The organism is Pseudoxanthomonas sp. GW835-FHT14C01 (genome assembly GCF_058793715.1).
Map to the genome: position 1 here is coordinate 245,709 of NZ_JBXAGB010000003.1, position 56,890 is coordinate 302,598.

Consider the following 56,890-nt stretch of genomic DNA (forward strand, 5'->3'; position numbering starts at 1 on the left):
CTTGTCCTTTGGTCTCCCCCCCCTCCCCCCACGCCTTGGCAGAAAGGTCATCCCCGCGCTTCCAACAGCCGAATGGCTGGTAAAGCGGGGATCCAGTGGCTTTCGCTCGCGCATCCGTAGTTGGCCTGTCGAGACCGGGTGTCGGATTCGGTACTTCCGACCAATGCCACGATGAAAGTCACTGGGTTCCCGCCTTCGCGGGAATGACGAAAGAAGATGTCCCTCAAGATCAACGAACTCTGCGTCAACTGCGATGTCTGCGAGCCGGCCTGTCCCAACCAGGCCATCTCGATGGGCGAGACGATCTATGTGATCGATCCGGCGCGCTGCACCGAATGCGTTGGCCATCATGACGAACCGCAATGTGTCGTCGTGTGCCCGGTGGAGTGCATCGACCCCGATCCGGCGTATCCTGAGACCCATGAAGCACTGCTGGCGAAGATGCTGAGGTTGCAGGCCGGCTGATCGTCCTGTTCCGCACGTGCTTCGTCCCGGTGTCCGTTCCAGGAGAAGTCGTGATCCATCGCCGTCTGTTCGCCCTTCTGTTCGTCGTCGCCTTCGCGCCCGCTGCGCTGGCGGTCGACGCCGTCCGCACCAACGCCGCTCCCCATCCGCCCGGTACCGCCATCGCCAGTGCGCATGCGCTCGCCACGCAGGCGGGCCTGGATGTCATCGCCCAGGGCGGTAATGCCTTCGACGCGGCCATCGCGGTGTCGTCGACGCTGTCGGTGGTGGAGCCGATCAGTTCGGGCCTCGGCGGTGGCGGCTTCTTCCTGCTGCATGACGGCAAGACCGGCAAGGACGTCTTCATCGATGCGCGCGAGACCGCGCCGGCCGCGTCGACGCCCGACAAGTACCTGCTGCCGAACGGCGACTTCAACCGCGACCGCGCCGAGAACGGTCCGTGGGCTGCCGGCATTCCCGGCCTGCCCGCCGCCTTCGTCCACGTGGCGGAAAAGTACGGCAGGCTGCCGTTGAAGGCGTCGCTGGCGCCGGCGATCCGCACGGCGCGCGAGGGCTTCCCGGTGTATGCACGCATGGCGCGCGGCTACCAGGCGCGCCGCGAGGTGATGGAGCGCTACAAGGGCACGCGCGCGGTGTTCCTTGCGAACGGGCAGCCGATCAAGGAGGGCGATGTCTTCAAGCAACCCGACCTGGCGCGCACGCTGGAACGCCTCGCCGCGCAGGGTTTCGACGGCTTCTATCGCGGCGAGACGGCGAAGCTGCTGCTGGCCGGCGTGAAGGCGGAAGGCGGGCAGTGGACCGCGAAGGAACTGGCCGGCTATACCGTGCGCGAACGCGAGCCACTGACGTTCAAGTACAACGACTGGCAGGTGACGACCGCGCCGCCGCCGTCGTCCGGCGGCGTGGCGCTGACGCAGATGCTGCAGATCCTCGATGCCTACGACCTGTCGAAGCTGGATGAAGTGCAGCGCACGCACCTGGTCGTCGAAGCGATGCGTCGCGCCTTCCGCGACCGCACCTTCTATCTGGGCGATCCGGATTTCGTCGAGATCCCGATGAAGACGCTGACCAGCCCGTACTACGCGGCCGGCCTGCGCGCGACCATCAATCCGCAGAAGGCGACGCCGAGCGACCAGCTGTCGGGCCAGCAGACGCCGTTGGAAGACGAGGAGACCACGCACTTCTCGATCATCGACGCCGAGGGCAACCGCGTCGCCGGCACGCAGACGGTCAACCTGCTGTACGGCTCGGGTCTGGTGCCGCCGGGTACGGGCGTGCTGCTGAACAACGAGATGGACGACTTCGCGCTGAAGCCGGGCACGCCGAACGCGTTCGGCGTGATGGGCTACGACGCCAATGCGCCGAAGCCGGGCAAGCGCATGCTCAGCTCGATGACGCCGACCTTCATGGAGTCGCCGGACAAGGTCGCCGTGCTGGGCACCCCCGGCGGCAGCCGCATCATCACCATGGTGCTGCTGGGCGTGCTGGGCTACGACGCCGGACTGGATCCGCAGGCCGTCGCCGCGCTGCCGCGCTTCCACCACCAGTGGATGCCGGACCTGATCGAGATGGAAACCGATGCGCTGAGCCCGGGGTCGCAACAGGCGCTCGAAGCGATGGGCCACCGGTTCAAGGTGCCCGGCAATACCGCACAGGGCGGCCGCGGCTCCAGCCATGTCTGGGGCAACCTGCAGACGGTGGAGTGGGACAAGACCACCAACACGTTGCATGGCGGCAGCGACCCGCGCAATCCGGTTGGGGCGGCGAAGGTGGTGGAGTCGGCGGCGAAGCCCTGAACAGGGGGTTGGTACCACTGCAGGAGCGACGTCAGTCGCGACCGGGAAAGTCCAGAGCACGCAGCACCGATCCCGCCCATGGATCGGACCATCGCCCGACCAGGCGGTAGGGGTGGCTCGGGGTTGGCGGTCGCGACTGACGTCGCTCCTACAGGGAGCAGAACGGGGCGTAGAATCGCCCCATGAAACTCTGGTCGCTGCTGGGCAATTCCCAGAAACTCGATGGAGGCGCGATGTTCGGCAACGCGCCGCGCGCCATGTGGGAGCGGTGGTCGCCACCGGATGCCGAAAACCGCATAGAACTGGCCTGCCGCGCGCTGTTGGCGCAACCGTTGAACGGCAAGACGGTGCTGTTCGAGACCGGCATCGGTGCCTTCTTCGACCCCAGGATGCGCGCGCGCTTCGGCGTGCAGGAAGAGCGCCACGTGCTGCTCGACTCGCTGCAGGCGGCCGGGTTCTCGCACAAGGACATCGACGTGGTGGTGCTCAGCCACCTGCACTTCGACCACGCGGGCGGCCTGCTGGCGCCGTGGCGGGAGGGCGGGGCGCCGGAGCTGCTGTTCCCCAGCGCGACGTTCGTCGTCGGCGCCGATCACTGGCAACGCGCGTTGAAGCCGCATCCGCGCGATCGCGCGAGTTTCATCCCCGAGCTGCAACCGCTGCTGGAGGCGAGTGGGCGGCTCGAACTGGTTTCCGGCGAGTATTCGCACGCGCTCGGAGAGTCCGTGCGTTTCAGCTTCAGCGACGGCCACACGCCCGGCCTGATGCTGGCGGAGATCGTTGGCCCCGAATCGGTCGACGGGCATGCGCATGGCGGCGTGGTGTTCTGCGCGGACCTCATCCCGGGACGCTCCTGGGTGCATGTGCCCATCACCATGGGCTACGACCGCAACGCGGAACTGCTGATCGACGAGAAGCGCGCCTTCCTCGAAGACAAGCTGGCCCGCAACGTCCATCTGTTCTTCACCCACGACCCGGGTTGCGCGCTGGCGCAGGTGACGCGCGACGAGAAGGGCAAGTTCGGTGTCGCCCATGAAGTGGTGGAACTGCAGGCGCGCCCGCTGGCTGCGTAGAGCGGAGCTTGCTCCGCTGCCCTTCCTTGCCTTGGCTGGAGTGGGGATGCCTGCGGAGTCGCTCAGGCTCGACTCTACGTCGCATGACAGGATGGAGTTCCAACGACGGAGAAGCCGTACGTTGGCGTTGCGGGTTCTCTGATATCGATGCGAGGCGCAGCGGCGCAGGATGAAAGCATGCCAAGTCCTCGCCTTATGGTGGGCCGCCATTCCTGCATCGGTGCGGTTTACGCAATCACATCGATCGTCCGCGGAAGAGCGCCCTTGCTGGCCGACGCCAGCAGCGCAAGGTTGGTGATGCAGGAGTTGTGTCGCTGCGAGGCGGAGCAGCGGGTCGATAACCTTGCCTGGGTCGTCATGCCGGATCACGTCCATTGGCTGTTCCGGTTGCGGCATGGGACCCTCGGGACGCATGTGCAGGCCTTCAAGTCGCGCGTTGCGCGCGGCTTCAACGACCTGCGCACGACCTCGGGTCCAGTCTGGCAGGCCGGCTACTACGACCATCGTGTCCGAGATCACGAGGATCTTGTCGAGCAGGCGCGTTACATCGTGGCCAATCCGCTACGCCGCGGGTTGGTTTCTCGCTTGGACGATTATCCGTACTGGTATTGCGCCTGGATTCGTACGGAAGAAGATCTATAGCGAGCCTCGTGGATCGGCGCTTGCTACGGTGCTTTGAAGGTTTCTGGTGAGAAGCAGTCGAGCAAGCTCGACTCTACGAGCTATCTCAGCCGATTCGCGTGCCGAGGATGCGGTCGCTGTCGTCGCCCAGGTCGTAGAGCGGAGCTTGCTCCGCTGCTGTTGCGGACGTCGATATGGGGATTCCGGGACCAAGGCGTCGAGCGAGCTCGACTCTACGAGCGATCTCAGCCGATCCGCGTACCGAAGATGCGGTCGCCGGCGTCGCCCAGGCCCGGCAGGATGTAACCCTTGTCGTTGAGGCGCTCGTCGATGGCGGCGGTGTAGACCTCGACGTCCGGGTGCACGGCTTCCAGCGCCTTCAGGCCTTCGGGTGCGGCGACCAGGAAGATGCCCTTGATCCGCTTCGCGCCCGCACGCTTCAGCATGTCGATGGTGGCGATCAACGTGCCGCCGGTCGCAAGCATGGGATCGAGGATCAGCGCGTCGCGCTCTTCCAGCCGGCCGGTCAGCTTCTCGAAGTAGGGCACCGGCTGCAGCGTTTCCTCGTCGCGCTGCAGGCCGACCACACTGACGCGTGCGGCAGGGATCAGCGCGAGCACGCCCGGCAGCATGCCCAGGCCGGCGCGCAGGATCGGCACCAGCGTGATCTTCGCGCCGGCGATCTTCTTCACCTGCACGGGGCCGGCCCAGCCGGCCATCGTTTCGCTGGTCAGCTCCAGGTCCGCCGTGGCTTCGTACGCCAGCAGCGTGCCGAGCTCGGTGACCAGCTCGCGGAAGTCCTTGGTGTTGAGGCTCGCGTTGCGCAGCAGGCCGATCTTGTGCTGCACGAGGGGGTGGCGGACTTCGACGGTCTTCATGGGCGGCATGCAAGCGGTGAGATGGCCGATAGTGTGACCGAAATATGACGTCACCGCAGTGTCATCCCCGTGGCGGACGGAGGTGGATCCATGATGGGTTGTCATGCCAGTGAAAGATCGCGGACATAAGGTCTGCACCCGGTATTCACATCCTCCGGGACTCCCATGTCGTCCAAACATCCGCTCCACATCGCCATCGTGCTTGCGCTGGCGGTGGCAGGCCACGCGTCGCACGCCCGTGCGCAGTCCACGTCCGTGTCCTCCCCCGATGGCAGTGCCGACGCCACCACGCTGGACCGCATCGAAGTGCGTCCGCAGCTGGAACAGCAGGTGCGCGCGATCGACTTCAAGCGCAGCGCCGACGCCATCCAGGACACGGTGTCGTCCGACGCGATGGGCCAGTATCCGGACAAGAACGTCGGCGAGTCGCTGTCGCGCCTGCCGGGCGTCAGCGTGACGCGCGACCAGGGCGAAGGCCGCTTCGTCGTCGTCCGCGGACTCGATGCCGCCTTCAACAGCGTCAGCGTCGACGGCGTCGCCATCGGCACGCCGGAAGACGCCAGCCGCGCCGCGCCGCTGGACGTGATTCCTTCCGATTCCACCGAGCGCCTGACCGTGATCAAGGCCCCGACGCCGGACATGCCGGGCGACGCCATCGGCGGCGCCATCGTCGTGGAGTCCGCGTCGGCGTTCGACCGCGACGGCCGGAACATCCGCGCCAAGGCCGAGCTCAGCCACCAGAACCTGAGCGGCGAGACCAGCCCGAAGGCCTCGTTCAACTACAGCGATCTCTTCGCCGACGGCACCTTCGGTGTGGCGCTGGGCCTGAGCTACCAGGACCGCAACTACGAATCGGACAACATCGAGGTCGAGTACGACAAGCTGGACGAACGCGACGGCCTGACCCCGATCGAGGTCCAGCAGCGCAAGTACAGCATCAACCGCGAGCGCACGGGCGTGAACCTCAACCTCGACTGGCGTCCGAGCGAGGGCAACAGCTACTACCTGCGCACGCTGTACACCGACTTCACCGACGCCGAAACGCGGCAGAACAGCATCATCCCGGTAGGCGAGGGCGACATCACGGTGAACGCCGACGGCACCTACGCCGTCGACGGTATCGATCCGAACGACTTCAGCCGCCGCGTGCGCTACCGCACCAAGGAAGAAGACACCTTCACGATCAGCGTCGGCGGTGAAAACAGGTACGGTGCGGGTTCCCTCGTCGACTACAAGGTGGGCTATACCAAGACCCGCGAACGCGTGGCGGACGAGGTCGAAGCCCGCTTCGAGTACGACGGCGCCGATGACGTGTCCATCCTGATGGATACCTCGCATCCGATCCCGCGCTACACGATCTCCGACAGTCCGGCGGGCGGCTGGCTGGACAACGACAACTATGCATTCAATCGCCTGGTCGTGGCACCCAAGTGGGTGGAGGACGAGGAGAACAGTGCGCAGGTCAATTTCACCTTCGCAGGCGATACGGTGACCTGGAAGACCGGTCTGCTGGGCCGCTGGCGCGACCGCGACGTCAATATCGACGAGACCGAACTGCGGCGTGGTCCGGACATCAACCTGGGCAGCTGGAGCACAGGTTCGCCGAGCTACACGCACGGCAACATGGGAGACGGCATCAGCTCGCGCGCGATGAACCGCTACCTGCGCGACAACCTGTCCCGCTACACCGCGCGCCCGCAGGACGTGGCGGCCAACACCGAGGTCTCGCTGATCGAGGACTATACGGCGAGCGAGGACATCCTGGCCGGTTACCTGATGGCGACGATTGACTTCGACACGCTGCGGGTCATCGCCGGCGCGCGCGTCGAGCGGACCAAGTTCGAGGCGACCGGCAACGTGGTCGACCTGGAAGACGAAGAGACCATCGGTTCCATCACCACCCGCGAGGTCTCCAGCAGTTACACCAGCGTGCTGCCTGGCCTGCACCTGCGCTACGACATGGGCGACTGGGTGCTGCGCGGCGCCTACACGACCACGATCGCGCGCCCGTCGTTCGGCAACATCTCGCCGCGCACCCGTATCAATCGCGACCAGGAAGAAGTCGAACTGGGCAATCCCGGGCTGGATCCGTACACGTCGCGCAACTTCGACATCTCGATCGAGCGCTACCTGGGCGAGACCGGCATCGTGTCGGCAGGCCTGTTCTACAAGAACATCGACGACTACATCGTCGACGTGACCACGCGCGACAATCCGGACTACCAGGACTTCGACGTGACCATGCCGGTCAACGGCGACAAGGCCACGGTGTACGGCGCCGAACTGAACTGGCAGCAGCATTTCGACAACGGCCTGCTGCTGGGCTTCAGCGCCACCTGGCTGGATACCGAGTACAAGATCAACGGTCGCTCCTTCACGCTGCCGAACGCCTCGGACCGCCTGTACAGCGCCCACATCGGTTATGAAAAGGGCGGCCTGAGCACGCGGATCGCGGCGGTGCGCCGCAGCGAGTACATCGATTCGGTCGACAGCGACGACAGCGATTTCGACATCTGGGTGGCCGAGAACACGCAGCTCGATTTCAGCCTGGACTACAAGGTCAGCGACCAGTGGGGCTTCTACATCGAGGCGTCCAATCTGCTGGACGAGCCGCTGGAGCTGTACCAGGGCTCGCCGTCGAACACGCTGCAGAACGAACTGTACGGCCGCACGTACACGGCGGGCGTCAAGCTGCGCTTCTGACGGAGCGCGTCGGCCTGTCGATGCCTTGTCGGCAGGCCGTCCCCGCGTGTCGCCTCTGCGCAATACCGAACTCATGAGGAAACAACGATGACCCTGTCCCGCACGCTACTCACGGCAGCCGCGGCGGCCCTGCTTGCCGCCGGTTGCACCGGCAAGCCGACCGCCCCTGCGTCCGGTGCCCGCGACGCCGACGAGAAGGCGGCTCCTGCCGCAGCGACCGTCGATACGCGCGACATACCGGTGATCCGGGAAGCGTTCCTGACGCCGATGACGCCCGCCGACAACATAGACTCGCCCGCATCGTGGACGACGGCTGATGGCCAGCGCTGGTTGATCGCCACCGCGAAGGCGACCGACAAGCTGGTGGTCTACGACGGCCAGACCGGCGCGCACGTGCGCGATGTCGGCGCGACGGGCGAGGGCGCGGGGCAGTTCAAGCGTCCGAACGGCATCGCCGTGGTCGACGACCTGGTCTTCATCGTCGAGCGCGACAACCATCGCGTGCAGGTGTTCTCGCTGCCGGACTTCACGCCGGTGCTGAGCTTCGCTGCCGAACAGCTGCGCAAGCCCTACGGCCTATGGGTCAACAAGACGGGCAGCGGTTACCAGGTCTACATCACCGACGCCTACATGGCGGGCGAGGACGCGCAGGGCGAAGACATCCTGCCGCCGTTGGATCAGCTGGACAAACGGGTGTGGCGCTTCGACGTGGCGCGCAACGGCGATGCCTTGTCGGCGAAGGTCGGCGGCCACTTCGGCGACGCGTCGCCGGAAGGCGCGCTGCGCGTGGTCGAGTCGATCTGGGGCGATCCGGCCAACGATCGACTGCTGATCGCCGAGGAAGACGAGACCTACGCGAACGAACTGAAGGTCTACGACCTGGCCGGCAAGTACGCCGGCAAGACCGTCGGCCGCGACGTGTTCAAGGCGCAGTCCGAAGGCATCATGCTGAAGACCTGCGCCGACGGCGGTGGCTGGTGGCTGACGACCGAGCAGGGCAAGGGACGCACGGTGTTCCACCTGTTCGACCGCAAGACGCTGGCGCATACCGGTGCCGTGACCGGCGCGAAGGTGGCCAACACCGACGGCATCTGGCTGGACGCGTCGGCGTCGGCGCGCTTCCCCGAGGGCGTGCTGTACGCGGTGCACGACGACCAGGGCGTGGTGGCGCTGGACTGGCGCGATATCGCCAAGGCACTGCAGCTGCCCGCGTGCCGGACCCCATGAATCGATGGGAATTTATGCGACGAGGCCTGCTGGTCGCGCTGCTGCTGGGGACCTGCGCAGGGGCGGGCGCGCAGGAGGCGACAGCGCGCCAGCCGGAGCCGAACACGCGCGTGCCGAAGGGTGTGCCGCGCTATGCGCCGACCGGGTTCCCGGACCGCATCGTGGCGTCGCCGGCGCAGGATGCGGCTATCGGTTTCTCGGTGGCGTGGCGCACCGACACGAAGGTCGACGCGCCGCTGCTGGAGGTCGTCGTCGCCGGCGATTCGCCCGACATGGGCGAACCGCGCCGCATTGTGGCCACCAGCACCTCACTGAAGACCGAAAATGGCGATGCGCACCATCATCGCGCGGACATCGATGGCCTGCAGCCGGACACGCTGTATGCCTGGCGCGTGCAGGGCGACCGTACCTGGAGCGCCTGGTACCACACGCGTACGGCCGCCGCTGCGACCGCGCCGCTGACGCTGCTGTACTTCGGTGACACGCAGAACAAGAACGTCAGCCTGACCACGCGTGTCGTGCGTGAAGCGATGCGCTACGCGCCGGACGCACGGCTGGCGCTGTATGCCGGCGATCTGGTCAGCGGCGGCGACGGTGAAGACGACAACGAGTGGGGCGAGTGGTTCGAGGCGAACGAAGTGCTGCCGACCTCGCTGGTCGTTGCGCCGGCGCCGGGCAATCACGAGTACTTCGAGGTGTTCGAGGACACGCCGCAGGAACGCCGCGTGCTCGGCGCGCACTGGCCGGTGACGTTCGCGCTGCCGGGCAATGGGGTGGCGCAGGCGAAGAAGACCACCTACTGGTTCGACTACCAGGACGTGCGTGTCGTGGTGATCGACGGGACGTCCGCCCTGGATCTGGGCACGGCGAAAGCGCAGGCCGCGTGGCTGGACCAGGTGCTGGGGTCGAACCCGCACCGCTGGAGCATCGTGATGACGCACCAGCCGTTCTTCTCGCCCCGCGAAGGCCGCGACAACGTCCAGCTGCGCCGACACCTGCTGCCGGTGATCCGCCAGCACAAGGTCGATCTGGTGTTGCAGGGACACGACCACGTCTATGGTCGATTGAAGAGTCCGCCGCCGGTGTTCGTGGTGTCGGTCGCCGGCGCCAAGCAGTACCGGCTGTCGGACGAGGCGCGCAGGACGATGCGCCCGGTTGCCGAAGACACCCAGCTGTTCCAGGTGCTGCGCTTCGAAGGTCCGCGACTGCGTTATGAAGCCCGCACCGCGACCGGACGCCTGTACGACGCCTTCGACCTGGTCGATCAAGGTGCGGCCGGCAAGCAGCTGGTCGAGCACGAGGAAGGGCGCATCGGCGAGCGTAGCTGTACCCGCGCCGAAACCCTCAAGGGCCGCGCCGACCGGTGCTGGGAATGAATCCGTCGATGTGGAGACGAGCTTGCTCGGCTGCTTTTCCCGCGCGTCGCCAACCCATTGCAGAAGCAGCGGAGCAGGCTCCGCTCTACGTTTCCCTCTACAGGAGTCCACCATGAAGCACGTTGCCGCCGTTACCTTGCTTCTTCTCTGCGCGAGCGCCTCCGCCCGCGAAGCCCACATCCGCCATCCGTTCCTCGCCGAGCAGCCGAAGGCGGCATCGGAAGACGTGCTGCTGGCGGTGGAGATTCCCGCCGGCAGCTTCACCAAGTACGAGATCAACGACGAAGGACTGGTCTATGTGGACCGCTTCCAGTCGATGCCGGTGGCGTATCCGGCCAACTACGGTTCGATGCCGCGCACGCTGGCCGGCGATGGCGATCCGCTGGATGCGCTGGTGCTGACGCGCGAGCCGCTGCACCCGGGCGTGCTGGTGAGGTTCCGCCCGATCGGCGTACTGCGCATGATCGATGCGGGGGAGCACGACGAGAAGATCATCGGCGTGCCGACCGACAAGGTCGATCCGACCTACGCCAATATCCGCGATCTGGCCGACCTGCCGGAGATCGAGCGCCAGCGCATCGAAGCCTTCTTCCGCGTCTACAAGGATCTGCCGAAAGGGCGTAACCCGGTGCAGCTCAACGGCTACGGCGATGCCAAGGAAGCGAAGGCGCTGATCCGCGAGTCGCTGGAACGTTTCGCAAAGCAGAACCCGTAGATCGGAAAGATCATCCGCAGGAAAGGAAAAGGCGAGCCGAGGCTCGCCTTTTTCGTCGCACCTGCCGCGTGGATCAGGCCGCCGCGGCCTGGCTGATGCGCGGGCCTTCGCGGAGTGCCTTGCCGACCATCGCGACCAGCAGGTCCAGCTCCTCGCCGTCGATCGCGAAGTGCGGGGTGAAGCGCAGCGAGTTGGCGCCGCCGTGGATGACGTTCAGGCCCTGCTGGCGCAGCCATTCCTCGGTGGAGCCGGCGCCGTAGCACTTGAAGGCCGGCGACAGTTCGCACGAGAACAGCAGGCCGGTGCCCTGCACGTTGGTGATCAGGCCGCCGAGTTCGGCCTGCAGCTGCTGCAGTTTCTGCACCGCTTCGGCGCCGCGCTTGCGGATGTTCTCGCGCACCTGCGGCGTCAGCTGGGCCAGGGTGGCGCAGGCCACATCCAGCGCGCGCGGATTGGTGGTCATGGTGTTGCCGTACACGCCCTTGCGGTACAGGCCGGCGGCGCGCTCGTTCACCGCGAGCACGGACAGCGGGTACTGCGCGGCATTCAGCGCCTTGGAGTAGGTCTCCATGTCCGGCGCGTCCAGACCTTCGAAGCCCGGGTAATCGACGATCGACAGCACGCCGTGCGCGCGCAGGCCGGCCTGGATCGAGTCCACCAGGAACAGGCTGCCGTGGCTGCGGGTCAGTTCGCGCGCGGCGGCGTAGAATGCCGGCGGCACCGAACGGCCCGGGTCGCCTTCGCCCATCACCGGCTCCAGGAACACGGCCTCGACGAACCAGCCCTTGGCCTCCGCATCGGCGAACGCCTGCTTCAGCGCCTCCACGTCGTACGGCGGGATGGCGATGACCGAGTCCTCGCCGCGGTAGCTGGCCAGGTACTGCTGGTACGACTTGCGCGAGGAATCCGAGTACAGGGCCGGACGCTCGGTGCGGCCATGGAAGCTGCCCTTCACCACGATGCGCTTGATGGTGCGGCCGGCGTGGCGGCCGTCCGGGTCGGTCATCAGCTTGCTGTTGATGTCGGCGATGCGCGCGGCCAGGCCGACCGATTCCGAACCGGAGTTCAGGCACAGGAACTTGGCGAACGGGCAGCCGCCGCGGGTGTGGCCGATCTCCTTGCGCAGGGCGCGGTCGAAGCGCAGCTGCGACAGGCTGGGCGTCATGATGTTGGCCATCACCTGCGGGCGCGCCATCGCTTCGAGCACGGCAGCGGGGGTGTGGCCGAAACCGAGCATGCCGTAGCCGCCGGCGTCGTACAGCACGGCGCCGTTGAGCGTCACCACCCACGGGCCACGACCGGCCAGCGCGATGTACGGGTTGATCGCGTCGTCGGCGTAGAAGTTGACGTAGCCGGCCTGCACGGCGCGCAGTTGCTCGGCTTCGTCCAGCTCGAACAGTTCGGCGAACTCGTCCCGCAGGCGCGCGTGCTCGGCAGCGGCGGCCTCGATGGCGGCGACCAGGTCCGGGTGGCCCTTGGCCAGGCGCTCGACGGCGGCATCGTCCAGGCCTTGGGTGAGGCGCTGGCCCTTGTGGGCGCGGAGTGGGGCGAGGTGGTCGGTCAGGGCCATGGGAATCCTCCGGCGGCAAGCGGCAAACCCGTATTATCGGGAATAATTCGTCATTTGACAGTTGTGAACTGCGCTGATTTAGAGGATATTTCGTCGATTCGACGAAACCCAGCCGCGCATGAAGCTCACCGACGCCGACCAGCAATTGCTCTCAATGCTCCGTGAGAATGCACGGGCCTCCACCGCCCAGATTGCCCGCCGGCTGAGCCTGTCGCGGACCACGGTGCAGAGCCGGATCGAGCGGCTGGAGCGCGAGGGCGTGATCAGCGGCTACACCGTGCGCGTGCACGACGAATACGACCGCAGCCACCTGCGCGCTCACATCATGATCGCCGTGCATCCGAAGCAGATGACCTCGGTGGTCGCGGCGCTGCGCGCGATGCCCGAACTGCGCGTGCTGCACTCGGTCAGCGGCAGTCACGACCTGATCGCCATCGGCGCGGTACCCAGCGTCGGCGACATGGACGTGCTGACCGACCGCATCGGCGCGCTCGATGGCGTGGAGCGCACCACGTCGTCGATCGTGCTGTCGACCAAGTTCGAACGCTGACGACGGGGCGTCCCGGCGGGCTCCCGTACAATGCACGCCCCCGCAAGGCCCCGACCGTGAAGAAGTCCGACTTCCATTTCGACCTGCCCGAGGCGCTGATCGCCCAGGCGCCGTTGCCGGAGCGCTCCGCCAGCCGCCTGCTGGTGGTGCCGCCGGGCGAGGCGCCGTTCGCCGACCGCCACGTGCGCGACCTGCCGGAATGGCTGCAGCCGGGCGATCTGCTGGTGTTCAACGATACGCGCGTGATCCCGGCGCGCCTGTTCGGCCAGAAGGAAAGCGGCGGACGGGTGGAAATCCTCATCGAGCGCCTGCTGCCGGAAAATGCGGCACGCGCGCAGGTCGGCGCCAGCAAGTCGCCGAAGCCGGGCAGCCGCATCCGGTTGGATGCCGGCGGCGAGGCGGAGGTGATCGGGCGCGACGGCGAGTTCTACCAGCTCCGCTTCCATGTGCCGGGTGCGCTGGAAAGCTGGCTGCAGAAGGCGGGCCGGCTGCCGCTGCCGCCGTACATCCAGCGGGCGCCGGGCCAGGACGACGACGAGCGCTACCAGACCGTGTTCGCGCGTGAGCTCGGCGCGGTGGCCGCACCGACGGCGGGCCTGCACTTCGACGACGCGCTGCTGGCGACCTTGCGAGACCGTGGCGTGGAGTTCGGCCACGTGACCCTGCATGTCGGTGCCGGCACCTTCCAGCCGATGCGGGTAGACAATATCCATGAGCACCACATGCACAGCGAATGGCTCAACGTCGGCGCCGCGCTGGTGGAGCAGGTGCGGGCGGTGCGGACCCGTGGCGGACGCGTCGTCGCGGTGGGCACCACCGTCGTGCGTGCGCTGGAGTCGGCGATGCGCGAAGGTGAACTGCAGCCGTTCGCCGGCGAGACGCAGATCTTCATCTTCCCCGGCTACCGCATCCGCAGCGTGGACGCGATGGTCACCAATTTCCACCTGCCGGAAAGCACGCTGCTGATGCTGGTCAGCGCGTTCGCCGGCAAGGCGCGGATACTCGACGCCTACGCCCATGCGGTGCGCGAGCAGTACCGCTTCTTTTCCTATGGAGACGCGATGCTCCTGTTCCCGGAGCAGGAGCAATGACCCTGCCACCTTCTTTCTACCGTCATCCTGGCGACGTGAGGCTTTCCGCATGAGCCGGATGTCCTTCGACCTGCTGACCACCGACGGCGCCGCGCGCCGCGGACGGCTGACGTTCCCGCGCGGGACCATCGAAACCCCGGCGTTCATGCCGGTAGGCACCTACGGCTCGGTGAAGGGCATCCTGCCGGAGCACGTCGAAGACCTCGGCGCCGAGATCATCCTCGGCAACACCTTCCATCTGTATCTGCGGCCGGGCCTGGACGTGATCGGCGCGCATGGCGGGCTGCATGGCTTCGCCCGCTGGAACAAGCCGATCCTCACCGATTCCGGCGGCTTCCAGGTGTTCTCGCTGGCGCACCGTCGCAAGATCACCGAACAGGGCGTGACGTTCGCCTCGCCGGTGGACGGCGGCAAGGTCTTCCTCGGCCCCGAGGAGAGCATGCGCATCCAGAAGGTGCTGGACAGCGACATCGTGATGATTTTCGACGAGTGCCCGCCGGTGAACATCGACGGCAAGCCGGTGGACCCGCGCGTGATCGAGCGCTCGATGGAGCTGTCGCTGCGTTGGGCCGAGCGCTCGAAGCGTGCCCACGAGGGTAACGATGCCGCGCTGTTCGGCATCGTGCAGGGCGGCGTGCACCATGACCTGCGTTCGCGCTCGGCGGACGGGCTGAAGGCGATCGGTTTCGACGGCTACGCGATCGGCGGCCTGGCGGTCGGCGAGACCGAGCGGGAGCGCAATACGACGCTCGAGCACACCTGCCCGCAGCTGCCGGCGGACCAGCCGCGTTACCTGATGGGCGTGGGCCGGCCGGAAGACCTGGTGGAGGCGGTCGCGCGCGGCGTGGACATGTTCGACTGCGTCATGCCGACCCGCAATGCGCGCAACGGCCATTACTTCACCTCGTTCGGCACGGTCCGCATCCGCAATTCGAAGTACGAGCACGACCTGCAGCCGATCGAGCCGGGCTGCGGCTGCTACGCCTGCCGCAACGGTTTCACCCGCAGCTACCTGCGCCATCTGGACCGCTGCAACGAGATGTTGGCGCCGATGCTGGGCACGCTGCACAACCTCTGGTACTACCAGCAGGTGATGGCGCAGATGCGGGCGGCGATCGCCGAAGGGCGGTTCGAAGTGTTCCGCGCCGCGTTCTACGCGGCCCGGGGCGTGGACGCGCCCGGTTGAGTTCCTTCACGCCGTAGAGCCGAGCTTGCTCGGCTCCGCGCGGCTTCACATGCCCTGTATTGGCGGCAAGCCAGCGGAGCAAGCTCCGCTCTACGTCTTCCCGGCGCCCGGGTGCCGGCTTGCCTGCCGCAGGGAACCAAACCGGGCCGGCGCGGTCTTTTCCGGTCCGGGCGCATGGGGAAGCCCGGGCGGGGCTTCCCGACGCGTGGCATAATCCCCGGCTGCTTTTCATACCCAATGGACAAGTCCATGAATCTGCTTGATTTCTTCGTTGCCCCCGTTCTCGCCCAGGCCGCGCCGGCCCAGCAGGGCATGGGCGGCTTCGGCCTGCTGATGCCGATCGCCCTGATCGCCATCATGTACTTCCTGATGATCCGCCCGCAGATGAAGCGCGCCAAGGAGCACCGCTCCATGCTGGACAAGCTGTCCAAGGGCGACGAAGTCATCACCTCGGGCGGCATCGCCGGTACCGTCACCGACATCGGCGATAACTTCGTGACCCTGGAAGTGGCCGACAACGTGCGCGTGCGCGTGCAGAAGGCCGCTGTGGGCAACGTGCTGCCGAAAGGCACGCTGAAGTCCGCCTGATCCGTTTCCCGCGCCGCTGCTCTGCGGTGGCGCGAATTCCGCTGTTTCCGAACCACTGCTGAGCGCATGCCCGGGAAGGGCCTGCGCGGGTCGCCACGATGCTTGAATTCCCTCGCTGGAAATACGTCCTGATCCTGTTCGTCGTGTTGGCGAGCGCGCTGTACGCGCTGCCCAACCTGTACCCGCAGGATCCCTCCGTGCAGATCACCGCCAATCGCGGTTTCACCGTCGACGACGCGCTGCGCGCGCGCATCGAGACCGCGCTGGCGCAGGCGGGCGTGCAGCCCAAGCAGATCGAGATCGACGACGGCACCATGCTGGTGCGGCTGCCGGGCCTGGACGAGCAGACCAAGGCCAACGACGCGCTGCGCCAGGCGCTGGGCGAAGACTACCTGGTGGCGCTGAACCTGGCGTCCACCGTGCCGGACTGGCTGGGCAAGCTGGGCGCACGGCCGATGGTCCAGGGTCTGGACCTGCAGGGCGGCGTGCACTTCGTCATGCAGGTCGACCAGAAGGCCGCGCTGGACAAGCGTGTCGACGGCTACCTGGAAGACATCCGCGTCACGCTGCGCGACAAGCGCATCCGCTATACCGCGGTCGAGCGTCGTCCCAACAACAACATCGTGGTGACGCTGGCGGACGACGAGAACGTGGCGGCCGCGCAGCAGGCGCTGGCGCAGACGTTGAGTTCGCGCGGCAACAATGCCTCCGGCCTTGCCGGCGGCGGCCTCAGTTACCAGGCCAGCGGCAACCAGATCACGATCGGCCTGCCGCAGGCGGAACTCGACCAGATCGCCAGCGAGGCGATCGAGCAGAATCTCACCACGCTGCGCAATCGCGTCAACGAGATCGGCGTGGCCGAGCCCATCATCCAGCGCCAGGGCAACGACCGCGTCGTGGTGCAGCTGCCCGGCGTACAGGACACCGCCGAGGCCAAGCGCCTGATCGGCGCGACCGCCACGCTGGAGTTCCGCGCCGTGGTCGAGGGCAATGCCGCCGACGCCGTGGCCAGCGGCCGCATCCCGCCGGAAGCCAAGGTCTACCAGCTGCGCGACAACGCCGGGCCGGTGCTGTTGAACAAGCGCGTGCTCGCCTCCGGCGACGAGATGGTCAATGCACGCGTGGGTACCGACAACAACGGCCTGCCTGCGGTCGACGTGACCCTCAGCAACGTCGCCGGCCAGCGCATGTTCGACTACACCAGCGCCAACGTCGGCAAGCTGATGTCGGTGGTCTACATCGAGCGCGTGCCGACCCTCACCATGGTCGACGGCAAGGAAGTGCGCAGCGTACGCGTGCGCGAGGAAGCGCTGTCGCCGACCCGCATCGCCGGCGTGTTCGGCAAGAACTTCCAGACCACCGGCCTGGAGAAGACCGAGGCCGAGAACCTGGCCAAGCTGCTGCGTGCCGGTTCGCTGGCCGCGCCGATGGACTTCATCGAGGAGCGCGTCATCGGTCCCAGCCTGGGCGCCGAGAACGTGGCCCGCGGCACCAAGGCGGTGGTGTATTCCTTCGTCTTCGCGCTGGCGTTCTTCCTGGTGTACTACCGCATGTTCGGCCTGATCACCTGCGTCGCGCTGCTGCTCAACCTGGTGATGGTGGTGGCGGTGATGTCGCTGTTCGGCGCGACCATGACGTTGCCCGGTTTCGCCGGCCTGGCGCTGACCATCGGCATGTCGGTGGACGCCAACGTGCTGATCAACGAGCGCATACGCGAGGAACTGAGGGCGGGCGTGCCGCCGCTGGCATCCATCGCCACCGGTTACGACAAGGCCTCCGGCACCATCTTCGATTCCAACATGACCGCCCTGCTGGCCGGCGTGGCGCTGTACGCGTTCGGTACCGGCCCGCTGAAAGGCTTCGCCATCACCATGGTGATCGGCATCGCGACGTCGGTGTTCACCGCGGTGACCGTCTCGCGCGGCCTGGCCACCCTGATCTACGGCCGCCGCCGCAAGCTGAAGTCGCTGGCCATCTGACGAGAGCATCCGACCCATGAAACTCTTCCCGCTGCATCTCGTTCCCAACGACACCCGCATCGACTTCATGCGGCTGCGCTGGATATCCATCGGCATCGCCGTGCTGATGGCGGTGGTCGCCATCGGCGCCATCGCTTTCAAGGGCTTCAACTTCGCGCTGGATTTCACCGGCGGCACCGTGGTGGAACTGCGCTTCCAGCAGCCGCCGGACGTCGACGGCGTGCGTTCGCGCCTGGAAGCGGCCGGCTACGGCAGCGCGCAGGTCCAGACCTTCGGTACCGGCAGCGACCTGCTGGTGCGCCTGCAGCCGCGCGAAGAGGGTGCCCAGCCCGAAGGCACCACCGGACTGGACGCCACCAACCGTACCGCGCAGGACGTCGTCCGCCTGGCATCGGTGCCAGGCAATCAGGCCACGGTGGTGCGCAACGAGTTCGTCGGTCCGCAGGTCGGCAAGGAACTGGCGCTCAACGGCCTGTACACGCTGGTGTTCGTGGTGGTCGGCTTCCTGATCTACATCGCGGCGCGCTTCGAATGGAAGTTCGCGGTGGCCGCCATCGTCACCACCCTGCACGACGTGCTGATCTGCGCCGGTTTCTTCGCGCTGACCGGGCGCGAGTTCGACCTGACCATCCTCGCCGGCCTGCTGTCGGTGATGGGCTTCTCGATCAACGACACCATCGTGGTGTTCGACCGTGTGCGCGAGAACTTCCGCAGCCTGCGCGTGGAGCCGGTGGAAGTGCTGAACCGCTCGGTCAACCAGACCCTGTCGCGCACCATCATCACCTCGGTCGTGGCGTTCCTGACGGTACTGGCGCTGTACCTGTACGGCGGCGGCTCGCTGGAAGGCATGGCCATTTCGCAGATGATCGGCATCGTGATCGGCACGATCTCGTCGATCTTCGTCGCCTGCCCGCTGCTGACCCTGGGCTTCCTGAAGGTCACCAAGCAGGACCTGATGCCGAAGGCGAAGGACGAAGCGCTGCTGGCGCGTCGTCCGTAATCCCCGGTAGCCGGGCACGAAAAAGGCCACGCAATGCGTGGCCTTTTTCTCTGGGTCCGTTCCTTTAGGAAGCGACGTGAGTCGCGACCGCACGGCCACGCACGCCGCTTCAAGCAGGTTGCAGGCAATCGATCAGGCCAGACGAACGCGTGGTTTGCCATCCAGGGCGCGTGCCGGTTTCCGGTCGCGACTCACGTCGCTCCTACAACAAGCCGGGCGCTACCGGCTCTCAGCCGTTGAACGAAGCGGCGTACCCCGACGACACGATGGTCTTCTGCAGCGCGTCGGCGACCTTGAGGTTGCCGGCGACGATCTGGCGGGGCAGGGCGGTGCGGCCGTCGATCTTGCCGAGGGCGGCGCCGCGGAAGTCGCAGACCTTGCCGCCGGCCTCGCGCACCAGCAGCACGCCGGCCGCGATATCCCAATCCTTCACGCCGGCCTCGAAGTAGGCGTCCGAACGGCCGCAGGCGACGTAGGCCAGGTCCAGCGCGGCCGAGCCGGTACGGCGGATGTCTTCGGCATGCACCAGCAGTTCGCGCACGCATTCGAGCTGGGCACCGGCACGGGCGCGCTCGCGGGGCGGGAAGCCCGTGGTGATCATGGCGCCGACCAGTTCCTTGCGGTCGGCCACGCGGATGCGGCGCTCGTTGAGCTGCGCACCGGCGCCACGGCTGGCGGTGAACAGGTCGTTGCGCAGGGGGTCGAAGATCACAGCGTCGGTCGGTTCGCCGTTGTCCACCAGCGCGATGGACACGCAATAGTGCGGGAAACCGCGCAGGTAGTTGCTGGTGCCGTCCAGCGGATCGATGACGAAGGTGTAACGGCCATTGATCTGGGCGCCGCTTTCCTCGCCCACGAACCCGTAATCCGGATAGGCGCGGCGAAGCTCCTTGATGATGACCTTCTCGGCGTCGGAGTCCACCTCGCTCGCATAGTCCATCCGCTCCTTCTGCACCACATTCAGCGCATCCAGCTTGTTGATGCTGCGCAACAGCACGTTGCCAGCCAGGCGGGCTGCCTTGGTCATGACGGTGACGACGGGCTTCTGCATGCGAACGGACCTCGGACAGGCGTAGGGTGGGGCGAACAAGTGGAAAAGAGCAGCACGGCGCAGCGGCCGGCCCGCGCAGTTTACCATTTGCCCCCATGAACACGCCCGTTTCCGTCACTGGTTCCGTTTCCCCCGCCGCCCTGCGCCTGCGCGTGGTGCTGGTCGGCACGCAGCACCCCGGCAACATCGGCGCCGCCGCGCGCGCGTTGAAGACGATGGGTCTGGCGCGCCTGGTGCTGGTCGCCCCCGAGGACTACCCGGCGGAGGAAGCCTATCGGCGCGCCGCCGGCGCCGACGACCTGCTCGGCGACGCCCCCGTGGTCGCCACGCTGGCCGAGGCCGTCGCGGACTGCCACCTGGTGCTGGGGTGCACCGCGCGCAGCCGCCGCGTCCAACTGGAAGAACATGCGCCCCGGCAGGCGGCGGCCCTGGCGGTCGGCCGCGTCGCGGCAGGCGGGGAGGTGGCGCTCGTGTTCGGGCGCGAACGTACCGGCTTGAGCAACGAGGAACTGCAACTCTGCCACGCTGCGGTCCACATCCCCGCGAATCCCGAGTACAGCTCCCTGAACCTTGCCGCCGCCGTGCAGGTGCTGGCCTACGAACTGCGCCTGGCCATGCTGGAGGACGCGCCGGCGGCGGTGGCGCTCGCCGCGCATCCGGACGATGCATCGGCCAGCCACGCGCACATGGAGGGATTCTTCGCCCAGCTCGGCGAGACCCTCGATGCGATCGATTTCCACAAGGGGCGTACGCCGGATTCCGCGATGCGCAAGCTGCGTCGGCTGTTCGCCAAGGCCGACCTGACCGAGCAGGAAGTGCGCCTGCTGCGCGGCATCCTGGCCGACGCCCAGCGCATGGCCCGTCTGGCGGGCCAGGGCGGCGCTGGATCACTGTCTTGAACTCACGTTTTCCGATAGGCTGCCGCCATCGTTCTGGCGGGCGCCCATCGTTGCGTACAACCTGGTTCCGCCTCGCGCTGGCTGTCCTCGGTGCAGCCCTGCTTCCCGCCGCGGTCGCTCCCGCCAGCGCCGCCGGCGATGAACGCGTCCTCGTCCTCGGGCGCATCAGCGACGACCCCAAGGCGCACTACGAACAGCTCAAGCCGTTGCTTGACTACGTGGTCCCGCGGATGCGTGATGTCGGCATCACCGAGGGCCGCATCCTGATGGCGCGCGACGCGCAGCAGATGACCAGCTACCTGCGCCGGGGCCGGGTGGACTGGGTGACCGAGACCGCGGGTACGGGCATGCGGCTGCAGGAGCGCGCCGGTGCGCGCCCGATGCTGCTGACCGAGCGGGGCGGCGTCAGCCGTTACCATGGCGTGTTCTTCGTCCGCCGGGACAGCGGGCTGGAGCGGCTGGCGGACCTGAAGGGGCGTACGGTGGCCTTCCAGAACACCGCCTCGACCAGCGCGTACTTCGCGCCGTCGGTCGCGCTGCTGGACGCCGGCCAGCGCATGGAAATCCTGCTGTCGCCGATGGACCGGCCCTCCGCCGATTCGGTCGGCTACGTGTTCGCGCGCTCGGAGCTCAACATCGCCGCCTGGGTGCACAAGCGCCTGGTCGATGCCGGCGTGGTCAGCAACCTGGACTGGGACGACGTGCGCCGCATGCCGCCATCGTTCCGTCGCGACTTCCGCGTGATCCACGAGACACAGGACTTCCCGCGCGCGCTGGAGATGGTGCGCGGCGACCTCGATCCGAAGATCGAGGCGCGCCTGCGCGACGTCCTGCTGGAAGCCGCCAACGACCCCGCCGCGCGCGACGCGCTCAACGTCTTCTTCCGCACCACCCGGTTCCTGCCGGTCGATCCGGCATCGCAGCAGGCGCTGGACGACCTGCGCCGTGGCGTGACGCGCGTCCGGGAGCAGATGGAATGAAGCCCATGCGCTTCGGCCTGCAGGCCCGCTTTCTGGCGGCGATGGCCCTCATGCTGGTCGTCGTGATCGCGTTGCTGGGGACGCTGCTGCACCGGCAGAAGGTGATGCAGCAGGAAGTCGCCGACCTCGGCCGCGAGGCCATGCACGGCATGGTCGAGGACAGCCTGCGCCGGCACGGCGAAGCCACCGTCGACCAGTTGGGCGATGCGCTGGCCAACCCGCTTTACTACTTCGACCTCGATACGATCGGCAGCATCGTGCGCTCGGCACAGAAGGAGCCGGACGTCAGTTACGTGCTGGTGTACGACAACCAGGGCCGGATCATCCACGACGGTACCGCCGACATCGCGGTGTACGGGCAGACCATGACCGATCCGCTGGCGTACGAGGCGGTGAATGCGCGCAGCATGCACACGCAGTGGTCGGCGCAGATCGTGGACGTGTCCGAGCCGATCATGATCGGCAGCGAGCGCATCGGCGGCGTGCGCGTCGGCTATTCGGTGGCGTCGGTGCGTGCGTACGAAGAGAAGGCGATCACCGCCGCGCGCGCGCGGCTCAACGAGCTGGGCGCCCGCCACCTGGGCTGGATCGCGCTGCTGCTCGCCGCGCTGGTGGCGGTGTGCGTGACGATCATGGTGTACGCGCAGCGCACGCTGGTCAGGCCGATCCGCCAGCTGGCGCGCGCGGCGCACGACATCGAGGTCGGCAACTACAACGGCGAGCGCATGTCGAGCGAGCGCCGGGACGAGGTCGGCGAGCTCGTCCGCGCCTTCGGGACGATGAGCGACAGCATCGCGCGGCACGATCGCGACGTGCGGCGCATGGCGTATACCGATTCGCTGACCGGCCTGACCAATCGGCTGGCGTTCCGCGAGAGCCTGGACCATCGCCTGATGATGCTGCGCGGTGCGGGCCGCCAGCTGGCCCTGCTGTTCGCCGACATCGACGACTTCAAGCGCGTCAACGACACGCTGGGCCACGAGGCCGGCGACGAAGTCCTGCAGCAGTTCGCCCACCGCATCCGCGATGCGGTGGAAGCGATGGGCGGCGACGACGCGCTGCTCGCGCGCTTCGGCGGCGACGAATTCGTCATCCTGATCCAGGACGGCGACGTGCGCGGCAGCGCCACGCGGCTGGCCGAGAAGCTGGTGGCCGAACTGGGGCGCCCGATCGTCGTGCAGGAGCGCCAGGTGTTCCTCGGCACGTCGATCGGCATCACGCTGTTCCCGGAGGACGCCTCCGGCGCGACCGCGCTGATGAAGAACGGCGACATCGCGATGTACCAGGCGAAGGTGGCCGGCAAGAACTGCTACCGCTTCTACAGCCGCGCGATGGACCAGGCCGTGGAGCGCCGGGTGCGCATGGAGCAGGAACTGCGCGGCGCCTGGGAGCGCGGCGAACTGAGCCTGATGTACCAGCCGGTGTTCCGCATGGCCGACAGCCGCATCGTGGGCGCCGAAGCGCTGCTGCGCTGGCAGCATCCGGAGCTGGGCATGGTGGCGCCGTCGGTGTTCATCGACGTGGCCGAGCAGAGCGGGCTGATCGAAAGCATCGGGCCGCGCGTGCTGCGCGCCGCCTGCGCCGCGGCCGCGCGCTGGGGCAGCGGACGCGATGCGATGGATCCGCTGTTCGTGTCCGTCAACGTATCGCCGCGCCAGCTCCGCAACGGCGACCTGCCGGATGTGGTCGCCGAGTGCCTGCGCGACACGGGCCTGGCGGCATCGCGCCTGCACCTCGAGCTCACCGAGACCGCGGTCATCAGCGACGAGGCGCATGCCAGCGCGCTGCTGGCCACGCTGCATCGGACGGGCGTGAAAGTGTGGCTGGACGACTTCGGCACCGGCTTCTCGGGCCTGAGCCATCTGCGCCGCGTGCCGGTCGATGGCGTGAAGATCGACCGCAGCTTCATCGCCGACATGCTGCGCGACCCGGACGACCTGGCGCTGACCACCGCGATCATCGCGATGGCGCATTCGCTGGGCATCACGGTCGTCGCCGAAGGCGTGGAGAAGGAAGGCCAGTTCAACCTGCTGCGCGAGCGTGGCTGCGACCTGGCGCAAGGCTATTGGCTGGGGTATCCGGTCACGGCGGCGGAGTTCGCACAGCTCGTGGCGTGACGGTTTGGCCTTGATGTAGGAGCGACGTGAGTCGCGACCGCACGCCGTCAGTGACGGTGTAGGCAAAGCATCGCAGTCCGTTGGCATGCTGTGCTTGCCGAGGCGGTTCGATTTCTACGGTCGCGACTTATGTTGCTCCTGCAGAAGCAAGCCTGCTCAGAACCACGTCGCGATCAGCGCGCTCAGCGACTCGACCAGGTTGCCCGACAGGAAGCCGAACACCACCACGGCGATGCCGCCGGCGATCCACGCCACGAGCAGCAGCGCGCCGTCGCGTTCCAGCAGCGCCAGCGCGAACAGCAGCAACAGGAAGCCGAACACGTAGTTGGTGAACGGAATCGGCAACGCCAGCAGGATGCCGAGCAGGACCAGCAGCAGGCCGGTGAAGCTGAGGGCGATGCGGTTGTCGAGGAAGCCCGCCATGCGCGGACGCACCAGCTTCTCCAGGCGGCGCAGCCACGGCGCCATGCGCTGGCGGAAGCGGATCATCGTGCTGCGGTGCGGGCCGCGATGCGCCAGGAAGGCCGGCAGCCAGACCTTGCGCATGCCCAGCAACAGCTGCACGCCGACCAGGACCACCATCGGTCCGCCGATCGCGCCGCCGACGCCGGGCACCGGGATGAAGGCCGGCAGCACGCCGATGAAGAGCAGCAGGCCGAAGGCGGCGGGGCCGAAATCCTTCAGCAGGTCGCCGAGGCGCAGCACCTCGTCGGGATCGCCGGTCGCGAAACCGTCGATCAGCGCAGCGGTGCTGGTGTGCCGGGGTGCATCGTCGGCGGACATGTCAGACCGCCAGGTCTTCGTCGGTCTCGGGCAGCTTCTGCAGCAGCAGCTTGTCGATGCGGGCGCCGTCCAGGTCGACCACTTCGAAACGCCATCCCGCCCAGTCGAGGCGCTCGCCGACATGCGGGATGCGGCCGAAACGTTCGATCATCATGCCGGCGACGGTGTTGTATTCGTCGTCGTCCGGCAGCGCCACGCCACCCAGCAGCTCGCGCAGGTCGTCGTTGGGCAACGAGCCGTCCACCAGCAGCGAGCCGTCGTCGCGCACCACGACCAGCGGCGCGTCCTCGGTGTTCTCGGTGGCCTGCAGGCGGCCGACCACCGCGCCCATCAGGTCGCTCTGGGTGACCAGGCCCTGGATCTCGCCATACTCGTCCACGACCAGCGCGAGCGACTGCTGTTCTTCACGGAAGATCTCCAGCAGCTTCATCGCGTGGGTAGATTCGGAAACGAACAGCGGCTCGCGCAGCTTGATGAAGAGATCGGGCTGCGCCACGCCGAAGCGGTCGAGCAGGGATTTCACTTCCAGCACGCCGACCACGTCCTGGTCGCTGCCGCGATACACCGGGAAGCGCGAGAACGCCGACTCGTGCATGGTCCGCAGATTGTCGTCGTAGGATGCGGCGGAATCGAGCCAGACGATCTTCTTGCGCGGCGTCATCAGGCTGTCGGCGGTGCGGTCGCCCAGCCGCAGCACGCGGTTCATCATGTTGCGTTCGTCGGCATCGATCACGCCGGCCTCGTGTCCTTCGGACACGAGCATGCGGATTTCCTCTTCCGTCACCGCTTCCTTGTTGTCGTCCGCCAAGCCGAACACACGACGCACCAGTCGCGTACTGAAGGCGAGCAGGGCGACGGCGGGCGCGGTGAGCTTGGCAAGCCATCCCATCGGCACGGCGACGAAGCCGGCGATGGTTTCCGGACGTGTGATCGCGAGGCGCTTGGGCACCAGCTCGCCGAAAATCAGCGTCAGATAAGTGATCAGCGCCACGGCGATGCCGATGCCGATCTTGGGCGCGTAAGGCGCGGAGGCGGGGATGGTGGACGCCAGCCAGCCGCCGATGGCGCTGCCGATGGCGTCGCCGCCGAACGTACCGGTCAGCACGCCGATCAGGGTGATGCCGATCTGGACGGTGGAGAGGAAGTTCTCGGGCTTCTCGGACAAATCCAGCGCGCGCTGCGCGCGATGGCTGGTCTGGGCCATCTGCTTCAGGCGGCTCTTGCGCGAGGTCATGACCGACATCTCGGACATGGCGAAGAAGCCGTTCAACAGCACCAGGGCGAAAACGATGATCAGCTCAAGCACGGGAACCTCCGTTCAGAGCGGGGAGGGCCGGCGAGGCGGGCGGGGTCTGTCGCGGGGGACAGTGGGGGGAAGTAGGGTCGTCGTCCATAGGGTGCACCCGGAGGCGCCGGGCGAGTTTAGCAAACGACCGGCGGGCGGACGCGTGAAGCTGAACAAGACATTCGGCGAATGCGGAGGCGGCCGGGCGCCGCCATCGGGCCGCCCGGGCTGTCCGGAATCGTCACGGAACGGTCATAATTCCGCCCCTGAAGCCGTCCATCCCGTGACGGTGGGACCGCCCGATGTTCTCCCTCCAGACGATCTTCGGCTCCGGCCAGCAGTTCTACACGCTGTTGGACGAGGCCGCCCAAGCCGCCCACGACAGCACCAAGGCCCTGCACACCATGATGAAGGCCACCGACCGCCAGCCGGCGCTCGACGCCTTCAAGCTGGCGCGCCTGCGCGAGCGTGCGGCCTCGGACAAGATCGGCAAGGCGCTGGTGGACAGTTTCATCACCCCCATCGAGCGTGAGGACATCGAGGCGCTGGGCTCGGCGCTGTACAAGATTCCGAAGCAGGTCGAGAAGTTCGCCGACCGCTATTCGCTGGCGATCCAGCACCTGGAGGGCATCGACTTCGCGCCGCGCGCGGCGATGCTGGAGCAGGCGGCCAGCGTGGTGGTCGAGATGGTCCACGAGATCAAGAAGATGAACATCGATCGCATGACCTCGCTCAACGAGAAGCTGCGCGCGATCGAGAACGAGGCCGACCGCCTGATGCTGGAGCTGTACCGCGACATCTATTCCGGCCGCCTGGACCACCTGCAGATGTTCCTGCTGAAGGAGTTCTTCGAGATCCTGGAGAAGGCCATCGACCGTTGCCGCGAGGCGGGCGTGGTCGCCTACCAGATCGTGTTGAAGAACAGCTGAGGCGCCCGCGATGTTGACCCTCGTGCTGGTGGTGATCTTCGCCGCGCTCGTCTTCGAGTTCATCAACGGCTTCCACGACACCGCCAACTCCATCGCGACCGTGGTCGCCACCAAGGTGCTGTCGCCGGGCCAGGCGGTGATGCTGGCGGCGGTCATGAACCTGATCGGCGCGCTGACCGGCACCGCCGTCGCCAAGACGATCGCCTCCGGCCTGGTCGACACCGACGTGGTGCAGGTGACCTCGCAGGTGATCCTGTGCGCGCTGCTGGGCGGCATCATCTGGAACCTGATCACCTGGTGGAAGGGCCTGCCGTCGTCGTCCTCGCACGCGCTGATCGGCGGCCTGTGCGGCGCCGCGCTGGCGGCGGCGCACAACGACTGGGGCGCGCTGATCTGGTCGCAGGCGGCCGGCGACTGGACCCAGAACAAGGGCATCCTGTGGAAGGTCGTGCTGCCGATGATCTCGTCGCCGGTGGCGGGCTTCGTGCTCGGCATCGTGGTGATGGTGCTGCTGTGGGGACTGATCGTGCTGCTGTCGAAGTTGGGCGGCTGGTTGGGCCGGCTGGCGCGCCCGCACTTCGTCAACAAGTTCTTCGGCAAGGCGCAGATCCTGTCGGCCGCCTACATGGGCTACGCGCACGGCCACAACGATGCGCAGAAGACCATGGGCATCATCGCGCTGACGCTGTTCGGCGCCGAGGCCAGCGGTGCGCTGGACAACCTGCCGGGCTGGCTCGCGTTCCTGCATCCCGGCAGTGCCGGCGAGCAGGACATCGCGATGTGGATCGTCATCACCTGCGCCATCGTGATGGCGCTGGGTACCGCGTCGGGTGGCTGGAAGATCATCAAGACGCTCGGCCACAAGATGGTGAAGCTGCATCCCATCAACGGCTTCGCGGCGGAAACCAGCTCGGCCACCATCCTGACCGTGGCCGCGCACTTCGGTATGCCGGTGTCGACCACGCACAGCATCTCCACCGCGATCATGGGCGTGGGCTTCGCCAAGAACCCGCGCGCGCTGAAGTTCGGTGTGATCGAACGGATCCTGTGGGCGTGGGTGCTGACCATTCCGGCGGCGGGCGGCATCGCCTACGGCCTGCTGCGGTTGCTGGAATCGATCGGCTGGGCGTGACCCCTGCTGACATGCGATGAAAAGAAAACGCCGGGCTTGCCCGGCGTTTTTCGTGTCGTGGTGGCGGGCCTTGGACCGCCCTACAGCAGGTCGCCCTCGGCGGAGAGGGCACGCTCCATGCTGTCGCCCAGGCCGCCGATCTCCAGCACCAGACGGTCGACCTCGGCCGGACTCAGGCTTTCGTAGGGGCGGTTCTCGCACAGTTGCAGGTAGGGCACGCCGTCGAGTTCGCCGATCGCCAGGTAGCCGACGCTGCTCTGCCAGTTGAATTTCAGCGCGCGCTTGGCGTCGATGCCGGTCATCGGCGCGATCACCGTGCTGACGCGCAGGTAGCCGCGCTCGTCGTCGTTGCCGAGCTCGGACAGGTAGATCGTCTGGTGCCGCTTGCCGTTGCCCAGCGACAGTTCCACGCAGGCGACGTACGGGTCGTGCATGGTGACCTTGTAGCCGGAGGACGTCAGATGGCCGCGGACCTGCTCGAAGTGGTGCATGGGATGCTCCCCTGTTGCCGTTGCCGCTATGCTAATCCCGCATGAGCGCCAAGTCTCCCGAAGACAGAATCCTTGCCGCAATCCGTGCGATACCGCACGGTCAGGTGGCCGGATACGGTGAAGTCGCGCATCGCGCGGGCCTGCCGGGTCGCGCACGCCTGACCGCGCGCATCCTCAGCCGGAACGACGATCCGGCGCTGCCCTGGCATCGCGTGCTGCGTTCCGATGGCCGCATCGCGTTTCCGGAAGGCTCCAGGGCCTTCCGCGAACAGAGCCAGCGCCTGCGCGCGGAAGGCGTGAAGGTGGAGAACGGCCGCGTGAAGCGCCCGCGCAAGGAGGACAGTCTGGATGCGGCGTTGTGGGGACCGGGCACGCAGTGACGTCGTCCCCGTATGATGGGGCGCGACCGTTCCGAGGATTGCCATGTTCCCCCGACTTCTCCCCGTCACCAAGACGTTGCTGATCGCGAACGTCGCGGTCTACCTGCTGCAACTGCTGCTGGGCTACACGCTGCTCGACTGGTTCGCCTTGTGGCCGGTGGGCCATGGCTTCCTGCCCTGGCAGCTGCTGACGTATGGCTTCCTGCACGACACCAGCGGTTTCGCGCACCTGGCGTTCAACATGCTGGCGTTGTGGATGTTCGGGTCGCCGCTCGAACAGACGTGGGGACAGAAGCGTTTCCTGATGTTCTACCTGGTGTGCATCGTCGGCGCAGGCCTGCTGCAACTTGCCGTGGGCTGGTGGATGGTGTCGGGTGGCGCCCTGCCGTATCCGACGCTGGGTGCATCCGGTGGCGTGTTCGGCCTGTTGCTGGGTTACGGCATGCTGTTTCCGAACAACCGCATGATCGTGTTTCCGCTGCCGATGGAGATCAAGGCGCGCACGCTGGTGATCTTCTACGCGCTGCTCGCGCTGGTGTTGGGCTTTACCGGGTTGCAGCCGGGCGTGGCGCACTTCGCGCATCTGGGCGGCATGGTGTTCGGCTGGCTGATGATCTGCTACTGGCGTGGGCAGCCGCCGTTCGGCAGGGGGCCGCGCAAGCCCAGGCCACCGCACCTGCGCTCGGTCAGATAGCGGCCGGCGTCGATGACGCAAAGAAGAACGGCGCGGAATCCCGCGCCGTTCTTCATGGAGCAGGATGCGGGACTCAGCGCCAGATGCGTACCTGGTCGGCTTCCTTCGCCTGCATCGGCTGGCCGGCCTTGCAGGTGAAGGCCTGGGCGAACGACGGCTGCTGGGTCAGCGGGCCGTTGGCGCGCCACTGGCCGGGGGCGTGTACGTCGACGGCGGCGCGCTGGGCGGCTTCGGTCTCGGACAGGTTCTGCGCCCACAGCGTGGCCCAGGCCTTGTAGAACGACTGCTTCGCGGCGGCGTTGGCCTGCGGCTCGGCGGTGGCGAAGGCGTCCCAGGCCAGTTCCACGCCGGCGAGGTCGGCCAGGTTCTCGTCGCGCGTCAGGGCTCCGTTGACCTTGACGTTCTTCAGGTCGGGGAAGGCGTAGGCGTTGTATTGCGCGACCACCTTGTCGCCCAGTGCATTCCACGCGGCGACATCGGCCGGCGTCCACCAGTCGCGCAGCTCGCCCTTGGCGTCGACCATGCGGCCCTTCACGTCGAAGCCGCGGCTCAGCTCGTGGCCGACCAGCGCGCCGAACGCGCCGTACTGCACGGCGGCCGGCTGCTTCGCATCGAAGATCTCTTCCTGCAGCACGGCGGCGGTGACGATCAGGCGGTTCTGCGCCAGGTCGTAGGCCAGCGCGGGCTGCTGCGGCAGCACGTCCCAGCGACGGTCGGCGTTGCCCTTGCCGATGCGCTTCATCTCTTCGCGATGGCGCCAGGTGGACGCGATCAGCATGTTGCCGCCGAAGCTGCCACGGCCCATCGGCTGCACGCTGTAGTCGAGGTCGCGCCTGGGCGTGCCGACTTCGATCTTCAGCTTGTCGAGCTTGGCCTTGGCTTCGGTCTTGGCGGCGTCGCTGAGCCACGTGTTGCGCTCGATGCCGCGGCCCAGCGCATCGCGCACCTGGCCGGCGATCTGCTCGGCGCGGCGCTTGTGGTCGGCCGGCACGTAGCGCTCGGCGTATTCCTTGCCCAGCATCGGGCCGGCGGCGAGGTTGATCGCGTCCAGCACCTGCTGCCAGCGCGGCGCGGGTGCGGTTTCACCGCGCAGCACGCGACCGCGGAAGTCGAATTCGGCGTCGCGGAACGGCTTGGCGAGGTACGGCGCCATCGCATCGCCGACGCGCCAGCGCAGGTAGGCCTTCCACTGGTCGGGCTTGAGGCTGCCGACCAGGCCGTCTAGGCGCTTGAACAGCGCCGGGTCGGCCATCGATACGGTGTCGTCGGTGACGCCCTGCGCCTTCAGGAAGGCGTCGAGCTGCAGGTTGCGGTACTGCTTGCCCAGGTCCCTGGTCGGCACCGGCGCGTAATTGGCGAAGGGGCTGCGCAGGTCGACCAGCGGCTTGGATACCTGCGCCAGCTTGGTTTCCACGTCGATGACCAGCGCCGATTCGGCGTCCAGCTTCGCGGCCGGCGTACCGGTCAGTGCGAGCACCTGCTTCACGTAGGTGCGGTAGCGGCCCAGCAGCTCGCGCGTATCGGCGTCGGTGCGGGTGTAGTAGGCCGGGTCGGGCAGGCCCAGGCCGCCCTGCATGAAGTAGCCGATGTGGCGGTCGAGCGCCTGCAGGTCCACGTCGGGGCTGAAATTGAACGCCACCGGCACGCCGACCTGGTGCAGCGCGGCGATGGCCGGCGCGACGTCCTTCGGCTTCTTGATGGCGTTGATGCGGTCCAGCAGCGGCGCGATCGGCTTCGAGCCGTCGGCCTCCACGGCGGCTTCGTCCAGGCCGCTGGCCCAGAAATCGCCCAGCAGCTTCTGCACATTGCCTTGGGGCGCCTGCATGGCGCTGTCGAGCAGGACGCGCTGCTGGTCCAGCGTGCGGGCGCGGAAGGCGCCCAGCAGGCTGACCGCGCCGGCCTCGCTGGACGCGGGGTTCTTCTTCAGCCAGTCGGCATTGGTCGCGGTGTAGAAATCGGTGCACTGCGCGCTGACCGCGGGGGCGGCGGGGGCGCGCTTCTTGCGCTGGGCTTCGGCATCCGGGGCGCCCAGGGCGATGACGAGGGCGAAGGCGATCAGGGTGGGGCGGCCGAGAGCGTGGCGCGGGCTGGGCATCAGGAGCATCCGGGAGTTCGGGGATCGGGCGATTCTAGCAAGGGAGCCGTCACCGGCCCGATGCCTCCGCGGAGAACCCGGCGGGTTTTGCGGGCATGCGTCACAGCTCAACGCCCGCGGGCAAAGAAAAGGCCCGGCATGCCGGGCCTTTCCACCTCAGGACGGGATGCGTGCGCTTACCAGATGACGACCTGCTGGTCGCCGCCGCGCACCATCGGATCGCCGGCCTTGCACGAGAACGCCGCAGCGAACGTCGGCAGGTTCGACGGCGCGCCGATGGCGCGGAACTGCGCCGGGGCATGCTCGTCGGTGGCGATGCGGTTCTTCAGTTCCTCCGGGGTGAAGTTGCGGCGCCACACCGTGGCCCAGTTGAGGAAGAAGCGCTGGTCGCGGGTCAGCCCGTCGGTCATCGGGTCGGGCGTATCGCCGGCGGCCGCCTTCATGGCGTCGTAGGCCGTGGCCAGGCCACCGAGGTCGGCGATGTTCTCGCCCAGCGTGTGGTTGCCGTTGATCGCCTGGCCTGCGTCGGTACGGTAGCCGTTGAACTGGGCTACCAGCTTGCCGGTCAGCGCCTTGAAGCCCTCGGCGTCGGCGTCGCTCCACCAGTTCTCGAACTTGCCGGTGGCACCGAAGCGGCTGCCCTGGTCGTCGTAGCCGTGCGTCATCTCGTGGCCGATCACCGCGCCGATGCCGCCGTAGTTCATTTCATCGGTGGCGTTGGGATCGAAGAACGGCGGCTGCAGGATGGCGGCCGGGAACACGATCTCGTTCTGCAGCGGGTTGTAGTACGCATTGACCATCTGCGGCGGCATGCCCCATTCGGTGCGGTCGACCGGCTTGCCGATCTTGCCCAGGTTCCACTTGTAGTTGAACTCGGTGGCGGCCTGCACGTTGCCGAAGTAGCTGTCGCGGCCGGTGGACAGGCCGGACCAGTCGCGCCACTTGTCGGGATAGCCGATCTTGGTGGTGAACGCGGCCTGCTTCTCCATCGCCTTGGCCTTGGTCGCGTCGCTCATCCATGCCAGGTTCTGGATGCGCGCCTTCAGCGCGGTGCCGAGGTTGGCGACCAGCGTTTCCATCTTGGCCTTCGATTCCGGGGTAAAGGCGACCTTGACGTACATCTGGCCGAGGGCTTCGCCGCTCTGCGCTTCGATGGTGGACAGCACGCGCTTCCAGCGCGGCTGGATTTCCTTCTGGCCGCGCAGCGTCTTGTTGTAGAAGTTGAAGTTCTCGTTGGCGAACGCATCGCTCAGGTACGGCGCGGCCCCATCGATGGTGTGGAAGCGCAGGTAGGCGCGCCACGCGGCGACGTCGGTGTCGCCCAGCATCTTGCTGACTTCCTGGTGGAAGGCGGGCACGGCCAGCGAGAACTTCTCCTGCGGCGCGACGCCCTGCGATTCGAAGAACTTGGTCCACGAGAAGTTCGGGGTCAGCTTGTCGGCATCGGCCAGCGTCACCGGGTTGTAGTAGATGGAGACGTCGCGCGACATCTCCTCGCGGGACTTGGACGCCTTCGCCAGACGGGTCTCTAACGCCATGATGTCGCCGGCCTGCTTCTGCGCATCGGCCGTGACCACGCCCGACAGTTCCAGCACCTTGGCGATGTGCGCCACGTAGGCGTCGCGGATGTCCTTCTTGTCGGCGTCGAAGTAGAAGTTCTTGTCCGGCAGGCCCAGGCCGCCCTGGAAGGCGTACGCCATGTTGGTATCGGGCTTCTGGAAGTCGGCTTCGGCGCCGAAGCCGAACAGGAACGCCTGGCCCTTCGCCGCGCTGCTGTTGAGGTACGCCACGATGGCGTCCTTGTCCTGCAGACCGTCGATGGTCTTCAGCTCGGGCACGATCGGCTCGATGCCCTGAGCGTTCGCTTTGGCCTCGTCCATGCCGGTGGCCCACAGGTCGCCGACGATCTTCTCCACGCCGGTGGCATTGGCGTGCGCGGCCGCCTGTTCGGCCAGCTGCTTCTGGACGGCGGTGGAGCGCTCGGCCAGCATCTCGAAGGCGCCCCAGCTGGTGCGGTCGCTGGGGATGGCGTTCGCGGCCAGCCACTTGCCGTTGGCGTAGCCGGCGAAGTCGGTGCAGGCGTTCTTGGTGGTGTCGAGGTCACCGATCTGGAAGCGGTTCACGCCCGGCAGGCTGCTCTCGTCCAGCTTCAGCTCCAGCGCGGCGGGCGCTTTGGCGGCGGTATCGGCGGCAGGCGCGGCGTCGTCCTTCTTCGCACAGGCGGCCAGGGCGGCGGCCACGGCGACGGACAGCATCAGGATCTGGGGTTTGCGGGCAATCACGATCTACTCCGGCCCTGGACAGGGCAATGGAAAAAAGGAACCCCCGGAAGGGGGCGTGGCGGCGACTCTACGCCTGTCACCTTAAGGGCAGGTGTGTCGAAGGTCATGCCCGCGGGGGGCGGCAGCGGCCATACTGAGCACCCCGGCAAGGAGGGCTCCCATGCACGTCCATTTCCATGGCGCGGCCGGCGAAGTCACCGGTTCGATGCACCTCGTCGAGGCCGCCGGCATGCGCGTCCTGCTGGATTGCGGGCTGATCCAGGGCAGCCGGGAGGCCGAGGCGCGCAACGCCGAGCCGTTTCCGTTCGACCCGGCGACCCTCGATGCGGTGGTGCTGAGCCACGCCCACATCGACCACATCGGACGGCTGCCGCTGCTGGTCAAGCGCGGGTTCCGTGGCCCCATCCATACCCAGGGCGCCAGCGCGGAGCTGCTCCCGATCATGCTGCTGGACGCCGCCTCGCTGTCCGGATCCGAGGCCGAACGCGCCAACCGCCATCGCCGCCGCGGCGAGCCCGAGGCGCAGCCGTTGTTCTCCGAGGAGGACGTGCACGCCACGATGAAGCAGGTGCGCCCGCTGCCCTACGACGAGCGCACGACGATCGTGCCCGGCGTGGACATCGCGCTGCGCGATGCCGGCCACATCCTCGGCTCGGCGATCGTCGAACTGTGGGCCGACGGCCGCAAGCTGGTGTTCTCGGGCGACCTGGGGCCGAAGGGCACGCCGATCCTGCGCGATCCCGCCGTGGTGAAACAGGCCGACCTGCTGCTGATGGAATCGACCTACGGCGACCGCAACCACCGCGACCGGCCGGAGACCATCCGCGAACTGGGCGACATCTTCGAGCACGCCTGGCGCGACCGCGGCAACGTGCTCATCCCGGCCTTCGCGGTTGGCCGCACGCAGGAGCTGCTGTACTGGTTCGCCCGGAACTGGGACGCCTGGAAGCTGGCCCGCTGGCGGATCTTCCTCGACAGCCCGATGGCGGCCAAGGTCATCGGTGTCTACGCGCGCCACCACGGCCTGTTCGACGAGGACGCACGCCGCGTGTGGGCGCAGTCGCCCAATCCGTTCCGCCTGCCCAACCTGCATGTCGCGGAAACACTGCAGCAGTCGATGGCGATCAACCAGGTCGAGAACGGCGCGATCATCATCGCCGGCTCCGGCATGGCCAACGGCGGACGCATCCAGCACCACCTGCGCCACAACCTGGGGCGGCGCAACGCGCATGTCGTATTCGTCGGCTACCAGGCGGAAGGCACACTGGGCCGGCGGCTGGTGGAGGGCGCATCGTGGGTGCGCATCCATGGCCGCGATTACCGCGTCAACGCGCAGCGGCATACGGTCGGCGGGCTGTCGGCGCACACGGACCAGCAGGGCCTGCTGGCGTGGTACGGCAACTTCCAGCCCGCGCCGTCGCTGGTGCTGGTGCATGGCGAAGACCGCGCGCGCGAAGCGCTGGCGGGCGAGATCGGCGAGCGCCATGGCGTGCCGGTGGAACTGGCGCGCCCGGGCATGGTGGTCGATGTCTGAGCGTGCGGCGCGCGCCGCGCGGCGTCACGCGCGGTGGACGGGCGTCCCGGCCGGTTCGTGCTCGCCGGTGTGGCTGAAGCTGCGGTTGCGGCCAGCCTGTTTGGCGCGGTAGAGCGCGGCGTCGGCGCGGTCGAACACGTCTTCCGGGCCGGCATCGTCGCCGGACGTGTAGGTGTGGATGCCGACGCTGGCGGTGAAGGGCGGCGGCGCACTGGTGTTCGCTCCGTGCGGCTTGCGTCCGTGCTGGGCCAGATCGACGTGGATGGTGGTCGCGATGGTCGCCGCCGCCTGCGCGGAGGTTTCCGGCAGCAGCACCGCGAACTCGTCGCCGCCCAGACGCGCGACCAGGTCTCGCGGGCGGCGCGCGCGGCTGCGGAGGATGCGGCCGAGCGCCTTCAGTGCGGCGTCGCCGGCGGCATGCCCCTGGCTGTCGTTGAGCTGCTTGAAGTGGTCGATGTCCATCACCAGCAGCGACAGCGGCTGACCGCTGCGGCGCGCGATGCGCAGTTCCTGGTCCAGCGCGTGGTCGAAGCGGCTGCGGTTGGCCAGGCCGGTGAGCGCATCGGACTGCGCCTGACGATGGGTCCGGCGCAGCAGCCGGTAGACCCACAGCGACGCGCCCAGCGCGAGCACCAGCATGGCCGGTACCGGCGACCACCAGACATGGACGTAACGCAGCAGCAGCAGCGACAGTACCAGCGCACCGGCCATCGTGAGCACGGTGGGGCGCCAGATGCGGCGCAGACCGGGCAGCAGGGACAGCAGCAGCGGCAGCGCCGCCAGCGTCGCCGCCAGCACCGCCTGCCAGCCCTCCGACAGCGGCGTGATGGCGGCGTGCTTGATCAGCATGTTCAGCAGGTTGGCCTGGTAGTCCGTGCCGCTCATGCTGGCGGTCGGCGGCTGGCCCGGCGCACGCGCCAGCGGGCCCATGCCGGTGGCGCCGACACCCACGACGATCCAGTTGCCGCGCAACAGCGAGGCCGGAATGCGCTGGTTGAGTACGTCGGTGTACGACACGTGGCGGAACGCATTCGGTGGCGAGGCGAACGGCACACGGACTTCGTAATCGCGGACCCAGTCGTAGGGCAAGACCGGGTCCAGGCCGGTGGCGAGCAGGCGGCGCCCGGGCAACTCCGTAGTCGCGCCGGTCGGCTGGTCCAGCTGCAGCAGCGCCAGCGCCAGTGCGGGCCAGTGCGGCGAACCCAGTCCTGCGCGCAGGTAGGCGCTGCGCGCGACGCCATCGTCGTCCAGCGCCATTTCGGCGTGGCCCAGCGACGCGGCGGACGCGGCGAACTCGGGGATCGGCATCAGTTCGACGGTGGAACTGTTGAGCTGGACCGGTTCGGCCAGCACAGGCAGCACCACGCGACCACTGCGGCTGATCGCGCGCGCCAGCAGTGCATCCCCTTCCGGGTCGAACAACGCCGGTTCCGACAGCAGCACGTTGAAGGCGATGCCCTTCACCTCGGTCAGGCGCAGGCGGTCGACCAGTTGCGCATGCGTGCGGCGCGACCACGGCCAGCGGCCGAGTTCGGCCAGGCTTTTCTGGTCGATGTCGACCACCACGATGCGCGGATCAGCGTCCGGCGCCGCCCCGAGTATCAGGCGGTCGTAGACCCAAGCGTCGAGTGGGGCGGTCACGCCGGACAGCGTGACCAGGATCGCCAGCGCAGCCGCGCCCACCGCCGTGAGCAGGCGGGGCTTCCACTTCGGCGCGGGTGCGGGGGTATTCACAGGGCGAGCAGTATGAGCAATGCGCCCGCCCCGGCGCCAATCCTGCACCAGCGGCAGGGGACGTCGATCACCTGGGGCGCCGGGAACGGACCTTCGAAGCCATCCACGTCGAGGGTCTGGGCACGCAGGTACCAGGTGCCCGAGCGCAACCGGGGCAGGGTGATCTGGGCCTGATCGACCGTCTGGTCGATCTGCGGTGCACTGAAGTCCGGTGTGCGCGACATCTGGAAGCGATAGCGCTGGCCGGGCTGGCCCGCCGGCCAGCGGAACGTCACCTCCCGGGTGTTGCCGGCGGCCGCCGAGCCGTCGATCTCGCGGACTTCCGCAAGGGGGCGCACGGTGAACGCCACGGCGTCGCCGAAGGGCCCGGCCTTGCCGCTGCCGTCCACGCTGCGGATGCGCCAGCGGTAGTCGCCCGGCGGCAAGGGCTCGCGCAGATGGAAGGTGGTCGTGTCGTCCACCCGGCCCTGCGCGACCGTCCGGTCGGCACCGGCCGTGATTTCGTATTCGTAGGCCGTCGCGCCGGGGGCCTGCGTCCAGCTCAGTGAGATGTCCGGTGTGCGCACCACGCTGTCGGCGGCGGGTGCGATGGAGTACGGCGGGGCAGGCTGGTCGTCGATGCGGAGCTCGATGACGGTGTCGCGCCCTTCGAGTCCGTTGTCGGCGATCGCGCGCACGCGCACGAAGTAGGCGCCGGCTTCCAGCGCCGGCAAGGTGTAACGGGGCGCGTCGGTCTCGGCGTCTACCCGCAGGCTGTCGAATGCGCGCCGCGCGCTTACCTGGACGCGGTACTGCCGGGCGCCTTCGACGTCGGGCCAGGCCAGCTCGGGCCGGGCGGTACGGGACAGTGCGGGAATGCGCGACAGGTCGGGCGGCGGCAGCAGCCGGATCGGCGATACGGCGGACTGTCCGGCCGCGACCACGGCGCCGAAGCCGGGACGCAGCAGCGCACCACGCTGGCGCGGCGCATTCACCGCTACGCGGCCTTCCAGCACTTCGGTCTGCGAATGGGCATCCCCTGCCTCCACACGGAATTTCGTTCCGCGCACGGCAGACGAGGCGGTCGGCGTGTCGACGACGAAATTCGCGGCCGGGCCATGCAGGCGGCGTACGTCGTTGCCGATCCTCCCGCGCTGCAGGCGCAGGCGGGTGTCGGCCATGCCCGTACGCCCGAAGCGGGTCAGCCGGTCGAGCAGCAGTTCGCTGTCGCCGAGCAGCAACAGGCGCGACCCGTCGGCGAACTGCAGGCTGAGCGAAGCATCGGGCGAGGTCTTCAGCCGGACGCCGCTGGCCAGCGACATGCCCGGGCTCACCGGCGCATCGCGGCCGGTGGCGGAACGTGCGGTGGCATCACCGTGGAGGGCGATGACCCGGGCGTTCGCCGGCTGGCGGTCCAGCCACTGCAGCGGAATCCGCAGCGTGCTGCCGGGAGGCAACTGGTAGGGATTCGCGATGCGGTTGTGTTCCTGCAGGCGCTGCCACGGAATCGACGGCTTGAGGTAGGCGCCCGTCACGTCCCACAACGTGTCGCCGGGGCGGACGCGGTAGACCCACTCCTGCGCATGGACCGACCAGGACGCCAGCAACAGCATCACCAGCCCCAGCCCCCAGACCTGCCAGCCTCTCCGTCGGCTCACCCGTTCCCGCATCTCCCGCTTCCTCACCCGGCCATGCAAAATGTTGCATCGGTCACAATTATAAGCGCGGCGACCATCCCGCTGGCCGGTGGCGGAGGGTTTTTCCGTCATCTCACACTGAGCCGTAGGCTCGTTTACGGCGCGGCGCCCCACAGGCCTGCAATGCGCCTCGCCAGCCGATAGGGTTCGGGGTCGTTGCGGTTGGTCAGTACGACCACCGTGAGTCGCTGCGCCGGAAAGCGCAGCAGCACGTTGCGGAAGCCGATGCTCTCGCCGGAATGCCACTGCATGCCGTCCTGCAGGCGCCAGCCGAAGCCGTAGTGCGCGACGTCGCGTTCTGAGGTCGCCGTGGCAGGCGCGAATGCCTGCGCGCGCGAGGCGGCCGACAGCAGGCGGTCGTCGTACAGCGCCGCATCCCAGCGCGCCAGGTCCTCGAGCGAGGAATAGATGCCGCCGTCGCCGAGGACCGCGCTGGTCGTGCTCTGGTCGGTGCGCTGCCATCGCCCGCCGACCAGGCTGTAACCGAACGCGCGGTCGGTCATCGCGGGCCCGTCGTCTTCGCGCGCCTGTGTCGCCCGCATGCCCAGCGGGAGGAAGATGCGCGTCCGCAGGAAGGTGGCGAACCGCTGGCCGGAGGCGCGTTCGACCACCAGCGCCAGCAACGCATAGCCGCTGTTGCTGTAGCGGTAGGCGCTGCCGGCGGGGAAATAGAGGCGTTCTTGGTGTTCGAGCAGGCGAAGTACGTCGGCGTCGCGCACCTGTCGCGTCTGTTCGTCGGGAATCAGGTCCTCGTAGTCGACCAGACCGGAGGTGTGGCTGAGCAGGTGGCGCAGCGTGACGCCGTCGGTGGCCGCCGGCAACGACGGCAGCCAGCGCCGCAGCGGATCGTCGATCGCCAGCGCGCCGTCCTCGGCGAGCAACAGCACGCCGGCAGCCGTGAACTGCTTGCTGATCGACGCCAGGCGGTAGTTGGCCGTCGGCGAAGCGGCGATGGCGGCCTCGAGGTCGGCCATGCCGTAACTGCGCTGGAAGACCGGCGCCCCGTCCTTCAGCACCAGCACCGAGGCGCCGGGGACCGGGCCGGCGTAGTCCTGCATCCAGGCGTCGATGGCCGCTTCGCGCGTGGCGGCACTCGCATCGCCTGTCGTCGTCATCAGGATTCCCACCAGCCAGACCGCTTTCATTCCTTCTCCCGGTACCGCAACGGCTCAGTCGAGGGCGGCTTCCGCGCGCAGCTGTCGCTCGCGTTCATGGCCCAGGTAGTGGCGGATCGCATGGCGCATCAGGTACAGCAGCGGGATCAGCGCGATCGCGGCCAGCATCTTGTAGGCGTAGTTGACGGTGCTGACCGCCAGGAACAGCGACGTCGGCCATTTCTGCGGCCCCAGCACGAAGGCGATATAGATCACCACGAAGCTGTCGACCAGCTGCGAGATCGCGGTCGAGCCGGTCGCCCGCAGCCATACCCAGCGTTCGCCGGTGGCGTTGCGGATGCGGTGGAACACGGAGACGTCGATCAGCTGGCCCGCCAGGAACGCCACGACCGACCCGGCGATGGTCCACATGCCCTGGCCGAAGATCGCGGCGAAGGCCTTCTGGTAGTCCGGAACGCCCTGCGCCTGCGCCGCCTCGACCCACCAGCCGGCCGGCGCCAGCGCGATCGCGGCAAACGCGAACAGGAAGCCGTAGACGATCAGCGCCACCGCCAGCCACGAGATGAAGCGCACGCCGCGCTTGCCGAAAAACTCGTTGATGGTGTCGGTGAGGATGAAGACGAACGGCCACAGCAGCGTGCCGGCGGTGAAGCTGAGCGACCCGGTCTGGCCGAACAGGTTCCATTCCAGGGGCGCGATGCCCAGCGTGTCTTCCAGCGCGAAGATCTTGACGCCGATGAACTCGGCCAGCACCGCGTTGGCGCAGAACACGGCCGCCAGCACGATGAAGAGGCGGACCGCGCGGTCGTCCAGCGTGCGCGGCGCCTGCATGCTCAGCGTTCCCCTGCGCGGGTGAACGGCATGGTTTCCGGTGCGACGGCGCCGCCGGAAATGATGAAGCTCATCGCCTGGTCCACCGTCCAGTCGGTCGGCGTGAGCAGCTCGACCGGCACGATCTCGAGATAGCCGGAGGTCGGATTCGGCGTGGTGGGCACGTAGACGGCGGCCAGCTCGCGTCCGCTGCCTTCCTCGCGGATTACCCGCGTCACCAGGCCGACCGACTTCATGTCCCGGTGCGGGAAGTCGATCAGCACCACGCGCTGCGTGCTGCCCGGCTTGGTCTCCAGCATGTCGAGCAGTTTGCGCGCGCTGGTGTAGATGACGTTCGCCAGCGGCACGCGCGCGATCAGCGCCTCGAACCAGCGCAGCAGCCGCTGTCCGATCACGCGCCGGGTCAGCGCGCCGACCGCGACGATGACGAACAGCGTGGCGACCATGGCGATGGTGTTCTGCACCCACAGGCCGTTGAACCAGCCCAGCGACTGGGGGAAGGTCGCGGCGATCTGGTGCGACAGCGGCTCGACCCACGGCTTGCTGATGTCGGACAGCAGCACGAAGACGAACTTGATGACGACCCAGGTCAGCCAGATCGGCAGCAGGGTCAGCAGGCCGGTGATGAAGAGCTTCTGCACCGAGGGGCGGTGCGCGGGATGGTCGGGGGGCATGGCGCTATTGTAGGGCCCGCGCCATCGCGCGGGAGGCTCAGGGCGCGCGCGTTCGCGCTTCCGGCTTCAGCCGCACGTAGATCTGCTTGCGCACGCGGGCGACCACTTCGTTTTGGGCGTTGAAGACGTCCGCGGGCATCCAGCGCAGGTGCTTCTCGCCGTTGGCCGCTTCGGCGCGGATCTCGTCCAGCACGCGCGTGTCCAGGCGGAACTCGGCATGCAGCGTGCCCTTGCCGGGTTTGACGAATTCGATCTCGGCCGCCTTGTCCCACACGTAGTAGTCGCGGCCCAGGCGTTCCTTGGCGAGGATCATCCAGAACGGGTCGGTCATCGCGAACAGGCTGCCGCCGAAATGGGTGCCGACGTAGTTGCGGTTCCAGGGACGCATGCGCAGTTCGACGCGCGCGAAACTCCAGTCGTGGGCCATCTCGGTGACGTGGATGCCGCTGAGCAGGAAAGGTGGCCACACATTGAAGATGTGGCGCAGGGTGCCGGGTTTCATGCAGGACTGCTGGGTTCGGTGAGGACGGAGGAGTATTCGCGGGTCAGAACAGCAGGGAGGACATTTTCCTGCGGTACTGGCTGACCAGCGCCTCGTCCTCGATCACCCGGAACGCATCGATCAGGCTCTTGCGCGCCAGGCCGTCCTCGTAGGCGCGGTCGCGCTTGAGCATCTCCAGGAACTGCTCCAGCGCGGCTTCGGACTCGCCTGCGACCAGCGCATGGACGCCGAGCAGGTGGCGGGCGCGCAGGTCGTCCGCGTTCGCGGCGACGGCCGCGCGCAGGGCGTCGGGCGCCGGGGCGTCCTTGAGGGCGGCCGCGAAGCCCAGGCGCGCGCGCGCCTTCACCGCGCGGTCGTCGGTGGCCAGGTTCGCAGGCAGCGCATCGAGCAGCCGCTCGGCATCGGCGGCATCGCCGGTCTTCAACAGGGCGAGGACCAGGTCGAGTTTGAGTTCGTCCTTGTCGGGTTCGGCGGCGACCGCCTCACGCAGGGCGGCGACCTGCTGCTGCGGATCCAGCGGAATCTCATCGATGGGCGCGTCGGCGCCTTCCGCCGGCTGGACGCCGTGCGAGGCCAGGAACTCGCGCAGCTGGCCTTCCGGCAGTGCGCCGGGAAAGCCGTCCACCAGTTGCCCGTCCTTGACCAGGAACACGGTGGGAACCGAGCGGATCTGGAAGGCGGCAGCGATCTGCTGTTCCTTGTCCACGTCGACCTTGGCCAGCAGGAAGGCGCCGTTGTACTCACCGGCCAGCTTTTCCAGGATCGGTCCCAGCGTCTTGCACGGACCGCACCAGGTCGCCCAGAAGTCGACCAGCACCGGCACCTCCAGCGACTTGCGCAGGACCTCGGCTTCGAAGGTCTCGGTGGTGGCGTCGAATACGTAGGGCTGGTCGGTCATCGGGTCGCTCGTGGCGGGTGGGACGTGGCGGTCAGATGGTGCCGCGGGCGTAAGGATACAAGGTGATGTAAAAATCTTTTGACATGGCGCCGATGGAATGTCATGTTCGAGCGACATATTGTCTGCCAGGAGTGACATGACGATGCATGGGCGCGACCAACGATGACCGGCACCCCGATCGCGAACGACATCCGCCGCCTGCGTTTCGAACGCGGCGAGATGACCCAGCAGGCGCTGGCCGATGCCTGCGGAGTGACGCGGCAGACCATCATCGCGCTGGAGGCCGGGCGCTATGCGCCATCGCTGGAACTGGCGTTCCGCATCGCGCGGGCCTTCGGCGTGGGGATCGAAGCGGTGTTCCGCTGGGAGGAGGCATGAGCAGGACATGGCATGGGAGCGGGCCGGCGGCGGTGATCGTGTTCGTCGCGGCGCTGCTCGGCTTCGGCCTGGCGTTGCCGGGTTACTCCCAGATCGCGCATCCGGTGGCGGTGCTCGGCGCGAAAGGCGTGCCGCATGCGCTGGGTTTCAACCTGCTGGGGTTCGTCCTTACCGGGGGACTCGCGGCGGTGGCGGCGCTGGGCCTGCGGCGACGCCTCCCCGGCGATGCCGGCTGGCGGTCGCGCGTAGGCGCGCAGTTGGTCCTGCTGTCGGCACTGGGTTTCATCGCGATGGGACTGCTGCCGCTCGATCCCGACGACCTGGACAATCCGACCAGCAGCCTGCACGCCACCGCGTGGATGCTGTGGTGGGTGGCCTTCGTGCCCGGCGCGCTGTTGATCGCGCTGGGTCTGCGCGGATGGCCGGCGTGGCAATCGCTCAAATGGGCCAGTGCCGTGGCGGCCGTGCTGGTGCTGTTTGTCGTGCTGCTGGCGGTGGAGCTGATGCCGGCGGGTATCGCGCAGCGGTTCGGCTACGCAGCGTGGCTCGCCTGGCTGTGCATCGCTTCACGCAATCCGCGTGCGTAGAGCGGAGCTTGCTCCGCTGCGCTTCGATACGTGAGTGTGGACATGACCCAAGGAGCAGCCGAGCAAGCTCGGCTCTACGAGCTGGCGGTTACGGCTGGCGGTACACCTTGCCGTCCTTCATCACGAAGTCGACCTTCAGCACCGCATTGATGTCGGCCACCGGATCGCCCGGTACCGCCACGATGTCCGCACGCTTGCCGGCTTCGATCACGCCCTGGTCGTCCACGCCCAGCACCTCCGCTGCGCGGATGGTCGCGGCCTGCAGCGCGACGTTGGCGGGAATGCCGGCTTCGACCATGTAGAGGAACTCGCGCGCGTTGTCGCCGTGCGGGCCGACGCCCATGTCGGTGCCGAAGGCGATCTTCACGCCGTTGCGGTAGGCCTTGCCCGCGGTCTCCTGGATCAGCGCACCGATGCGCTGCGCCTTCGGGCGCACCACGGGCGGGAAGTAACCGTCGATCTTGGCCTTCTCGGCGACGAAGCGGCCGGCGTAGATCGTCGGCACGTACCAGGTGCCGTGCTGCTTCATCAGTCGCATGATCTCGTCGTCCATGTAGGTGCCGTGCTCGATGCTGGTCACCCCGCCGACGATGGCGCGGCGCATGCCTTCCTTGCCGTGTGCGTGCGCGGCGACGCGGAAACCGTAGTCGCGCGCGGTATCGACGACGGCCTTCACTTCGTCGACCACGAACTGCGGCGCATCGCCTGACTTGGCGTAACTGAGCACGCCGCCGGTCGCGGTGATCTTGATGACGTCGCTACCGTCCTTGTAGCGCTGGCGCACCGCCTGGCGGGCTTCTTCCGGCGAATTGATCACGCCGTCGGTCGGGCCCGGCGGGCCGAGCAGGTGCGACAGCCGGTCGTTGAAACCGTTGGTCGGGTCGGCGTGGCCGCCGGTGGTGGCGATCGACTTGCCCGCGGCGAAGATGCGCGGACCCTTCACCAGCCCCTGGCTGACCGCATCGCGCAGGTGCGGCGCCACTTCGCCGCCCAGGTCGCGCACGCTGGTGAAGCCGGCCATCAGGGTCTTCTCGGCATAGCCGACCGAGCGGAAGGCGTAGTCCACCGGATCCAGGCGGAAGCCCTCCGAATAGCTCTGCGGGCTGGATTCGCTGCCCAGGTGCACGTGCAGGTCGGTCCAGCCGGGCGTGCAGGTGTGGTCGGCCAGCACGATGGACTCGGCATCGGCCAGCTTGGCGCGGCCGGGAATGACCTCGGCGATCTTCCCGTCGCGGACCAGCACCGTGTGCTCGCCCAGGACCTTGCCGCTGCGGGCGTCGAACAGCCGTTCGCAGTGCACGGCGAGGGTCGACGGTGCGGTGGTCTGTGCGGCAGCGGGCAGGCCTATGGAGGCCAGGGCGAGGGCGAGCAAGGTCTTGGTCATCTGGAATCCCCGGTTTCGACCCGCCCATGCTACCCGTTGGCGTGGCGGGCCATGGTGCGCTGCGGTACCCTTGGCCGCTTTGCCGTCGCCGTCGCCGCACACCACCATGTCCATTGCCGCCGAACCCGCTTCCTACGACCCGAAAGCCGTCGAATCCCAAGCCCAGTCCTTCTGGGAGGCCCGGCGCGCCTTCGAGGTCGACGAGCAGTCGGACAAGCCGAAGTACTACTGCCTGTCGATGCTGCCGTACCCGTCGGGTGCGCTGCACATGGGGCATGTGCGCAACTACACCATCGGCGACGTGATCAGCCGCTACAAGCGCATGACCGGCCACAACGTGCTGCAGCCGATGGGCTGGGACGCCTTCGGCCTGCCGGCCGAGAACGCCGCGATCAAGAACAAGACCGCGCCGGCGAAATGGACCTACGCCAACATCGACCACATGCGTACCCAGCTGAAGTCGCTGGGCTACGCCATCGACTGGTCACGCGAATTCGCCACCTGCCGTCCCGACTACTACGTGCACGAGCAGCGCATGTTCACCCGCCTGCTGCGCAAGGGCCTGGCCTACCGCAAGAACTCGGTGGTGAACTGGGATCCCGTGGACCAGACGGTGCTGGCGAACGAGCAGGTCATCGATGGCCGCGGCTGGCGCAGTGGCGCGCTGGTCGAGAAGCGCGAGATCCCGCAGTGGTTCCTGCGCATCACCGACTACGCGCAGGAACTGCTGGATGGCCTGGACGACCTGCCGGGCTGGCCCGATGCGGTCAAGACCATGCAGCGCAACTGGATCGGCCGTTCGGAAGGCCTGGAAATCCAGTTCGCCGTCGAAGGCCACGAACCGCTGACGGTGTTCACCACGCGGCCCGACACGCTGATGGGCGTGACCTTCGTGTCGATCGCCGGCGAACACCCGTTGGCGCTGAAGGCGGCCGCGTCGAACCCGGCGTTGGCGACGTTCCTTGAGGAACTGAAGCACGGCGGCGTTTCCGAGGCGGAACTGGAGACGCAGGAAAAGCGCGGCATGGATACCGGTCTGCGCGCCGTGCATCCGATCACCGGCGACAGGGTGCCGGTATGGGTCGCCAACTTCGTGCTGATGGGCTACGGCACCGGTGCGGTGATGGCGGTGCCCGGGCACGACCAGCGCGATTTCGAGTTCGCCACCAAGTACGCGCTGCCGATCCAGCAGGTCATCGCGCTGAAGGCGCCGAAGAACGACGACGAGAAAACGTACGACGCCACCACCTGGCGCGACTGGTACGGCGACAAGACGCGCGGCGATCTGGAACTGGTCAACTCGGGCGAGTTCGACGGACTGGACTATCGCGGCGCGTTCGAGGCCTTCGCCGAACGCTTCGAGCGCAAGGGCCAGGGTCAGCGCCGCGTGAACTACCGCCTGCGCGACTGGGGCGTCAGCCGCCAGCGCTACTGGGGCTGCCCGATTCCGGTGATCTACTGCGAAAGCTGCGGCGCGGTGCCGGTGCCGGATTCCGACCTGCCGGTCGTGCTGCCGGAGAACGTCACCCTGGACGGCGTGAAGTCGCCGATCAAGGCCGATCCCGAATGGCGCAAGACCAAGTGCCCGCAGTGCGGCGCGTCCGCCGAGCGCGAGACCGACACGTTCGACACCTTCATGGAGTCCAGCTGGTACTACGCGCGCTACACCTCGCCGGGCGCGAAGGACATGGTGGACAAGCGCGGCAACTACTGGCTGCCGGTCGACCAGTACATCGGCGGCATCGAGCACGCGATCCTGCACCTGATGTACTTCCGCTTCTACCACAAGCTCCTGCGCGACGCGCGCATGGTGGACAGCGACGAGCCGGCGACCAACCTGCTGACGCAGGGCATGGTGATCGCCGAGACGTTCTACCGCGACAACGCCGACGGTTCGAAGGACTGGATCAATCCGGTCGACGTCGAGATACAGCGCGACGACAAGGCGCGCGTAGTCGGCGCCACGCTCAAGGCCGACGGCCAGCCGGTGAAGATCGGCCCGGTCGAGAAGATGTCGAAGTCGAAGAACAACGGCGTCGACCCGCAGTCGATGGTGGACAAGTTCGGCGCCGACACCGTGCGCCTGTTCTCGATGTTCGCGGCGCCCCCCGAGCAGTCGCTGGAATGGAACGAGGCGGGCGTGGAAGGCATGGCGCGCTTCCTGCGCCGGCTGTGGACGCAGGTGCAGAAGCACGCTGCCGACGGCGCCGCCGAGGCGCTCGACGCTGCGGCGCTGACCGCCGACCAGAAGGCCGTGCGCCGCAAGACGCACGAGACCATCGACAAGGTCGGCCACGACTACGGCAAGCGCCACAGTTTCAACACCGCCATTGCGGCGGTGATGGAGCTGTCCAATACGCTGAGCAAGTTCGACGACGCCTCGCCGCAGGGACGTGCCGTGCGGCAGGAGGCCCTGGAAGCCGCGGTGCTGCTGCTCAATCCCATCACCCCGCACGCCAGCCATGCGCTGTGGCAGGTGCTGGGACACGCCGAAACGTTGATCGAGGACGTCGCGTTCCCGCAGGCCGATGCCGAGGCGCTGGTCCGCGATTCGGTGACGCTGGCGGTGCAGGTCAACGGCAAGCTGCGCGGCATCATCGAGGTGACGGCGGACGCTGCGCGGGATCACGTGGAAGCGCTGGCGAAGGCCGAGCCGAACACGGCCAAGTTCCTCGAAGGCCTGGTGATCCGCAAGGTCATCGTGGTGCCGGGCAAGATCGTCAACATCGTGGCCGGGTGACGAGCGCGCGCCTTGCCCCGGTGTTCACCTCCGGTCGGGCTACGCTCTTGCCGCCCATGACGGGCTCGTCCAGACTTCGCCCATGACCCGACTCCGCCTGCCCCTTCTCGTCCTCGTCCTGACCCTACTGGCCGGGTGCGGCTTCCATCTGCGCAACAAGATCGCGCTGCCAGCCGATCTCGGGCCGGTCCGGGTGACGGCATCGTCGACGGCCTACAGCCCGCTGGTGACCAGCCTGTCGCGTGGCCTGCAGGCCGCGGGCGCGACGCTGGCGGAGGAAATCGGCGAGGAGGACAGCGCAGGCGCATCCGACGCGCAGGTGGCCATGTTGCGTGTCGTGTCCGAGCGTTGGGGCGATCTGCCCATCGCGGTGGACCAGTTCGGGCGCGCCCAGGAATTCAGCCTCCGCTATGCGGTGGTCTTCTCGTTCAAGAAAGCCGACGGCACCGACCTAGTGCCGCAGCAGGTCGTCGAACTGTCGCGCGACTACGTGTCGCCGCCGCAGGATGCGACCGGTACCGCGACCGAGCGCGAGGTGCTGGCCGACGAACTGCGCCGCGAGATGGCGGCGTCGATCCTGCGCCGCATCGATGGCGTGGTGCGCTCGGGTCCGGTGAACGCGGCCCCCTGATGGAACTGAAGCCGGAACAGCTGGCGGCGCGCGGTGCGTCCGAGCCGCTGCTGCCGGTCTACCTGATCGCGGGACCGGAAACGTTGCGCGTGCTCGAAGCCGCCGATGCGGTGCGTGCCCATGCGCGTGCGCAGGGCATCGGCGAACGCGAAGTCTTCGACGCCGACGGACGCGATTTCGACTGGGGTCAACTGGAGGCGAGCTTCAATGCACCCAGCCTGTTCAGCGCGCAGCGGCTGGTCGAAGTGCGCCTGCCAGGGGGCAAGCCGGGCAAGGAGGGCGCGGAGGTGATCAGCGCGTTCTGCGCCAATCCACCGCCCGACGTGGTGCTGCTGATCACCGCGGGCGAGTGGGGCAAGGCGTACCAGGGCAAGTGGAGCGACGCGATCGCGCGGGTCGGCGTGCTGGCGGTGGCCTGGGCCATCAAGCCGCACGAGCTGCCGGGCTGGATCGAAAGCCGCCTCCGCAGCAAGGGCCTGCGCGCCGATCGCGATGCGGTGCAGCTGCTCGCGGACCGCGTCGAGGGCAATCTGCTCGCCGCCGCGCAGGAAATCGACAAGCTGGCGTTGCTCAGCGACGGCCAGACCCTGGATGCCGACCGCATGGAGTCGCTGGTCGCCAATGCCGCGCGCTACGACGTGTTCCGCCTCACCGACGCCGTGCTGGCGGGGCAGGGTGCGCAGGTGTCCCGCATCCTCGCCGGCCTGCGCGCCGAGGGCGATGTGGTCGCCGGCCTGATGCCGATGATCGTCAAGGAACTGCTGCGCACCGCGGCACTGGCGCGCGTGCAGGCCAACGGCGGCAATCTGGCCGCGGAAATGAAGTCGCAGGGCATCTGGGAAGCCAAGCAGGCGCCGTTCAAGCGCGCGCTGCAGCGCCACGCCACGCCGGCGCGCTGGGATCGCTTCGTCGCCGAGGCTTCGAAAATCGACCGCACCGCCAAGGGTCGCGGCGACGGCGATGCCTGGGTCGGGCTCGAGCGGCTGCTGCTCGCCATCGCGGACGCGAAGGCCGTGCGTCTGCTGGTCGCCTGACCGGGCAATGCTGCAGATCCTGTACGGCGGCACGTTCGATCCGGTCCACAACGGACATCTGGCCATCGCTCGCGCGACGCGCGACGCCTTCGGCGTCGCCGTGCACCTGATGCCGGCGGCCGATCCGCCGCATCGCGCGGTCCCGGGCGCCACCGCGGCGCAACGTGCACACCTGCTCGATCTGGCTGTGCAGGATGAACCGGGACTTTCTGTGGATCGACGCGAGCTGGCGCGGGCCGAACGCGATCCGGCAGCCCGCTCCTACACGATCGATACGCTGCGGGACTTGCGCGAGGCGCAGGGCGACACGGTCCCGATCGCCTTGCTGATCGGTGCGGACAGCCTGTTGGGCCTGCCTACGTGGAAGTCGTGGCCGGACCTGTTCGCGCTGGCGCATTTCATCGTGGCTGATCGTCCCGGCAGTGGCCTCGATGCCGGTTTCTCCCCGGCACTGGCGGCAACCCTGAAAGACCGCTGGACCGATCGGCCTGCCGACCTGGTCCGTTCGCCCGCCGGGCGCGTGTACCGCCTGCACCAGCCGCTCCAGCCCGAGTCCGCCACCGAGATCCGCCGCCGCATCCGTACGGGCGAGGCCTGGCGGCATCTGGTCCCCCGTTCCGTCGCGGACGCCATCGCCGACGAAAGGCTCTATGCCTCACGGGCTGCCGACGCTGGTCCGCTATAATCGCGGCCGAGTTCCCGGAGCCACCAAGCCTTTGTCCAGCCAAGCCCACGTCATCAAGACCCGTCTCCCCAGTCCGCCCCCGGCCCTGCCGGACCTGCTCGCCACGGTGCACGCGGCGGTCGAGGAGCTGAAAGCCAAGGATGTCGTCGAGATCGACGTGCGCGGCAAGTCCAGCGTCGCCGATTACCTGGTGATCGCGTCGGGTACCTCCACCCGCCACGTGAAATCCATCGCGGACGAAGTGGTGAAGTTCGCCAAGAAGCTCGACGTGATGCCGCTGGGCGTGGAAGGCGAGCGTGAGGCCGAATGGGTACTCGTCGATCTGGGCGACGTCATCGTCCACGTCATGCTGCCGCGCGTGCGCGAGTTCTACGCGCTGGAACGCCTGTGGACCGTCGGCGACCAGCCGCCGGAAGATGTCGAGACAGCCGACGAATCGCGGCTCTGACGCATTCGATGTATCGAACCAGCGGCGCCTTCGTGGCGCCGTTGCCGTTTACGTAGACGCCATTGCGCTCGCTATCATGGCGTCATGAAATGCCGCCTCATCGCCACGGGCGAGCGTGCGCCGACCTGGGTCGCGCAGGGCTTCGCCGAATACCAGAAGCGCTTGTCGCACTGGTTGCCGTTCGAGCTCGTCGAGATCGAGCCGGGGCTGCGCGGAAAGGGGCGCGATCCGCAACGGGCCATCGAGGATGAGGGCAAGCGGGTGCTCGCCGCGTTGCCGAAGAGCGCGCATATCGTCGCGCTGGAGGTCACAGGCAAGCCTTACTCGTCGGAACAGCTCGCGCAGCGGCTGGAGCACTGGCGCACGCTGGGCCGCGACATCGCGCTGCTGATAGGCGGGCCCGAGGGCCATGCGCCGGACGTATTGGCGGCCGCACACGAGAAGTGGTCGCTCAGTCCGCTGACGCTGCCGCACATGCTGGTAAGGCTGGTGGTGGCCGAGCAGGTCTATCGTGCCGCTGCGATGCTGGCGAACCATCCCTATCACCGCGCCTGAGCGGCACTTCCCCTATAGGAGCGACGTGAGTCGCGACCGCGAGTTCTGGGCGCAGGTGATAGGTAGCGGCCATTCACGGCCTACCGCCTTAGTCATCAGATCGAGGCCGGACGATCCACGGTCGCGACTTACGTCGCTCCTACAAACGCAAGAAAAAGCCCGCCTTTCGGCGGGCTTATCCTTCATGCGTTGCGACTCACTGCAGGCTGAAGGCGATCGGCACCAAGCCGTACGCCTGCACCACCTGTCCGTTTTGCATGGCAGGCTTGAAGCGCCATGTCTTCAGCACGTGCTGGAGTGCGGCCCTGTCCAGGTTGCGATTGCCGCTGCTGGTTTCGATCGTCACCTCCGCCGGCGTGCCGTCGACGTCGACCAGCACGCGCAGTAACACCGTGCCTTCGATGCCACTCTTCAGCTCATTGATCGGATAGCGCGGCGACGTGGCGCGGACGTACTCCAGCGTTGCCGAAGGCAGCGGACCGGTCATGCCTTGTCCTGATGTGCCTCCGACCTCGCCGCTGTCGCTCGCCGGGATATCGATGACGCGCTCGCTGCCCGTGTTGTCGATGATCGGTATGTCGATTGCAGGCGGCGTGTCGATGCGCGGCTGCACGACCGGCCGGGGTTCGACAGGTTTGGGCTCGACTCGCTTGACGATCTCGGCTTCGACCGGTTTCGGCTCGACCGGTTGCTTCTTGTACCACTCGATGGTGATCTTCGGCTTTGTCGGCACCACGATGGGGGGTGCGGCCATCGGCACCAACAACATGAGCAGTGCGGCGGCGTGGACGGCAATGGCGGCCGCGATGGCGGCGACGCGGCCGATGTCGATGCGGGTGTCGGAATCGTGGGGTAGTGCGCGAACCATGATCCACCTCCTTGAGGGCTGTGAACGGAACAACGCTCGGCCGCGGGGAGTGGGGTTGCAACCTCCCGGCGCCGCAAGCCCAGACTGTACTCCGGCGGATGGCATCCGCAAGAGGAGGCGGGTTCGACCTTGGGTGTAGTCCGGGGACCGGGCTCGGTGACGAAAACGGCGCCCCCAGGGCGCCGTCGTCGCAAGCGGTCGGGCAGGGCTTACTTGCCCAGTTCGAACACCACGTCCAGGTTGATCGAGACCGTGGTTTCGCCCGGCGAGACCGGCGGGGCGCCCGAGGCGTCACGGGCCTCCATCTTGGCCATCGCCATCATCGGCACCGGGCGGAAGCCGCCGTTGCCCTCGGAAATGCTGACGATGCGGCGCACCTTCAGGCCCAGCGACTTCGCGTAGGTCTCGGCGCGTGCCTGGGCCTTCTTCAGCGCCGCCAGGCGGGCTTCGTCGTAGACCGGTTCCGGGTTGTCGATCTCGAAGCTCGGGCCGTTGATCTGGTTGGCGCCCACGCCGGCCAGCGCATCCAGCACCTTGCCGAGCTTGGCGATGTCGCGGACCTTGATGCTGACCGTGTTGTTGGCCTGGTAGCCGGTGATCTTCGGGGCCTCGTTTTCGGCATAGCGGTATTGCGGGTTGAGGCTGATCCCACTGGTCTGCACGTCCTTGTCGGCGATGCCGGCGGCCTTGATGGCGGCCACGACCTTGGCCATCTGCTCGCTGTTCTGGCGCATCGCGGTATTGCCGTCCACCGCCTGGGTGACGACGCCGGCGGAGATCGTGGCGATGTCGGGTACGCGCGAGGCCTCGGCCTGCGAGGACACATTGAGCAGGGTGCCGTCGGCGGGAATGGCGTAGGCCGGGGCGGTCTGGGCGGAGGAGGTCATGGCGACAGTGGTTCCAAGGGACAGGGTCAGGGCGAGCAGCAGGGGGCGGATCAGGGGCAGGCGCATGGGATCTCCTTTTCGTAGAGGGGTGTTGCGGCACCCGGTCGTCGTCGACGCGCAGGGTGTTCACGATGACATGAACGCGCCGTGATCCGGCGCAGGGTTACGGGTTTCCGGCCGGCATCAGGACCTATTCAGTCAGGCACCGCGGGTTATTCTCTCCCGATGCTCTATCTGGCCTCCCAATCCCCCCGCCGCGCCGAACTGCTGACCCGTCTGGGACTGTCCTTCGGACGCATCGATCTCGACATCCCCGAGCACCGGCAGCCCAACGAGCCTGCCACCGACTATGTCCGCCGCGTCGCCCGCGAGAAGGCCGGCGCCGGGTTGCTGAAAGTGGTCGCTACGCCCGGCGCGGTCGTGCTGGGCGCCGACACCGAGGTGATCCTCGGCGACGAAGTCTTCGGCAAGCCCGTGGACGCCGCCGATGCCGCCGCCATGCTGCGCCGCCTGTCCGGCCGTACGCACCAGGCGGTCTCGGCCGTGTCGGTGGTCAGCGCATCGCGCGAAGCGCAGGCGCTGGTGGTCACGGAGGTCAGCTTCGCGGACCTGGGCGAGGACGAGATCGCCGCCTATGTCGCCAGTGGCGAGGCGATGGGCAAGGCCGGCGCCTACGGCATCCAGGGGCGGGCGGAGCAGTTCGTCACCCGCCTCGCGGGCAGCTATTCGGCGGTCATGGGCCTGCCCTTGCACGAAACCTCGAAGTTGCTGCGCGACTTCGGCATCCATCCGTCGGCGACCGCCGCCACCGCGTCAGTCTGAGGGAAGGAACCCATGTCGGAAGAAATCCTGGTCAACGTCACTCCGCGCGAAACGCGCGTCGCGGTGATCGAAAACGGCATGCTGCAGGAACTGCACATCGAGCGCGGCTGGCGTCGCGGCGTGGTGGGCAACATCTACAAGGGCAAGGTGCAGCGGGTGATGCCCGGCATGCAGGCGGCCTTCGTCGAAGTCGGACTGGATCGCGCCGCGTTCCTGCATGCCAACGACATCGTGCGCTCGTCGCCGGGCGCGGTGGTCGAAGGCGAAGACGCGCCCCTGCCCACGCCGCCGGCCGCACCGATCATGGATCTGTTGCGCGACGGGCAGGACATCGTGGTGCAGGTGGTGAAGGACCCGATCGGCAGCAAGGGCGCGCGCCTTACCACGCAGATCAGCATTCCGTCGCGCTATCTGGTGCTGCTCCCGCAGTCGAAAGTGATCGGTGTGTCGGCGCGCATCGAGGACGAGGCAGAGCGCCATCGCCTCAAACAGGTCGTCACCGAACTGGCGGGCCTGCACGGCGGCCACGGCTACATCATCCGCACCAACGCCGAGGGCCAGCCGGCCGAAGCGCTGGCCGAGGACATCGCCTATCTGTCTCGCGTGTGGAACGTGGTCGAACGGCGCGGTCGCGAATCGCCCTCGTGCAGCATCCTGTACGAAGACCTCAGCCTGCCGCTGCGCGCCGTGCGCGACCTGATCCGCAAGGACGTGGAGAAGGTGAAGGTCGATTCGAAGGAAACGCACGAGCGCTTGCAGGCCTTCGTCGCCAAGTACATGCCGGTGCTGGCCGAGCGCATCGAACTGTATTCGGGCGAGCGTCCCATCTTCGACCTGTACGGTGTCGAGGACGAGATCGGACGCGCGCTGGACAAACAGGTGCCGCTGAAATCCGGCGGCTACCTGGTGATCGACCAGACCGAGGCGATGACCACGGTCGACGTGAACACCGGTTCGTTCCTCGGTCAGCGCAACCTGGAAGAGACGGTCTACCGCACCAACCTGGAGGCGGCGCAGGCGGTCGCGCGCCAGCTGCGCCTGCGCAACCTGGGCGGCATCATCATCATCGATTTCATTGACATGGACGATCCGGAGCATCGCCGCCAGGTGTTGCGCACGCTGGAGAAGTCGCTGGCGAAGGATCATGCCAAGACCACGGTGTACGAGTTCTCGCCGCTGGGCCTGGTGGAGATGACGCGCAAGCGCACGGTGGAGAGCCTGGCGCGCCAGCTGTCCGAACCGTGCCCGGAATGCAGCGGGCGCGGCAGCATCAAGACCACCGAGACCGTCACCTACGAGATCTTCCGCGAGATCACCCGCGCCGTGCGCCAGTTCGAAGCCGCGCGCCTACTGGTGATCGCCTCGCCGAAGGTCGTCGCCCGCATCACCGACGAGGAGTCGACCGCGGTGGCGGAGCTGGAGGAATTCCTCGGCAAGTCGATCCGCTTTCAGGCGGACGAGCAGTACCTGCAGGAGCAGTTCGATGTCGTGCTGCTGTAAGGTCGGAACTCGGGCGAGCGCAGCGCGCTGATGCCCACGCCGCTGCGCCGCCGCCTGCGCCTGGCCCGTCGGGGTGCCGTCTATGGCATCGCGGTGGTGCTGGTGTGCATGGCCGTGGTGCTCGGCATCGCCAGCCAGGTGCTGCCGCTGGCCGAGCGGCATCCGGATCGCGTCGCGGCGTGGCTCAGCGAGCGCGCGGGTCGGCCGGTCGCCTTCGACGCGGTGAAGACGCAATGGACGCGGCGCGGCCCGCTGTTGCAACTCGATGGCCTGCGCCTGGGTGAGGGCGACAGTGGCGTGCGCATCGGCCAGGCCGAGGTGCTGGTCTCGATGTATGGCGGCCTGCTGCCGGGGCGTTCGTTCACGGAGCTGCGCCTGCGCGGCCTGTCGCTGACGCTGGAGCGCGGCGACGACGGCGCGTGGTCGGTGCGCGGCCTGCCGGGCCAGCAGCAGTCCACGGACGATCCGTTGCGGAGTCTGGAAGGCCTGGGCGAACTGCAGGTGATCGACGGCAAGCTCGCGATCGTGGCGCCGTCGCTGGGCTGGGATATCCGCTTGCCGGAAATCGACCTGCGCCTCAGCGTGCAGGGCGATCGCGTCCGTGCCGGCACGCGCGCCTGGATCCGCAAGGACGCCGCACCGCTGAACGTGGCGGTGGACTTCGACCGCAAGGCCGGCGATGGACGCGCCTATCTGGACGTATCCGCGGAAGACATCGGCGCGTGGTCGCCGTTGTTGCGTTACGCCGGCGTGGTCGCCGAACGCGGCAGCGGACGCGTGCAAGCGTGGACGGAACTGCGCAAGCACCGCGTGGTGCTAGTGACCGCCGATGCCAGGCTGCGCGACGTGGGGTTGCGCGGTGCGCCGTTGCCGGACGCGGTCGCGCCCACGCGCATCGCGTTCGAACAGATGGAAGGCCGCATGCGCTGGCGGCTGGTGTCGGGCGGCTGGCGGCTCGACGCGCCGCGCCTGCGTGTCGGAACGGAACCGGCCGTGCAGACGCTCGATGGCCTGGTACTCGCGGGCGGCGAACGCTACGTGCTGCTGGCCGACCAGGTGGACGCCGCGCCGCTGTTCGCGGTGCTCGGCCTCAGCGACAAGGTCGATGCCGGCCTGCGCCGCTGGCTGGTGCAGGCCCGGCCCGGCGCGCGGCTTGCGCGCCTGACCCTGGCCGGTCGCAAGGGCGGCGCGCTGCACGCGGAAGGACAGCTGCGCGACATCGGGTTCAAGGCGGTGGGCGATGCGCCAGGACTCCGTGGTCTTGCCGGCGATTTCGATGGCGATGCCGATGGCTTCCGGCTGAGGCTCGATCCCGCCTCCGACATGCGCTTCGACTGGCCCAGCGGATTCGCCGTGGTGCACGAGGTCCGGCTGCAGGGCGAGGTGCTCGGTTGGCGCGAAGGCGCCGGCTGGCGCGTGGGCACCAGCGCGTTGCACGTACAGGGCAAGGAGTACGCGGCCGACGTGCGTG

General features: G+C 67.7%; 51 protein-coding genes (1 of these 51 running past the window's edge). 33 read left to right on the forward strand and 18 right to left on the reverse strand.

The features are described 5' to 3' along the window. The first annotated feature begins 216 nt into the window (after positions 1-216). The 4 genes from AC1Q5B_RS14505 (at position 217) to AC1Q5B_RS14520 (ending at position 3,976) form a co-directional block, all read left to right on the forward strand. Positions 217-465 (forward strand): YfhL family 4Fe-4S dicluster ferredoxin, encoded by a 249-nt coding sequence (locus tag AC1Q5B_RS14505; protein ID WP_055940809.1) that lies wholly within the window; start codon positions 217-219, stop codon positions 463-465. A gap of 50 nt (positions 466-515) precedes the next feature. Continuing rightward, complete coding sequence (ggt, locus tag AC1Q5B_RS14510; RefSeq protein ID WP_492632302.1) at positions 516-2,261, forward strand: gamma-glutamyltransferase; 1,746 nt, start codon at positions 516-518, stop codon at positions 2,259-2,261. A 182-nt stretch (positions 2,262-2,443) separates the two neighbouring features. Further along, entirely contained in the window at positions 2,444-3,334 is an 891-nt protein-coding gene (locus AC1Q5B_RS14515) for an MBL fold metallo-hydrolase (RefSeq protein ID WP_492632303.1), read from the forward strand. A gap of 195 nt (positions 3,335-3,529) precedes the next feature. Next, the gene (locus AC1Q5B_RS14520; protein WP_492632804.1) at positions 3,530-3,976 is read left to right on the forward strand and encodes an REP-associated tyrosine transposase; all 447 of its coding nucleotides are present in this window, start codon (positions 3,530-3,532) and stop codon (positions 3,974-3,976) included. Positions 3,977-4,200: 224 nt separating this feature from the next. Here the strand turns inward: AC1Q5B_RS14520 and upp are convergent, their stop codons facing one another. Beyond that, positions 4,201-4,833 carry a uracil phosphoribosyltransferase gene (gene upp, locus AC1Q5B_RS14525; RefSeq protein WP_492632304.1) on the reverse strand — a complete coding sequence of 211 codons (633 nt, stop codon included), beginning with the start codon at positions 4,831-4,833 and terminating at the stop codon, positions 4,201-4,203. Positions 4,834-4,998: 165 nt separating this feature from the next. Here upp and AC1Q5B_RS14530 point away from each other — a divergent pair, with 165 nt between their 5' ends. From AC1Q5B_RS14530 to AC1Q5B_RS14545, 4 genes are all read left to right on the forward strand, one after another. Continuing rightward, complete coding sequence (locus tag AC1Q5B_RS14530) at positions 4,999-7,536, forward strand: TonB-dependent receptor (RefSeq protein WP_492632305.1); 2,538 nt, start codon at positions 4,999-5,001, stop codon at positions 7,534-7,536. An 87-nt stretch (positions 7,537-7,623) separates the two neighbouring features. Next, on the forward strand, positions 7,624-8,763 hold the full coding sequence (locus AC1Q5B_RS14535; protein ID WP_492632306.1) for a phytase: 1,140 nt from the start codon (positions 7,624-7,626) through the stop codon (positions 8,761-8,763). A gap of 14 nt (positions 8,764-8,777) precedes the next feature. Next, on the forward strand, positions 8,778-10,139 hold the full coding sequence (locus AC1Q5B_RS14540; protein ID WP_492632307.1) for a purple acid phosphatase family protein: 1,362 nt from the start codon (positions 8,778-8,780) through the stop codon (positions 10,137-10,139). Positions 10,140-10,251: 112 nt separating this feature from the next. Continuing rightward, positions 10,252-10,854 carry an inorganic diphosphatase gene (locus AC1Q5B_RS14545; protein ID WP_492632308.1) on the forward strand — a complete coding sequence of 201 codons (603 nt, stop codon included), beginning with the start codon at positions 10,252-10,254 and terminating at the stop codon, positions 10,852-10,854. A 73-nt stretch (positions 10,855-10,927) separates the two neighbouring features. On the opposite strand, the gene AC1Q5B_RS14550 is transcribed toward AC1Q5B_RS14545, so the two are convergent. Further along, positions 10,928-12,424, reverse strand: coding sequence for an aminotransferase class III-fold pyridoxal phosphate-dependent enzyme (locus AC1Q5B_RS14550; RefSeq protein WP_492632309.1), 1,497 nt, complete (start codon positions 12,422-12,424; stop codon positions 10,928-10,930). Positions 12,425-12,542: 118 nt separating this feature from the next. Between AC1Q5B_RS14550 and AC1Q5B_RS14555 the strand changes: the two genes are divergently transcribed. From AC1Q5B_RS14555 to secF, 6 genes are all read left to right on the forward strand, one after another. Next, positions 12,543-12,974 carry an Lrp/AsnC family transcriptional regulator gene (locus tag AC1Q5B_RS14555; RefSeq protein ID WP_192311454.1) on the forward strand — a complete coding sequence of 144 codons (432 nt, stop codon included), beginning with the start codon at positions 12,543-12,545 and terminating at the stop codon, positions 12,972-12,974. Positions 12,975-13,030: 56 nt separating this feature from the next. After that, positions 13,031-14,065: a tRNA preQ1(34) S-adenosylmethionine ribosyltransferase-isomerase QueA gene (gene queA, locus AC1Q5B_RS14560; RefSeq protein ID WP_492632310.1), complete on the forward strand. Its 1,035-nt coding sequence runs from the start codon at positions 13,031-13,033 to the stop codon at positions 14,063-14,065. 49 nt (positions 14,066-14,114) lie between these two features. Continuing rightward, positions 14,115-15,251 (forward strand): tRNA guanosine(34) transglycosylase Tgt, encoded by a 1,137-nt coding sequence (gene tgt / locus AC1Q5B_RS14565; protein WP_492632311.1) that lies wholly within the window; start codon positions 14,115-14,117, stop codon positions 15,249-15,251. Between the two features lie 249 nt (positions 15,252-15,500). Next, a complete protein-coding gene (gene yajC / locus AC1Q5B_RS14570) occupies positions 15,501-15,839 on the forward strand; it encodes a preprotein translocase subunit YajC (RefSeq protein ID WP_192269820.1) in 339 nt (112 codons plus the stop codon). Positions 15,840-15,937: 98 nt separating this feature from the next. Next, complete coding sequence (secD, locus tag AC1Q5B_RS14575) at positions 15,938-17,818, forward strand: protein translocase subunit SecD (RefSeq protein WP_492632312.1); 1,881 nt, start codon at positions 15,938-15,940, stop codon at positions 17,816-17,818. Between the two features lie 16 nt (positions 17,819-17,834). Continuing rightward, positions 17,835-18,818 carry a protein translocase subunit SecF gene (gene secF, locus AC1Q5B_RS14580; protein ID WP_492632313.1) on the forward strand — a complete coding sequence of 328 codons (984 nt, stop codon included), beginning with the start codon at positions 17,835-17,837 and terminating at the stop codon, positions 18,816-18,818. A 229-nt stretch (positions 18,819-19,047) separates the two neighbouring features. Here the strand turns inward: secF and AC1Q5B_RS14585 are convergent, their stop codons facing one another. Continuing rightward, positions 19,048-19,869, reverse strand: coding sequence for an inositol monophosphatase family protein (locus AC1Q5B_RS14585; RefSeq protein WP_492632314.1), 822 nt, complete (start codon positions 19,867-19,869; stop codon positions 19,048-19,050). Between the two features lie 95 nt (positions 19,870-19,964). Between AC1Q5B_RS14585 and AC1Q5B_RS14590 the strand changes: the two genes are divergently transcribed. The 3 genes from AC1Q5B_RS14590 to AC1Q5B_RS14600 are packed head-to-tail and all read left to right on the forward strand — an operon-like array spanning position 19,965 to position 23,865. Further along, entirely contained in the window at positions 19,965-20,768 is an 804-nt protein-coding gene (locus tag AC1Q5B_RS14590; protein WP_492632315.1) for an RNA methyltransferase, read from the forward strand. Between the two features lie 50 nt (positions 20,769-20,818). Then, entirely contained in the window at positions 20,819-21,748 is a 930-nt protein-coding gene (locus tag AC1Q5B_RS14595; protein WP_492632316.1) for a phosphate/phosphite/phosphonate ABC transporter substrate-binding protein, read from the forward strand. Next, complete coding sequence (locus AC1Q5B_RS14600; RefSeq protein ID WP_492632317.1) at positions 21,745-23,865, forward strand: putative bifunctional diguanylate cyclase/phosphodiesterase; 2,121 nt, start codon at positions 21,745-21,747, stop codon at positions 23,863-23,865. The genes AC1Q5B_RS14595 and AC1Q5B_RS14600 overlap by 4 nt, the downstream gene beginning before the upstream one ends. Positions 23,866-24,021: 156 nt before the next feature. Here the strand turns inward: AC1Q5B_RS14600 and AC1Q5B_RS14605 are convergent, their stop codons facing one another. Both AC1Q5B_RS14605 and AC1Q5B_RS14610 read right to left on the reverse strand, forming a co-directional pair. After that, entirely contained in the window at positions 24,022-24,648 is a 627-nt protein-coding gene (locus AC1Q5B_RS14605) for an exopolysaccharide biosynthesis protein (RefSeq protein ID WP_492632318.1), read from the reverse strand. 1 nt (position 24,649) lies between these two features. Further along, a complete protein-coding gene (locus AC1Q5B_RS14610; RefSeq protein WP_492632319.1) occupies positions 24,650-25,954 on the reverse strand; it encodes a hemolysin family protein in 1,305 nt (434 codons plus the stop codon). A gap of 281 nt (positions 25,955-26,235) precedes the next feature. On the opposite strand from AC1Q5B_RS14610, the gene AC1Q5B_RS14615 reads away from it, so the two are divergent. After that, positions 26,236-26,862, forward strand: a complete 627-nt coding sequence (locus AC1Q5B_RS14615) for a DUF47 domain-containing protein (RefSeq protein WP_192311464.1) — start codon at positions 26,236-26,238, stop codon at positions 26,860-26,862. Between the two features lie 10 nt (positions 26,863-26,872). Then, positions 26,873-27,994 carry an inorganic phosphate transporter gene (locus tag AC1Q5B_RS14620; protein WP_492632320.1) on the forward strand — a complete coding sequence of 374 codons (1,122 nt, stop codon included), beginning with the start codon at positions 26,873-26,875 and terminating at the stop codon, positions 27,992-27,994. Positions 27,995-28,074: 80 nt separating this feature from the next. Here the strand turns inward: AC1Q5B_RS14620 and AC1Q5B_RS14625 are convergent, their stop codons facing one another. After that, entirely contained in the window at positions 28,075-28,485 is a 411-nt protein-coding gene (locus tag AC1Q5B_RS14625; RefSeq protein ID WP_492632321.1) for a hypothetical protein, read from the reverse strand. Positions 28,486-28,526: 41 nt separating this feature from the next. Here AC1Q5B_RS14625 and AC1Q5B_RS14630 point away from each other — a divergent pair, with 41 nt between their 5' ends. Both AC1Q5B_RS14630 and AC1Q5B_RS14635 read left to right on the forward strand, forming a co-directional pair. After that, positions 28,527-28,865: an MGMT family protein gene (locus AC1Q5B_RS14630; protein ID WP_492632322.1), complete on the forward strand. Its 339-nt coding sequence runs from the start codon at positions 28,527-28,529 to the stop codon at positions 28,863-28,865. A gap of 43 nt (positions 28,866-28,908) precedes the next feature. Further along, positions 28,909-29,559: a rhomboid family intramembrane serine protease gene (locus AC1Q5B_RS14635; RefSeq protein WP_492632323.1), complete on the forward strand. Its 651-nt coding sequence runs from the start codon at positions 28,909-28,911 to the stop codon at positions 29,557-29,559. Positions 29,560-29,632: 73 nt separating this feature from the next. Here the strand turns inward: AC1Q5B_RS14635 and AC1Q5B_RS14640 are convergent, their stop codons facing one another. Next, complete coding sequence (locus AC1Q5B_RS14640) at positions 29,633-31,654, reverse strand: M13 family metallopeptidase (protein WP_492632324.1); 2,022 nt, start codon at positions 31,652-31,654, stop codon at positions 29,633-29,635. A gap of 176 nt (positions 31,655-31,830) precedes the next feature. Further along, positions 31,831-33,912: a M13 family metallopeptidase gene (locus AC1Q5B_RS14645; RefSeq protein ID WP_492632805.1), complete on the reverse strand. Its 2,082-nt coding sequence runs from the start codon at positions 33,910-33,912 to the stop codon at positions 31,831-31,833. Positions 33,913-34,096: 184 nt separating this feature from the next. On the opposite strand from AC1Q5B_RS14645, the gene AC1Q5B_RS14650 reads away from it, so the two are divergent. Next, positions 34,097-35,470, forward strand: coding sequence for an MBL fold metallo-hydrolase RNA specificity domain-containing protein (locus AC1Q5B_RS14650; RefSeq protein WP_492632325.1), 1,374 nt, complete (start codon positions 34,097-34,099; stop codon positions 35,468-35,470). Positions 35,471-35,494: 24 nt separating this feature from the next. Here the strand turns inward: AC1Q5B_RS14650 and AC1Q5B_RS14655 are convergent, their stop codons facing one another. The 7 genes from AC1Q5B_RS14655 to trxA form a co-directional block, all read right to left on the reverse strand. Continuing rightward, on the reverse strand, positions 35,495-37,204 hold the full coding sequence (locus AC1Q5B_RS14655) for a diguanylate cyclase domain-containing protein (protein WP_492632326.1): 1,710 nt from the start codon (positions 37,202-37,204) through the stop codon (positions 35,495-35,497). Beyond that, on the reverse strand, positions 37,201-38,841 hold the full coding sequence (locus AC1Q5B_RS14660; protein ID WP_492632327.1) for a FecR domain-containing protein: 1,641 nt from the start codon (positions 38,839-38,841) through the stop codon (positions 37,201-37,203). Before AC1Q5B_RS14660 ends, AC1Q5B_RS14655 begins: the two co-directional genes overlap by 4 nt. A gap of 134 nt (positions 38,842-38,975) precedes the next feature. Beyond that, a complete protein-coding gene (locus AC1Q5B_RS14665) occupies positions 38,976-39,995 on the reverse strand; it encodes a serine hydrolase domain-containing protein (protein WP_492632806.1) in 1,020 nt (339 codons plus the stop codon). Positions 39,996-40,049: 54 nt separating this feature from the next. Continuing rightward, the gene (locus tag AC1Q5B_RS14670) at positions 40,050-40,826 is read right to left on the reverse strand and encodes a queuosine precursor transporter (RefSeq protein ID WP_492632328.1); all 777 of its coding nucleotides are present in this window, start codon (positions 40,824-40,826) and stop codon (positions 40,050-40,052) included. 2 nt (positions 40,827-40,828) lie between these two features. After that, positions 40,829-41,500 carry a DUF502 domain-containing protein gene (locus AC1Q5B_RS14675; RefSeq protein ID WP_492632329.1) on the reverse strand — a complete coding sequence of 224 codons (672 nt, stop codon included), beginning with the start codon at positions 41,498-41,500 and terminating at the stop codon, positions 40,829-40,831. 37 nt (positions 41,501-41,537) lie between these two features. Then, the gene (locus AC1Q5B_RS14680) at positions 41,538-42,002 is read right to left on the reverse strand and encodes a DUF4442 domain-containing protein (RefSeq protein WP_492632330.1); all 465 of its coding nucleotides are present in this window, start codon (positions 42,000-42,002) and stop codon (positions 41,538-41,540) included. A 43-nt stretch (positions 42,003-42,045) separates the two neighbouring features. Next, positions 42,046-42,900 (reverse strand): thioredoxin, encoded by an 855-nt coding sequence (trxA, locus tag AC1Q5B_RS14685; RefSeq protein WP_492632331.1) that lies wholly within the window; start codon positions 42,898-42,900, stop codon positions 42,046-42,048. 162 nt (positions 42,901-43,062) lie between these two features. Between trxA and AC1Q5B_RS14690 the strand changes: the two genes are divergently transcribed. Together AC1Q5B_RS14690 and AC1Q5B_RS14695 are read left to right on the forward strand one after the other, a co-directional pair. Beyond that, positions 43,063-43,278 carry a helix-turn-helix transcriptional regulator gene (locus tag AC1Q5B_RS14690; RefSeq protein ID WP_492632332.1) on the forward strand — a complete coding sequence of 72 codons (216 nt, stop codon included), beginning with the start codon at positions 43,063-43,065 and terminating at the stop codon, positions 43,276-43,278. Then, positions 43,275-43,865 (forward strand): DUF998 domain-containing protein, encoded by a 591-nt coding sequence (locus tag AC1Q5B_RS14695; protein ID WP_492632333.1) that lies wholly within the window; start codon positions 43,275-43,277, stop codon positions 43,863-43,865. Before AC1Q5B_RS14690 ends, AC1Q5B_RS14695 begins: the two co-directional genes overlap by 4 nt. A gap of 88 nt (positions 43,866-43,953) precedes the next feature. On the opposite strand, the gene AC1Q5B_RS14700 is transcribed toward AC1Q5B_RS14695, so the two are convergent. Then, positions 43,954-45,249 (reverse strand): metal-dependent hydrolase family protein, encoded by a 1,296-nt coding sequence (locus tag AC1Q5B_RS14700; protein WP_492632334.1) that lies wholly within the window; start codon positions 45,247-45,249, stop codon positions 43,954-43,956. Positions 45,250-45,355: 106 nt separating this feature from the next. Between AC1Q5B_RS14700 and leuS the strand changes: the two genes are divergently transcribed. From leuS to rlmH, 6 genes are all read left to right on the forward strand, one after another. Continuing rightward, the gene (leuS, locus tag AC1Q5B_RS14705) at positions 45,356-47,989 is read left to right on the forward strand and encodes a leucine--tRNA ligase (RefSeq protein ID WP_492632335.1); all 2,634 of its coding nucleotides are present in this window, start codon (positions 45,356-45,358) and stop codon (positions 47,987-47,989) included. Positions 47,990-48,071: 82 nt separating this feature from the next. Next, the gene (locus AC1Q5B_RS14710) at positions 48,072-48,620 is read left to right on the forward strand and encodes an LPS-assembly lipoprotein LptE (RefSeq protein ID WP_492632336.1); all 549 of its coding nucleotides are present in this window, start codon (positions 48,072-48,074) and stop codon (positions 48,618-48,620) included. Then, positions 48,620-49,654, forward strand: a complete 1,035-nt coding sequence (gene holA, locus AC1Q5B_RS14715; protein WP_492632337.1) for a DNA polymerase III subunit delta — start codon at positions 48,620-48,622, stop codon at positions 49,652-49,654. The genes AC1Q5B_RS14710 and holA overlap by 1 nt, the downstream gene beginning before the upstream one ends. 7 nt (positions 49,655-49,661) lie before the next feature. Continuing rightward, positions 49,662-50,339 carry a nicotinate-nucleotide adenylyltransferase gene (gene nadD, locus AC1Q5B_RS14720; protein ID WP_492632338.1) on the forward strand — a complete coding sequence of 226 codons (678 nt, stop codon included), beginning with the start codon at positions 49,662-49,664 and terminating at the stop codon, positions 50,337-50,339. Between the two features lie 31 nt (positions 50,340-50,370). After that, positions 50,371-50,787 (forward strand): ribosome silencing factor, encoded by a 417-nt coding sequence (gene rsfS / locus AC1Q5B_RS14725; protein ID WP_475496990.1) that lies wholly within the window; start codon positions 50,371-50,373, stop codon positions 50,785-50,787. Between the two features lie 84 nt (positions 50,788-50,871). Next, positions 50,872-51,342: a 23S rRNA (pseudouridine(1915)-N(3))-methyltransferase RlmH gene (gene rlmH, locus AC1Q5B_RS14730; protein WP_192311484.1), complete on the forward strand. Its 471-nt coding sequence runs from the start codon at positions 50,872-50,874 to the stop codon at positions 51,340-51,342. Positions 51,343-51,538: 196 nt separating this feature from the next. Here the strand turns inward: rlmH and AC1Q5B_RS14735 are convergent, their stop codons facing one another. Both AC1Q5B_RS14735 and AC1Q5B_RS14740 read right to left on the reverse strand, forming a co-directional pair. Continuing rightward, on the reverse strand, positions 51,539-52,243 hold the full coding sequence (locus tag AC1Q5B_RS14735; RefSeq protein WP_492632339.1) for an energy transducer TonB: 705 nt from the start codon (positions 52,241-52,243) through the stop codon (positions 51,539-51,541). Positions 52,244-52,419: 176 nt separating this feature from the next. Then, positions 52,420-53,163 (reverse strand): SIMPL domain-containing protein, encoded by a 744-nt coding sequence (locus tag AC1Q5B_RS14740; RefSeq protein WP_492632340.1) that lies wholly within the window; start codon positions 53,161-53,163, stop codon positions 52,420-52,422. 159 nt (positions 53,164-53,322) lie between these two features. Here AC1Q5B_RS14740 and AC1Q5B_RS14745 point away from each other — a divergent pair, with 159 nt between their 5' ends. The 3 genes in view from AC1Q5B_RS14745 to AC1Q5B_RS14755 are tightly spaced (at most 30 nt apart) and all read left to right on the forward strand, a layout consistent with a single transcriptional unit that may run on beyond the window. Next, complete coding sequence (locus AC1Q5B_RS14745) at positions 53,323-53,919, forward strand: Maf family protein (protein ID WP_492632341.1); 597 nt, start codon at positions 53,323-53,325, stop codon at positions 53,917-53,919. 12 nt (positions 53,920-53,931) lie between these two features. Beyond that, on the forward strand, positions 53,932-55,419 hold the full coding sequence (gene rng / locus AC1Q5B_RS14750) for a ribonuclease G (protein ID WP_241046878.1): 1,488 nt from the start codon (positions 53,932-53,934) through the stop codon (positions 55,417-55,419). Between the two features lie 30 nt (positions 55,420-55,449). Continuing rightward, positions 55,450-56,890, forward strand: partial view of a YhdP family protein gene (locus AC1Q5B_RS14755; RefSeq protein ID WP_492632342.1) — the beginning only. It continues 2,393 nt past the right edge of the window; the window shows 1,441 of its 3,834 coding nt (coding positions 1-1,441); the start codon lies at positions 55,450-55,452; its stop codon lies off the right edge, out of view.

Coding starts and splice junctions, on each gene's coding strand:
- AC1Q5B_RS14635 (WP_492632323.1), top strand. CDS start 28,909: ATGTTCCCCCGACTTCTCCCCGTCACCAAGACGTTGCTGATCGCGAAC.
- AC1Q5B_RS14710 (WP_492632336.1), top strand. CDS start 48,072: ATGACCCGACTCCGCCTGCCCCTTCTCGTCCTCGTCCTGACCCTACTG.
- AC1Q5B_RS14670 (WP_492632328.1), bottom strand. CDS start 40,826: ATGCAGGCGCCGCGCACGCTGGACGACCGCGCGGTCCGCCTCTTCATC.
- AC1Q5B_RS14605 (WP_492632318.1), bottom strand. CDS start 24,648: ATGTCCGCCGACGATGCACCCCGGCACACCAGCACCGCTGCGCTGATC.
- AC1Q5B_RS14620 (WP_492632320.1), top strand. CDS start 26,873: ATGTTGACCCTCGTGCTGGTGGTGATCTTCGCCGCGCTCGTCTTCGAG.
- AC1Q5B_RS14600 (WP_492632317.1), top strand. CDS start 21,745: ATGAAGCCCATGCGCTTCGGCCTGCAGGCCCGCTTTCTGGCGGCGATG.
- AC1Q5B_RS14530 (WP_492632305.1), top strand. CDS start 4,999: ATGTCGTCCAAACATCCGCTCCACATCGCCATCGTGCTTGCGCTGGCG.
- AC1Q5B_RS14690 (WP_492632332.1), top strand. CDS start 43,063: ATGACCGGCACCCCGATCGCGAACGACATCCGCCGCCTGCGTTTCGAA.
- AC1Q5B_RS14550 (WP_492632309.1), bottom strand. CDS start 12,424: ATGGCCCTGACCGACCACCTCGCCCCACTCCGCGCCCACAAGGGCCAG.
- AC1Q5B_RS14520 (WP_492632804.1), top strand. CDS start 3,530: ATGGTGGGCCGCCATTCCTGCATCGGTGCGGTTTACGCAATCACATCG.
- secF (WP_492632313.1), top strand. CDS start 17,835: ATGAAACTCTTCCCGCTGCATCTCGTTCCCAACGACACCCGCATCGAC.
- AC1Q5B_RS14740 (WP_492632340.1), bottom strand. CDS start 53,163: ATGCGCCTGCCCCTGATCCGCCCCCTGCTGCTCGCCCTGACCCTGTCC.
- AC1Q5B_RS14650 (WP_492632325.1), top strand. CDS start 34,097: ATGCACGTCCATTTCCATGGCGCGGCCGGCGAAGTCACCGGTTCGATG.
- AC1Q5B_RS14555 (WP_192311454.1), top strand. CDS start 12,543: ATGAAGCTCACCGACGCCGACCAGCAATTGCTCTCAATGCTCCGTGAG.
- AC1Q5B_RS14590 (WP_492632315.1), top strand. CDS start 19,965: ATGAACACGCCCGTTTCCGTCACTGGTTCCGTTTCCCCCGCCGCCCTG.
- trxA (WP_492632331.1), bottom strand. CDS start 42,900: ATGACCGACCAGCCCTACGTATTCGACGCCACCACCGAGACCTTCGAA.
- upp (WP_492632304.1), bottom strand. CDS start 4,833: ATGAAGACCGTCGAAGTCCGCCACCCCCTCGTGCAGCACAAGATCGGC.
- AC1Q5B_RS14675 (WP_492632329.1), bottom strand. CDS start 41,500: ATGCCCCCCGACCATCCCGCGCACCGCCCCTCGGTGCAGAAGCTCTTC.
- AC1Q5B_RS14745 (WP_492632341.1), top strand. CDS start 53,323: ATGCTCTATCTGGCCTCCCAATCCCCCCGCCGCGCCGAACTGCTGACC.
- AC1Q5B_RS14640 (WP_492632324.1), bottom strand. CDS start 31,654: ATGCCCAGCCCGCGCCACGCTCTCGGCCGCCCCACCCTGATCGCCTTC.
- AC1Q5B_RS14540 (WP_492632307.1), top strand. CDS start 8,778: ATGCGACGAGGCCTGCTGGTCGCGCTGCTGCTGGGGACCTGCGCAGGG.
- nadD (WP_492632338.1), top strand. CDS start 49,662: ATGCTGCAGATCCTGTACGGCGGCACGTTCGATCCGGTCCACAACGGA.
- AC1Q5B_RS14535 (WP_492632306.1), top strand. CDS start 7,624: ATGACCCTGTCCCGCACGCTACTCACGGCAGCCGCGGCGGCCCTGCTT.
- tgt (WP_492632311.1), top strand. CDS start 14,115: ATGAGCCGGATGTCCTTCGACCTGCTGACCACCGACGGCGCCGCGCGC.
- AC1Q5B_RS14695 (WP_492632333.1), top strand. CDS start 43,275: ATGAGCAGGACATGGCATGGGAGCGGGCCGGCGGCGGTGATCGTGTTC.
- rlmH (WP_192311484.1), top strand. CDS start 50,872: ATGAAATGCCGCCTCATCGCCACGGGCGAGCGTGCGCCGACCTGGGTC.
- AC1Q5B_RS14545 (WP_492632308.1), top strand. CDS start 10,252: ATGAAGCACGTTGCCGCCGTTACCTTGCTTCTTCTCTGCGCGAGCGCC.
- AC1Q5B_RS14505 (WP_055940809.1), top strand. CDS start 217: ATGTCCCTCAAGATCAACGAACTCTGCGTCAACTGCGATGTCTGCGAG.
- AC1Q5B_RS14630 (WP_492632322.1), top strand. CDS start 28,527: ATGAGCGCCAAGTCTCCCGAAGACAGAATCCTTGCCGCAATCCGTGCG.
- AC1Q5B_RS14665 (WP_492632806.1), bottom strand. CDS start 39,995: ATGACGACGACAGGCGATGCGAGTGCCGCCACGCGCGAAGCGGCCATC.
- leuS (WP_492632335.1), top strand. CDS start 45,356: ATGTCCATTGCCGCCGAACCCGCTTCCTACGACCCGAAAGCCGTCGAA.
- AC1Q5B_RS14585 (WP_492632314.1), bottom strand. CDS start 19,869: ATGCAGAAGCCCGTCGTCACCGTCATGACCAAGGCAGCCCGCCTGGCT.
- yajC (WP_192269820.1), top strand. CDS start 15,501: ATGAATCTGCTTGATTTCTTCGTTGCCCCCGTTCTCGCCCAGGCCGCG.
- AC1Q5B_RS14700 (WP_492632334.1), bottom strand. CDS start 45,249: ATGACCAAGACCTTGCTCGCCCTCGCCCTGGCCTCCATAGGCCTGCCC.
- secD (WP_492632312.1), top strand. CDS start 15,938: ATGCTTGAATTCCCTCGCTGGAAATACGTCCTGATCCTGTTCGTCGTG.
- AC1Q5B_RS14625 (WP_492632321.1), bottom strand. CDS start 28,485: ATGCACCACTTCGAGCAGGTCCGCGGCCATCTGACGTCCTCCGGCTAC.
- holA (WP_492632337.1), top strand. CDS start 48,620: ATGGAACTGAAGCCGGAACAGCTGGCGGCGCGCGGTGCGTCCGAGCCG.
- AC1Q5B_RS14515 (WP_492632303.1), top strand. CDS start 2,444: ATGAAACTCTGGTCGCTGCTGGGCAATTCCCAGAAACTCGATGGAGGC.
- rng (WP_241046878.1), top strand. CDS start 53,932: ATGTCGGAAGAAATCCTGGTCAACGTCACTCCGCGCGAAACGCGCGTC.
- AC1Q5B_RS14680 (WP_492632330.1), bottom strand. CDS start 42,002: ATGAAACCCGGCACCCTGCGCCACATCTTCAATGTGTGGCCACCTTTC.
- AC1Q5B_RS14615 (WP_192311464.1), top strand. CDS start 26,236: ATGTTCTCCCTCCAGACGATCTTCGGCTCCGGCCAGCAGTTCTACACG.